36 protein-coding genes and 1 pseudogene are annotated in these 43,284 nt (G+C 31.9%); 25 read left to right on the top strand and 12 right to left on the bottom strand.

All coding sequences use genetic code 11. The features are described 5' to 3' along the window. From I6U48_RS22775 to mntA, 15 genes are all read left to right on the top strand, one after another. The coding region (locus I6U48_RS22775; protein ID WP_512699257.1) for a pterin-binding domain-containing protein at nucleotides 1-357 on the top strand (357 nt) is incomplete at its 5' end. A gap of 46 nt (nucleotides 358-403) precedes the next feature. Beyond that, on the top strand, nucleotides 404-1,036 hold the full coding sequence (locus I6U48_RS22770) for a cobalamin B12-binding domain-containing protein (RefSeq protein WP_218322781.1): 633 nt from the start codon (nucleotides 404-406) through the stop codon (nucleotides 1,034-1,036). A 34-nt stretch (nucleotides 1,037-1,070) separates the two neighbouring features. Then, the gene (locus I6U48_RS22765) at nucleotides 1,071-2,048 is read left to right on the top strand and encodes a uroporphyrinogen decarboxylase family protein (RefSeq protein WP_218322780.1); all 978 of its coding nucleotides are present in this window, start codon (nucleotides 1,071-1,073) and stop codon (nucleotides 2,046-2,048) included. Nucleotides 2,049-2,563: 515 nt separating this feature from the next. Continuing rightward, nucleotides 2,564-3,934, top strand: a complete 1,371-nt coding sequence (locus tag I6U48_RS22760; protein WP_218322779.1) for a sigma-54 interaction domain-containing protein — start codon at nucleotides 2,564-2,566, stop codon at nucleotides 3,932-3,934. Between the two features lie 496 nt (nucleotides 3,935-4,430). Then, on the top strand, nucleotides 4,431-5,606 hold the full coding sequence (locus I6U48_RS22755; protein WP_218322778.1) for an acetyl-CoA C-acetyltransferase: 1,176 nt from the start codon (nucleotides 4,431-4,433) through the stop codon (nucleotides 5,604-5,606). 25 nt (nucleotides 5,607-5,631) lie between these two features. Next, nucleotides 5,632-6,414, top strand: a complete 783-nt coding sequence (locus tag I6U48_RS22750; RefSeq protein ID WP_218322777.1) for a short-chain-enoyl-CoA hydratase — start codon at nucleotides 5,632-5,634, stop codon at nucleotides 6,412-6,414. A 13-nt stretch (nucleotides 6,415-6,427) separates the two neighbouring features. Further along, nucleotides 6,428-7,567: an acyl-CoA dehydrogenase gene (locus I6U48_RS22745; protein WP_218322776.1), complete on the top strand. Its 1,140-nt coding sequence runs from the start codon at nucleotides 6,428-6,430 to the stop codon at nucleotides 7,565-7,567. Nucleotides 7,568-7,586: 19 nt separating this feature from the next. Beyond that, on the top strand, nucleotides 7,587-8,369 hold the full coding sequence (locus I6U48_RS22740; RefSeq protein ID WP_218322775.1) for an electron transfer flavoprotein subunit beta/FixA family protein: 783 nt from the start codon (nucleotides 7,587-7,589) through the stop codon (nucleotides 8,367-8,369). Nucleotides 8,370-8,385: 16 nt separating this feature from the next. After that, a complete protein-coding gene (locus I6U48_RS22735; protein WP_218322774.1) occupies nucleotides 8,386-9,408 on the top strand; it encodes an electron transfer flavoprotein subunit alpha/FixB family protein in 1,023 nt (340 codons plus the stop codon). 721 nt (nucleotides 9,409-10,129) lie between these two features. Beyond that, nucleotides 10,130-10,978, top strand: a complete 849-nt coding sequence (locus I6U48_RS22730) for a 3-hydroxybutyryl-CoA dehydrogenase (protein ID WP_218322773.1) — start codon at nucleotides 10,130-10,132, stop codon at nucleotides 10,976-10,978. A gap of 299 nt (nucleotides 10,979-11,277) precedes the next feature. After that, nucleotides 11,278-12,837, top strand: a complete 1,560-nt coding sequence (locus I6U48_RS22725) for an AAA family ATPase (protein WP_218322772.1) — start codon at nucleotides 11,278-11,280, stop codon at nucleotides 12,835-12,837. A 635-nt stretch (nucleotides 12,838-13,472) separates the two neighbouring features. Further along, complete coding sequence (locus I6U48_RS22720; RefSeq protein ID WP_218322771.1) at nucleotides 13,473-16,049, top strand: type I restriction-modification system subunit M; 2,577 nt, start codon at nucleotides 13,473-13,475, stop codon at nucleotides 16,047-16,049. Further along, complete coding sequence (locus I6U48_RS22715) at nucleotides 16,049-17,269, top strand: restriction endonuclease subunit S (protein WP_218322770.1); 1,221 nt, start codon at nucleotides 16,049-16,051, stop codon at nucleotides 17,267-17,269. Before I6U48_RS22720 ends, I6U48_RS22715 begins: the two co-directional genes overlap by 1 nt. 15 nt (nucleotides 17,270-17,284) lie before the next feature. Next, complete coding sequence (locus tag I6U48_RS22710) at nucleotides 17,285-20,434, top strand: type I restriction endonuclease subunit R (protein WP_218322769.1); 3,150 nt, start codon at nucleotides 17,285-17,287, stop codon at nucleotides 20,432-20,434. A 102-nt stretch (nucleotides 20,435-20,536) separates the two neighbouring features. Then, nucleotides 20,537-20,935: a type VII toxin-antitoxin system MntA family adenylyltransferase antitoxin gene (mntA, locus tag I6U48_RS22705; protein ID WP_218322768.1), complete on the top strand. Its 399-nt coding sequence runs from the start codon at nucleotides 20,537-20,539 to the stop codon at nucleotides 20,933-20,935. Between the two features lie 142 nt (nucleotides 20,936-21,077). Here the strand turns inward: mntA and I6U48_RS22700 are convergent. The 11 genes and pseudogenes from I6U48_RS22700 to I6U48_RS22650 form a co-directional block, all read right to left on the bottom strand. Continuing rightward, nucleotides 21,078-21,476: pseudogene (locus I6U48_RS22700) on the bottom strand (ATP-binding protein); the annotation flags it as partial. Between the two features lie 110 nt (nucleotides 21,477-21,586). Then, nucleotides 21,587-22,609 carry a tyrosine-type recombinase/integrase gene (locus I6U48_RS22695; RefSeq protein WP_218322767.1) on the bottom strand — a complete coding sequence of 341 codons (1,023 nt, stop codon included), beginning with the start codon at nucleotides 22,607-22,609 and terminating at the stop codon, nucleotides 21,587-21,589. Continuing rightward, nucleotides 22,596-23,576 (bottom strand): tyrosine-type recombinase/integrase, encoded by a 981-nt coding sequence (locus I6U48_RS22690; protein ID WP_218322766.1) that lies wholly within the window; start codon nucleotides 23,574-23,576, stop codon nucleotides 22,596-22,598. Before I6U48_RS22690 ends, I6U48_RS22695 begins: the two co-directional genes overlap by 14 nt. Next, nucleotides 23,566-24,813, bottom strand: a complete 1,248-nt coding sequence (locus tag I6U48_RS22685; RefSeq protein ID WP_218322765.1) for a site-specific integrase — start codon at nucleotides 24,811-24,813, stop codon at nucleotides 23,566-23,568. The genes I6U48_RS22690 and I6U48_RS22685 overlap by 11 nt, the downstream gene beginning before the upstream one ends. A gap of 41 nt (nucleotides 24,814-24,854) precedes the next feature. Next, nucleotides 24,855-25,244 carry a hypothetical protein gene (locus tag I6U48_RS22680; protein WP_218322764.1) on the bottom strand — a complete coding sequence of 130 codons (390 nt, stop codon included), beginning with the start codon at nucleotides 25,242-25,244 and terminating at the stop codon, nucleotides 24,855-24,857. Then, nucleotides 25,225-26,208: a DnaD domain-containing protein gene (locus I6U48_RS22675; RefSeq protein WP_218322763.1), complete on the bottom strand. Its 984-nt coding sequence runs from the start codon at nucleotides 26,206-26,208 to the stop codon at nucleotides 25,225-25,227. Before I6U48_RS22675 ends, I6U48_RS22680 begins: the two co-directional genes overlap by 20 nt. A gap of 17 nt (nucleotides 26,209-26,225) precedes the next feature. Next, the gene (locus I6U48_RS22670; RefSeq protein WP_218322762.1) at nucleotides 26,226-26,885 is read right to left on the bottom strand and encodes a sigma-70 family RNA polymerase sigma factor; all 660 of its coding nucleotides are present in this window, start codon (nucleotides 26,883-26,885) and stop codon (nucleotides 26,226-26,228) included. Next, the gene (locus tag I6U48_RS22665) at nucleotides 26,839-27,438 is read right to left on the bottom strand and encodes a sigma-70 family RNA polymerase sigma factor (protein WP_218322761.1); all 600 of its coding nucleotides are present in this window, start codon (nucleotides 27,436-27,438) and stop codon (nucleotides 26,839-26,841) included. The genes I6U48_RS22670 and I6U48_RS22665 overlap by 47 nt, the downstream gene beginning before the upstream one ends. 282 nt (nucleotides 27,439-27,720) lie before the next feature. Continuing rightward, the gene (locus I6U48_RS22660) at nucleotides 27,721-27,939 is read right to left on the bottom strand and encodes a DUF2922 domain-containing protein (protein WP_218322760.1); all 219 of its coding nucleotides are present in this window, start codon (nucleotides 27,937-27,939) and stop codon (nucleotides 27,721-27,723) included. A 34-nt stretch (nucleotides 27,940-27,973) separates the two neighbouring features. Next, nucleotides 27,974-28,198: a DUF1659 domain-containing protein gene (locus I6U48_RS22655; protein WP_218322759.1), complete on the bottom strand. Its 225-nt coding sequence runs from the start codon at nucleotides 28,196-28,198 to the stop codon at nucleotides 27,974-27,976. 213 nt (nucleotides 28,199-28,411) lie between these two features. Further along, a complete protein-coding gene (locus I6U48_RS22650) occupies nucleotides 28,412-29,512 on the bottom strand; it encodes a uroporphyrinogen decarboxylase family protein (RefSeq protein WP_218322758.1) in 1,101 nt (366 codons plus the stop codon). A 708-nt stretch (nucleotides 29,513-30,220) separates the two neighbouring features. Here I6U48_RS22650 and I6U48_RS22645 point away from each other — a divergent pair. Then, nucleotides 30,221-31,798 (top strand): histidine kinase N-terminal 7TM domain-containing diguanylate cyclase, encoded by a 1,578-nt coding sequence (locus I6U48_RS22645; protein WP_218322757.1) that lies wholly within the window; start codon nucleotides 30,221-30,223, stop codon nucleotides 31,796-31,798. Nucleotides 31,799-31,994: 196 nt separating this feature from the next. Here the strand turns inward: I6U48_RS22645 and I6U48_RS22640 are convergent, their stop codons facing one another. Beyond that, a complete protein-coding gene (locus I6U48_RS22640; RefSeq protein WP_218322756.1) occupies nucleotides 31,995-32,645 on the bottom strand; it encodes a TetR/AcrR family transcriptional regulator in 651 nt (216 codons plus the stop codon). Nucleotides 32,646-33,278: 633 nt separating this feature from the next. Here I6U48_RS22640 and I6U48_RS22635 point away from each other — a divergent pair. From I6U48_RS22635 to I6U48_RS22595, 9 genes are all read left to right on the top strand, one after another. Next, on the top strand, nucleotides 33,279-34,304 hold the full coding sequence (locus I6U48_RS22635) for a magnesium chelatase ATPase subunit I (protein WP_218322755.1): 1,026 nt from the start codon (nucleotides 33,279-33,281) through the stop codon (nucleotides 34,302-34,304). A 236-nt stretch (nucleotides 34,305-34,540) separates the two neighbouring features. After that, entirely contained in the window at nucleotides 34,541-35,446 is a 906-nt protein-coding gene (locus I6U48_RS22630; protein ID WP_218322754.1) for a LysR family transcriptional regulator, read from the top strand. A 150-nt stretch (nucleotides 35,447-35,596) separates the two neighbouring features. Then, nucleotides 35,597-35,863, top strand: a complete 267-nt coding sequence (locus tag I6U48_RS22625) for a hypothetical protein (protein ID WP_218322753.1) — start codon at nucleotides 35,597-35,599, stop codon at nucleotides 35,861-35,863. A 411-nt stretch (nucleotides 35,864-36,274) separates the two neighbouring features. Then, nucleotides 36,275-37,774, top strand: a complete 1,500-nt coding sequence (locus I6U48_RS22620; RefSeq protein WP_218322752.1) for a UbiD family decarboxylase — start codon at nucleotides 36,275-36,277, stop codon at nucleotides 37,772-37,774. A gap of 55 nt (nucleotides 37,775-37,829) precedes the next feature. Beyond that, complete coding sequence (locus I6U48_RS22615) at nucleotides 37,830-38,426, top strand: UbiX family flavin prenyltransferase (RefSeq protein ID WP_218322751.1); 597 nt, start codon at nucleotides 37,830-37,832, stop codon at nucleotides 38,424-38,426. A 25-nt stretch (nucleotides 38,427-38,451) separates the two neighbouring features. Beyond that, complete coding sequence (gene lpdD / locus I6U48_RS22610) at nucleotides 38,452-38,820, top strand: prenylated flavin chaperone LpdD (protein ID WP_218322750.1); 369 nt, start codon at nucleotides 38,452-38,454, stop codon at nucleotides 38,818-38,820. A 194-nt stretch (nucleotides 38,821-39,014) separates the two neighbouring features. Beyond that, complete coding sequence (idi, locus tag I6U48_RS22605; RefSeq protein WP_218322749.1) at nucleotides 39,015-39,551, top strand: isopentenyl-diphosphate Delta-isomerase; 537 nt, start codon at nucleotides 39,015-39,017, stop codon at nucleotides 39,549-39,551. Between the two features lie 332 nt (nucleotides 39,552-39,883). Next, nucleotides 39,884-42,523, top strand: a complete 2,640-nt coding sequence (gene ppdK, locus I6U48_RS22600; protein ID WP_218322748.1) for a pyruvate, phosphate dikinase — start codon at nucleotides 39,884-39,886, stop codon at nucleotides 42,521-42,523. 6 nt (nucleotides 42,524-42,529) lie between these two features. Further along, nucleotides 42,530-43,228 (top strand): aldo/keto reductase, encoded by a 699-nt coding sequence (locus I6U48_RS22595; RefSeq protein WP_218322747.1) that lies wholly within the window; start codon nucleotides 42,530-42,532, stop codon nucleotides 43,226-43,228. The last annotated feature ends 56 nt before the right edge of the window (nucleotides 43,229-43,284 follow it).

The following is a 43,284-nucleotide window of genomic DNA, read 5'->3' as shown; positions in this document are numbered from 1 at the left end:
TACAACATTGATCCGTCTAGGTTGCATATTGATCCATTAGTTGAAATGCTATGTACATCAGAAGATGGGATCACTATGGTAACGGAAGTTATAAAATCAATCAAAAAACAGTATCCTACGATTCATGTCACTGGAGCTGTCAGCAATATCTCCTTTAATCTTCCAGCTAGAAAAATTGTTAATCAGGCATTTGCAGTACTTTCTATGAATGCAGGAATGGACAGCTTTATACTTGATCCATTAAATCAGGATTTAGTAGGAATGTTGTTTGCAACAGAAGCACTATTAGGTGAAGACGAGTACTGCATGGAATATATTGGAGCATACAGAGAAGGAATATTTGGTCAAAAGAAATAATTATTAAAAAATAATAGTTATATGAAATAATAAGGAGGAAAAAATAATGGCTAAAATTGAAGAAGTAAAAGCTAATGTAGAGAAGGGTAAAACTAAACTTATAAAAGGATTAGTACAGGAAGCACTAGATGAGGGAAGCAAAGCAGAAGATATACTTCAAGCTATGATTGACTCAATGGGTGTTGTAGGTGATAAGTTCTCTACAGGAGAAATATTCGTACCTGAAATGCTAATAGCAGCAAAAGCAATGTCAAGAGGTGTAGAAGTTCTTAAACCTCATCTTGCAAGCGACGCTTCATCTTCTTTAGGAACATGTATTATTGGAACAGTTGCAGGGGATTTACACGATATTGGAAAAAATTTAGTTGCAATGATGATAGAAAGTACTGGATTTAAAATAGTAGACCTTGGCGTAGATGTACCTGAAACTAAATTTGTTGAAGCAGTTAAGGAAAATGAAAATGTAAAAATAGTAGCATGTTCAGCACTTCTTACTACAACAATGCCAGCTTTGAAGAAAACAGTTGAGAGTTTAAGAGAAAGTGGATTAAAAGGATTTCATATAATGGTTGGTGGTGCTCCTGTAACAGCTGAATTTGCAGCTTCAATAGGTGCAGATGCATATACACCTGATGCAGGTAGTGCTGCAATTAAGGCTAAAGAATTGGCAACAGCATAAATATATCATAAATAATATATGGAGGTATTGATGTATGTTAACTAAAAGACAGAATTTACTCGAAACTATTAAAGGTGGAAATCCGGATCGTTTTGTTAATCAATATGAATATTTGAATATAATCATGGAAATGCCTTTGAGACCTAAATCTCAAAAGGGTGGTACTTGGAAAGATTACTGGGGAGTAACATTTCAATGGCCAGAAGATCAACTTGGTGCATTCCCTGTGCATGATAACGAACATAAAGTTTTAAAGGATGTTACTGAATGGAAAAAATATGTTAAAATTCCTAAAATCGAGACTTCTGATGAAGCTTGGGCCGCAGCTGTTGCTCATGCCAATTCTGTTGACCGTAACGAGGAATTTGTAGCACCTTTCTGGGCTCCAGGTATCTTTGAAATGACACATTATCTTATGGGTATGGAAGATGCCTTAATGGGTTTATATGAAGAGCCTGAAGCTATGCATGAGTTAATTGATGCTCTTACTCAGTATGAGCTGGATGCTGCAAAAGTGATAGTTGAAAAACTTCATCCGGATTGCATTTTCCATCATGATGACTGGGGAAGTCAAAAAAACTCTTTTGTATCTCCTGAAATGTTTGAAGAGTTCTTTCTTCCAGCTTATAAAAAAATCTATGGTTACTATAAAGAAAATGGTGTTGAATTGATCGTTCACCATAGCGATTCTTATGCAGCTAATTTAGTTCCATATATGATCGAAATGGGCATCGATATTTGGCAAGGTACTATGAAAACTAATAACATTCCTGAATTGATCAAGCAATATGGTGAAAAAATAACCTTTATGGGAGGGCTTCACAGCGGTGAGATTGATTTCCCAGATTGGACACCTGAAAATTGTGCAAAACATGTGGAAGAAGCTTGCAAAGCTAATGGAAAGAAATACTTTATTCCATGCTTGACTTCCGGATTACCTGGAGGGTATTTCGGAAATGTATATGAGGTAGTAACTAATGAAATAGATGAAATGAGTAAAAAAATGTTTTAAGGTTTATAACCGGAACAACTTATTTATAAAGGAATAGATGATTTTGTATGAGGTTTGGCTTTAGTCAAATCTCATATTAAATTGGACAATATTTTTAAAAAGTTTTGTAAACGAATATAATATCTCGCTAGTATGCATATAAATCATAGAGATCAAACAAAATAATTAGAAATTGCATTCTGTACTATAAGATAGGTTAGTAAGTAAATTGAAGATAATATGATATAATAAGGTATGTGATGGTAATACTGTTATAATACACAAGAATTTATAGGATTTTCATGAAGTATGAGAATTGTTTTTAAAACCTTTTATAACTATAATTTAACTTATTATAAATAATATCTTAAAACACAAAAATAAGCAAATAAATCTATGTTCAATTCAATGACTTATATGAAGGCTTAAGTATATAGAAATATCCATTAGAATTAGTGGACTTCTTTCAATTATTTTTCACTATTTTTATAAATGTATTATTTTTTATATAAGGGAATAGTCAGGTGGGGATAAATATGTATAAGAGGAATATGCTGCAAAATGATAGTGCGATTTTAAACCTTACAATGGATACCCTTTACGATGGAGTTATAGCTATTAATAAAGAAGGCTATATAACAATGATTGGTAAAGGTTATGCAAAGGTTTTTGAAAAGAAAAAAGAAGAGATTGTTGGGAAGCACATAACAGAAATAGTTGAAGAAACAAGATTACCTATAGTGGTAAAGACAGGACAAGCTGAAATAGGAGAATTATTCAAAATAAATGATCAATATTTAGTTGTAAGCAGGATACCTATTACTAAAAATGGAGAGGTTATTGGGGCTATTGCAAAGATTGTATTTAATAGTATAAGTGATTTAAATAGTATATATGAAAATGTAAGTAAAATGAAAAGACAGCTTCAAGGGTCAAACAATAATATATCAGCATTGAATAGAACAACTTATTCTTTTGATGATATCATTGGTGAAGGAGAATTGATAAAAAATGCAAAAAAGTTTGCTAGAAAGGCTGCAGCTTGTTCATCAAACATATTGATATTAGGTGAAAGTGGAACAGGTAAGGAACTTTTTGCCCATGCTATTCATAAGGAAAGCAGGAGAAAGTACGGAGCTTTTATCAAAGTTAACTGCGGTGCTATTCCAGGAGAACTTCTTGAATCTGAGCTTTTTGGATATGAAGGAGGTTCTTTTACCGGTGCAAAAAAAGAAGGTAAGATAGGCAAGTTTGAATTAGCAGATGGAGGTACTATCTTTTTGGATGAAATAGGAGATATGCCAACATATATGCAGGTTAAGCTTTTAAGAGTACTTCAAGAAAAGGAAGTGGAAAAAATAGGTTCAGCTGGTCCTAAGAAAATAGACGTAAGAGTTATAGCTGCTACTAATCAAAATTTAGAGCAACTAGTAAAAGAAGGTAAGTTCAGAAAGGATTTATTTTATAGATTAAATGTATTAACAATTAATATACCTTCGTTAAAAGAGAGAAGAGAAGATATTGAAACTATAGTTTATCATCTTATCAATAAAATAAGCAATAAGGTATATAAATACATTTATGGAATTTCAAGTGAAGCGCTAGAATATATAAAAGGTTACAGTTGGCCAGGAAATATAAGGGAGCTTGAAAATGTGCTTGAAAGAGCAATAACCATTATTGAAAATGAAACTGTAATACACACAAAGCATCTTCCAGATAAGATTACAGCAATAAGCGTTTGTAAGCCTGTTAGAAATCTTCAGGATATATTAAATGATGCAGAAAAAGAAGCGATACTAAATAGTATTATAGCAGCTAAGGGTAATAAATCAAAGGCAGCACAACTTTTGGGCATAAGTAGATCTAATTTATATGAAAAAATGGGAAAGTTGCATATAGATTAATAGCACGAAATTTAAACTAAAAAATTTAGCAATTAAGACGTATTAGAAAATGATGTTGTCAATTGAATAGTTAAAAATAAATATTTTTTTATAAGTTTTAGTTATATATTTAACGATTTATATATTTTTACAAATAATTGTCCGGAAAACAAAACAGTTTATAAAACAAAATTGTTATTTATTTATCAATTGTCCGGATTACAGGACATGAATGATTCGATATTGTCTTGAAAATAACACAAAATTTCTTTATCGTGATTAATTTTATTAAAATTTTAACATAAGTTTTTCTTTAAAATGTATAAAATGGCTATTTTTATAGAATTAAATATCTTTGGCAAGGTATTTGCTATATTAAAATATATAAACAAAAACTATATTTGGAATTTTGATGTTAAAATGTTTTGTATCAAAGTAGCGATATAGACAATATTTTAACATCAATATTATAGGTTAATAAAATAACATATTAGATGATGAATGGGAGGAAATAAAAATGAGAGAAGTAGTTATAGTAAGTGCAGTAAGAACAGCTATTGGATCCTTTGGAGGAACTTTAAAGGATGTGCCAGCAATAGATTTAGGGGCAATAGTAATAAAGGAAGCTATAAACAGAGCTGGTGTTAAAAGTGAAGCAGTAGATGAAGTAATTATGGGAAATGTTTTACAGGCAGGACTTGGACAGAATCCAGCTAGACAAGCAATGGTTAAGGCAGGTCTTCCAGTTGAAGTTCCAGCAATGACTATTAATAAAGTTTGTGGTTCAGGGTTAAGGGCAGTTTCACTAGCATGTCAGATAATAAAAGCTGGAGATGCAGATGTAGTAGTGGCTGGTGGTATGGAAAATATGTCAAGAGCTCCATATATTTTGAATGACGCAAGATGGGGACAAAGAATGGGTAATGGAGAATTTGTTGATGAAATGATTAATGATGGCTTAACAGATGCATTCAACAAATATCATATGGGAATAACTGCAGAAAACATAGCAGAGCAATGGGGAATAAGTAGAGAAGAGCAGGATAAATTTGCTCTAGCATCACAAAACAAAGCTGAAACAGCTATAAAAGAAGGAAGGTTCAATGATGAAATAGTTCCAGTAGTTATCAAAAAGAAAAAGGGAGAAACAGTATTTGAACAAGATGAATTTCCAAGGTTTGGAGCAACTATTGAGGCTTTGGCAAAACTAAGACCAGCTTTCAAAAAAGATGGAACAGTTACTGCAGGAAATGCATCAGGAATAAATGACTGCGCAGCAGCAGTAGTTGTAATGAGTGCGGAAAAAGCTAAAGAACTCCAAATTAAACCACTTGTTAAAATAGTTTCTTATGGTCAAAAAGGCTTAGAACCATCAATAATGGGCTATGGACCATTCCATGCAACTAAAAAAGCATTAGAGATGGCAAACTTAAAAATTGAAGATATAGATTTAATCGAAGCTAATGAAGCCTTTGCATCTCAAAGCTTAGCAGTTGCTAAGGACTTAAAGTTTAATAAGGACATAGTAAATGTAAATGGTGGAGCTATAGCTCTTGGACATCCAATTGGGGCATCAGGAACAAGAATACTTGTAACACTATTACATGAAATGGAAAGAAGAGATGTTAAGAGAGGTCTTGCAACTTTATGTATAGGTGGAGGAATGGGTACAGCGCTTATAGTTGAAAGATAATATTTTAAAAATGAGGAGGATTAACATGGAATTTAAAAATATAGTTTTTGAAAAGAATGGAAGGATAGCGGTTATATCTATTAATAGACCTAAAGCATTAAATGCTTTAAACTCAGAAACGTTAAAAGAACTTGATTTGGTTATTGATATGGTAGCTGAAGAGGATGATATTTATGCAGTTGTTTTAACTGGTGCAGGTGAAAAGGCTTTTGTTGCTGGCGCAGATATTACAGAGATGAAAGACATGAAAGTTTCTGAAGGTAGAAAATTTGGAATACTTGGTAATAGAGTATTTAGAAAACTTGAGACACTAGAAAAACCTGTAATAGCAGCAGTAAATGGTTTTGCACTTGGTGGCGGCTGTGAACTTTCCATGGCTTGTGATATAAGAATTGCATCAACTAAGGCTAAATTTGGACAGCCAGAAGTTGGGCTTGGAATAACACCTGGCTTTGGTGGAACTCAAAGATTACCGAGAATTGTAGGAATGTCAGCAGCAAAAAAATTAATTTTCACAGGAAATGTTATTAAAGCTGAAGAGGCTTTTAGAATTGGATTAGTAGATGAGGTTGTGGAACCAGAGAAGGTTATGGAAGAAGCTATAAACCTTGCAAATACAATAGCTATGCAGGCTCCAATTGCTGTTAAGTACTGCAAAGCTGCTATAAATAGAGGTATGCAGTGTGATATAGAAACAGCGCTTATGGGTGAATCTGAATTATTTGGAGAATGCTTTGCAACAGAAGATCAAAAAGAAGGTATGACAGCCTTCGTAGAAAAAAGAGAAAAGAGCTTTAAAAATAAATAGGAGGTAATTTTAGATGGATTTTGCACTAACAAAGGAACAAGAATTAGTAAAGCAGATGGTCAGAGAATTCGCTGAAAAAGAAGTAAAACCATTAGCTGCAGAAATTGATGAAACTGAAAGGTTTCCTATGGAGACAGTAGAGAAAATGGCAAGGTATGGAATGATGGGTATTCCATTTGCTAAGGAATATGGTGGAGCAGGTGGAGACACTCTTTCATATATATTAGCAGTTGAAGAGCTGTCAAAGGTTTGTGGAACTACAGGAGTTATTCTTTCAGCCCATACATCCTTGTGTGCATCAGTAATTGAAAAGTATGGTACAGAAGAACATAAGCAAAAATACTTAATACCTCTTGCAAAAGGTGAAAAATTAGGAGCCTTTGGATTAACAGAACCAAATGCAGGAACAGATGCATCAGGACAGCAGACTACAGCTGTACTTGATGGAGATAACTATATAATAAATGGACAAAAGATATTTATAACAAATGGTGGAAAAGCAGATATATTTATAGTATTTGCAATGACAGATAAAAGCAAAGGAACAAAAGGAATTAGTGGATTTATAGTTGAGAAAGGCTTTAAAGGTTTCTCAATAGGAAAAGTAGAAAACAAGATGGGAATTAGAGCTTCTTCAACTACTGAGCTCATATTTGAAGATTGTGTAGTACCAAAAGAAAATTTATTAGGCAAAGAAGGTAAAGGTTTTGGTATTGCTATGGGAACTCTTGATGGAGGAAGAATTGGAATAGCGGCTCAGGCGCTTGGGATAGCAGAAGGTGCTTTTAACGAAGCTGTAACTTATATGAAGGAAAGAAAACAATTTGGAAGATCACTAGATAAGTTCCAGGGGTTATCTTGGGCCGTAGCCGAAATGGATACAAAAATTGAAGCAGTAAGACATCTGGTTTATAAAGCAGCCTGGAAAAAAGATAATGGAATTCCATATACTGTGGATGCGGCTAGAGCTAAGTTATTTGCAGCAGATGTTGCTATGGATGTAGCAACAAAAGCTGTTCAATTATTCGGTGGATATGGATATACAAAGGATTACCCTGTTGAAAGAATGATGAGAGATGCTAAGATAACTGAAATATATGAAGGAACATCACAGGTTCAAAAGATGGTTATTTCCGGAAATATATTTAAATAATGAGGGAGGATATTAGACAATGAATATAGTTGTTTGTATAAAACAAGTTCCAGATACAAATGAAGTTAGAATTGACCCAAAAACAGGAACACTAATAAGAGATGGTGTTCCATCAATAATGAATCCAGATGATAAAAATGCTTTAGAGGAGGCTCTTTCAATTAAAGATAAAAATGGCGCTCATGTAACAGTTATCACAATGGGACCTCCTCAAGCCAAGAATACTTTAATTGAGGCAATAGCAATGGGCGCAGATGAAGCTATACTTATTACAGACAGAGCTTTTGCAGGTGCTGATACTTTAGCTACTTCCTATGCACTATCAGGGGCTTTAAGGAAACTTAATTATGATATTGTATTTGCAGGAAGACAAGCTATTGATGGTGATACAGCACAGGTTGGGCCAGAAATTGCTGAGCATTTAGAGCTTCCTCAAGTAACCTACGTTGAAAAAGTTGAAGAAGTAGGAGAAGGCTGTATAAAGGTTAGAAGAGCTTGGGAAGATGGATATGAAATAATAACTGTTAAAACTCCTGTGCTTTTAACAGCAATAAAGGAACTAAACATCCCAAGATATATGCATATGTCTAAAATATTTGGTGCTTTTGATAAAGAGATAAAGGTTTGGACTGCTGAAGATATAGAGGTTGACAAAGCTCTTCTCGGACTTAATGGTTCACCAACAAGAGTTATGAAATCAGCTACTAAGGAAGCTAAAGGACAAGGAGAATTAATCAATAAACCAGTTAGAGAAGCAGTGGAATATACAGTTTCAAAGTTAATTGAGAATCACTATATTTAGTTTGGAGGAATCTTAAATGAATATATCAGAATATAAAGGTGTATGGGTCTTTGCAGAGCAAAGAGACGGAAAACTTCAGAAAGTATCCCTTGAATTACTTGGAAAAGGAAGAGAAATTGCAGATAAATTAGGTACTGAACTTACTGCAGTTGTACTTGGATATAATACTAAAGACATATCAGAGAGTTTGTTATCTTACGGAGCAGATAAGGTACTTGCATGTGATAGTAAGTTTTTACTACATTATTCAACAGATGCATATGCAAAGGTTATCTGTGACTTAGCAAAAGAGAGAAAACCAGAAATAATATTTATAGGTGCTACATTTATAGGCAGAGATTTAGGTCCAAGAGTTTCTGCAAGACTGCATACAGGATTAACAGCTGACTGTACTGGACTTGATATAGATACTGAGACTAATAATCTTATGATGACTAGACCAGCCTTTGGTGGAAACCTTATGGCTACAATAGTTTGTGGAAATCACAGACCTCAAATGTCAACAGTTAGACCAGGAGTTTTCTCAAGACTTGAAAAAGATAGCTCAAAAATAAACTTAGAAAAAATTGAAAAAGTAGAATTTAGCTTAACAGAAGAAGACATAAGGACAAAGACAGAGGAAGTAGTTAAGCTTTCAAAGAACATAGCAGATATAGGAGAGGCTTCTGTACTTGTAGCTGGTGGAAGAGGAGTTGGAAGTGCAGAAAATTTCTCAAAACTTGCAGAACTTGCTGAAGTTTTGGGAGGTACAGTAGCAGCTTCAAGAGCAGCTGTTGATATAGATTGGGCTGATAAAGCTGTTCAAGTTGGACAGACAGGTAAAACTGTTAGACCTAAAATATATGTTGCCTGCGGAATTTCTGGTGCAATTCAGCATCTAGCTGGAATGCAGGATAGTGAATTCATAATAGCTATTAATAAAAATCCAGATTGTCCAATAATGAAGGTTGCAGATCTCGCAATAGTTGGAGATTTAAATAAAGTATTACCTGAGCTTACAGCACAAATAAAAGCTCAAAAGGAAAAAGCAAGTATATAGTAGATTTGTTTTTATGGACGTCCACGGCCGACATTTAACTTATACTCCGGAAGATATTTACATTCTTCCGGCACCATAAATACTTTTGATAAGTCTAAAGCTCAGTATTTTGAAAGTCTAAGAACCATTTATAAACTCGTACCTCAGACACATAAATGATTCTAAGACTTCTTAAAATACTTCGCTAAGACTTATAGCAAAAGTATTTAATGTGTCTTCCAGAATCTAAATATCTCCCTGCGTATAAGTTAAGTGTCTGATGTAGATATCTATATAGATAAATAACTTCTATACTTGATTTGTTTAGATGTTGAAACTAAGTAAATCCAGCAGTTTAGCTAAATGCATAAGTCAATAGTATAGCTGGTTTATTTATAAAGGCGTGCTCTTGGGCAGAATGTTGATTTTATAAAAACAGTGTATCTGAGGCTTAGTTTATTAAGCGGGCATGCCATATATAATTGACAGAAGACATAGGACAGAGGACAGAGGACAGTGAAGGAGAGTTTTCCTCCTTACGTCAGAAAGCTAATTTAGTTTTTGTGGATTCGTTTCGCTAAAGTGAAACATCATCGTTTTAATTAAGCATAGCTTAATTAAAACTTATTACTGGAGGTAAAATTAAAGATTTTTCGTAGTGTTAGCTGCGAAAAATCCTCCTTTATTGTCCTATGTCAATTGTCCTCTGTCATCTAAAAAATATTTCGAGGGGGAATTTATAATGAAAAAAATATGTGTATTAGGCGCAGGAACTATGGGAGCAGGAATTGCTCAGGTATTTGCAGCTAAAGGATATGAAGTTATATTAAGAGATATAAAGGATGAATTTGTTGAGAGAGGTGTTTCTGGAATAAAGAAAGGTCTTTCGAAACTAGTAACTAAAGGAAAAATGGCACAAGAGGATGCAGAGGCTATAGCTAATAGAATAACAGGAACAACTGATTTGAAGTTAGCAGCTGATTGTGACTTAGTGGTAGAAGCAGCTGTTGAAAATATGGATATAAAGAAAAAAATATTTGGAGAGCTAGATGAAATATGTAAACCAGAAACTATATTAGCTTCAAATACATCTTCCCTTTCAATAACTGAAGTGGCAGCTGCAACTAAAAGAGCTGATAAAGTTATAGGAATGCACTTCTTTAATCCAGCACCAGTTATGAAACTTATTGAAATAATTAGAGGAATGGCTACATCACAGGAAACTTTTGATGCAGTTAAAGAGCTGTCAGTTTCTATAGGAAAAGATCCTGTGGAAGTAGCAGAAGCTCCAGGCTTCGTTGTTAACAGAATATTAATTCCTATGATAAATGAAGGTTGTGGAATATTAGCTGAAGGTATAGCTAGTGCAGAAGATATAGACAAAGCTATGATGCTTGGTGCAAATCATCCTATGGGTCCACTTGCACTAGGTGATCTTATAGGATTGGATGTTTGTCTTGCAATAATGGATGTATTGTATAAGGAAACTGGAGATTCAAAATACAGAGCACATTCACTGTTAAGAAAATATGTAAGAGCTGGATGGCTCGGAAGAAAGTCTTCAAGGGGATTCCATAATTATACTAAGTAGGAAAATTTAGCTTTAAGATTAAACAGTCTCACTCAAATAGAATGCAGAGGTGAGACTGTTTAATTTTATTTTGTGAGAAAACTCACTTAATAATGATAGGGTGAACCGTATACATGGACAACCAAAATAAATAGAGTAAAATAATATGGATAACTTAATATTATATTTGCAAAGAGCAGATAAATTTTATTAAAAATAGTCTACTTTAATGTTATAATTATTGTAAATAAGTTAAAAATTAAAATGAGCATAAGTTAAATAATAGATTAGAACAACTATAAAGGGATAGGGGGGATTTCATGGCTATATATTTAAATGCTAATAAATCTTTAGAAAATTATAAAAGGTTATTAAATATGGACTATTTTGTTGATAAATCAATGATAATAGAAAAAACTAATAAGCTTATTAATACAGCTAGTAATTATATATGCATAACAAGACCAAGAAGATTTGGAAAATCAAGTGTTGCTAATATGTTAAGTGCTTATTATTCTAAGGCATCAGATTCAAAAGATATATTTGATAATCTTAATATAAGTAAATCAGGAACTTATCGTGAACATTTAAATAAGTATAATGTGATAAATATATCATTCAATGAAATTCCTGATAATATGAAAACTTATGAAGAGTATATAAATAATATAATAAATGAATTAAAAAAAGAGTTAGTAGATTCTTTTGATATAAAACATATATATAATAGCGATAGCCTTAAGAGGGTTTTTGAAAAATCTCAAGAAAAATTTATTTTTGTTTTAGATGAGTGGGATTATATTTTTACAAATAATCTTTTTGAAGAAAATCAGAATGATTTTTTAGAGTTTTTAAGAAATCTTTTAAAGGATCAGCCTTATGTAGCTTTAGCCTATATGACAGGAGTTCTTCCAATAAAGAAGTATTCAAGTGGTTCAGCACTAAATATGTTTGATGAGTTTACTTTTTTAAAGGATAGAATGTTTGGACAATACTTTGGATTTACAGAAGATGAAGTTAAGAGGTTATGTGACAAAAATAATGAAATGAAATTTAAAGAACTTGAAAGTTGGTATAATGGATATTTAACCGCAAAAGGTATTAAAATATATAATCCACGCTCAGTAGTTAAGTCCCTTCAAAACAACCATTGTGAAAGTTATTGGACTAATACTGGTGCTATGGATGAAGTAACAGAATATCTTAAGTACAATACTTTAGAAATTAGGGATGATGTTATAGAAATGGTATCAGGTGAGGAAATTGATATTATAATAGACGAGGAATTTAGAGCTGGGCAAGGAGCACCAAGAACTAAGGAAGAAATATATTCTGCTATGATAGTACTTGGATTTTTATCATATCATGATGGATATTTAAGAATTCCTAATAAAGAACTTATGAAGGAGTTTGAAAAGGCATTAAAGGATAAATCCTTTGGTTATGTTTCAAAGATATTAGAAAACTCAAAAAGAATGTTGAAAGCAACAGTTAACGGAGATACGAAAACTGTGGAAGAGATACTACATGATATTCATAACTCAGAAATACCAATACTTCAGTATAATGATGAAAATAGTCTTTCCTGTGTCCTAACCTTAGCATATCTTTCTGCTAGAGATAAGTATAGAATAGAAAGGGAAGAGAAAACTGGCAAAGGATATGCTGATTTTGTTTTTTATCCTAGACGAAAGAATGATATTGCGTTTATAGTTGAACTTAAGAAGGATGAATTACCAGAGGTAGCAATAGAGCAAATTAGAGAAAAAGAATATATGGAAAAATTAAAAAAAGAGAATGAAGATAAGAAGATATTACTAGTAGCAATATGTTATAACTCAAAGGAAAAAGAACATAGTTGTAAAATTGAAGAATTCTAGCACGTATTAGATAGGCTGTTGTAGTCTATCTATATTTTTTCTGAAAAAGGCTATACATGAATGTGAAATTAAAGGTAAAAAACTGTTGAAAAGAGATACTTTATTTCTTCTTTAAAGGACTCAATAGAGGAGTAATGATTACCTTGAACAGATACTTATCAAAAACTTTATATAGGGAAACAAAGATGGATTGTATACCAAATATAATATTATTTAATATGTTGTTTATTTATGGGATAAAATCGCGAGTTTTGTAACAAAAGCAGAATTGGCATTAAAATGAAATATTACACAACGCAGAGTAGTTACTTACTGTATTGATACATAGAGAAAGTCCTTGATTTCAAGGGCTTTTGCTGTTGTTAGTGCATCAATTTGCAAATATATACAAAATAATGAATATACGGCAAGAGAATCTTAAAAAAATTAAAGAATTATGTTACAATGAAAATGGAAAAAATTTAAAACATCAGAGGGATTGATTAAACTCATATGGGTATGAATAAATTGTTAACAGTTTATTTTACTAAAGTTGGAGCTGATGGTCGTATGGAGAAATATAATGATTTTATAATATTTAGTTTAGCAGCTTATGGTATTTTATAATTGAAATAATAAGAAACGGAGATAAAATAATGATTACATCAGAAGAGATTAAAAGAAGATTATGGAATGGAGCAAATGAATTAAGAGGTTCCATGGATGCAAGCCGTTATAAGGATTATATGCTTGGGCTTATGTTCTACAAGTTTTTAAGCGATAAAACTTTGGAGACTTTTAAAGTAACTTCAGGCTTAGGTCAACTATCGGAGAATGAATTGGTGGATGAGTATGCTAAAGCTAAGACTGAATATGGAGATGGCGTTGAAAAAATGATCCAAGGTGTGCTTAGGTATTATGTATCTCCAGAATATCTTTATCAAACATGGCTCAAAGATATTAATTCGGGAGATTTTGAAGTTCAAAAGGTTACAGATAGCCTCAACAATTTTGAAAGAACAATAGCTGTATCAGGAGATGCTAGTGATTTTAAGGGACTATTTTCTAGTTCTACTCTTGATTTGACAGACACAGCTTTAGGCAGCAATTTAAATGAAAGAAGTAAAAATATTAAAGCACTTATACTCTTATTTGCTGACCTTAACATGGTAGCACTTCAAAAAGGGGATGTGCTTGGAGATGCCTATGAGTATTTGATTGGTCAGTTTGCAATGGAATCTGGGAAGAAGGCTGGAGAATTCTATACCCCACACCAAGTAAGTGAGGTTATGGCTCAGATAGTTGCAAAATCGTCAGATATTAAATCAATATATGATCCAACAGTTGGGTCGGGATCATTGCTTTTGACTGTTAAAAAGCATTTGAATAAGGATGTTCAAAAAGATTTGGCTTACTATGGTCAAGAAAAAAATACAGCTACATATAATTTAACTCGTATGAATCTTCTTCTTCATGGAGTGCGTCCGGAAAAAATGACCATAAAAAATGGTGATACTCTTTCTAAAGATTGGCCAGAAGATCCAGCAAATCCTAATGAAGGAGTGCAATTTGATGCAGTTACTATGAATCCACCTTATTCAGCAAAGAATTGGAATAAAGCAGGATTAAAGGTAAGTGATCCACGTTTTGATTTAGTAGGAGCTTTACCACCAGATTCAAAAGGAGATTTTGCATTTTTACTGCATGGATTATATCACCTAGGAACAAATGGAACTATGGCAATTGTATTACCACATGGGGTATTATTTCGTGGATCTTCAGAGGGAGATATTCGAAAAAAATTATTAGATAAGAGTCGTATTGATGCAATTATCGGGTTACCAAATAATCTGTTTACAAATACAGGAATTCCAGTTGTAATTATAATATTAAAAAAGAATCGTAAAATTGATGCTCCAGTACTTATTATTGATGCATCAAATGGTTTTATTAAAGTAGGAAAACAAAATGTACTTCAGGAAAAAGACATTGCAAAAATAGTGGATGTGTACATGAAAAAAGCAGAGATACCAGGATATAGTCACCTTGCTACACGTGAAGAAATCAAGGGAAATGAATATAATATGAATATTCCACGGTACGTTGAAGCTATGGATACAGAGATTAGTCAAGATGTAGATGCTCACCTGCTAGGTGGAATTCCACAAAAAAATATCGATGATTTAAAAGTTTTACAAGTACTTGTTCCAGACGTCTTGAATAGCTGTTTGCAAACAATTCGTCCTGGATATGTGACTCTTACAAAGCCCATAAGTGAATTAACAAGCGAGATTCTAAATGATGCTAGCATTATTACTATGTCGGATGAAATTAGGACAAAAACAAAGAATTATATAAAGCAATATTGGGATGTTTTACGAAATGTTGATAAATCCACTGATATTGTAAATCTTATGGAAGAAATGCTTGATAGTATCAAGAAAATCTTGTCCGATTATAAGTATATTGATGTATATGATGGATATCAGATTATTGCAGAAATTTGGAAGGATGCATTATCACATGATACAGAGCTTATTGCCAGTAGTGGATTTTATCAGATAGGCCGTACCCGTGAACCTAATATGATAACAAAAGGTTCAGGAAGTAATAAACGAGAGGAACAAGATGGATGGGTTGGAAGTATTATTCCGAGTGTTTTGATTGCAAAGGAACTCTATAGTGTAGAATTAGAGGCAATTGAAAATAAAAGAAATGCCATCCAAGAGATAGAGTCAGAATTAGCTGATTTAGTAGAAGCTGCAAAAGTTGAAGATAGTGAAGAAAATAATGCTTTATATGATGCTTTGAAAAAGAACGAGCATGATGAACCGGGTGATGCTTTCGACAATAAATTATTAAAGGAAGAGTTAAAGAAAGCTGAAAAAGATTCAGAAGAATATAAGTTACTAAAAAAGGTTGAAACATTAATAAATAAGAAATCTTCACTTACTAAAGACATAAAATCTGAAGAAAATGAGCTTAGGAATGCAGTTCAAGAACGTATTTTAGTATTAACAGATGAGGAAATAGATAAGCTAATGTATAAAAAATGGTTTGGATATACTGCTGACAAAATGGTATCTCTAGTACAAATTCCACTTAAAGCTGAATTAAACACACTAACTATGCTACAAGAGCGTTATGCAAGTACACTGCCAGATATAGATATGGAAATAGATAGTTTGATGAGTGAATTTGAAGCACTTAAGAAGGAATTGGTGGTGAAATAATGAGTGAAAATAAGAAAAACGTACCGAAAAGGAGATTTAAAGAGTTCGAAAATGCTGAAGCTTGGGAACAGTGTAAGTTGAATGAAATAGCAGATGTACTCGATGGTGATCGTGGAAATAATTACCCTAATGGGAATGAATTTCAAGAAATAGGGCACACCCTGTTTCTTAGTGCTTCTAATGTGACAACGAATGGTTTTATGTTTGATGATACTCAATATATAACTGAAGAAAAATCCAATAGTATGGGAAATGGTAAGTTGCTTTTGAACGACATTGTTTTAACATCAAGAGGTTCAATTGGTCATATTGCTTGGTATAACAAGGCTATTCAGCAACAAGTACCATTTGCACGCATTAATTCTGGTATGCTAATTTTACGTTCTAAGGATTTTGTTATGCCTTGTTTTGTTGCACAATTTCTAAAATCACCTTTAGGTAAAAAGCAAATAGATTTAATTAGTTTTGGTAGTGCTCAGCCTCAATTAACTAAGAAAGATGTATCTAATTATGTTGTATCTATTCCAAGTGATAGCAACGAGCAAAGGAAGCTAGGCGTTTTTTTTGACAACATCGATAACCTTATCACCCTTCATCAGTGTAAGTTAGAAAAGATGAAAGCATTAAAAAAAGCATATCTTATGGAGATGTTTCCCGATGAAAGAGGATGTAAGCCAAAACTAAGATTTGCTGGGTTTACTGACGATTGGGAACAGCGTAAGGTTAAGGATATATGTTCAATATCAACTGGAAAGAGTAATACACAAGATAAAATTGAGAATGGTGAGTATCCATTTTATGTTCGCTCACCTATCATTGAAAGGAGTAATAGATACTTATATGATGAGGAAGCTGTATTAACAGTTGGTGATGGTGTTGGAACTGGAAAAGTGTTTCATTATGTAAAAGGAAAATATGATCTGCACCAGCGTGTTTATAGGATGTTTGATTTTTACAATGGCGTATCTGGAAAATATTTTTACTATTATTTTTCAACGCATTTTTATAAAAGAGTTATGTCTATGACTGCAAAAACTTCAGTGGATTCTGTTCGATATGAAATGATTTCAGAAATGGATATAAAATATCCGTCTGAACAAGAACAGCACCAAATTGTAAATGTATTGGAACACCTTGGTGACCTTATCACCATCCATCAGCGTAAGCTTGAAAAACTGCAAAATATAAAGAAAGCATACTTAAATGAAATGTTTATTTAGAGAGGAGTTTAAGGTATGAGTAATGCACCTAAAAATGCTTCTGAAAGGGCTTTTCAGGAGAACTTTGTGAAAGAACTAGGAAAATACAAATGGAAGGCTCTGGATCACTTAAACGGAAATAAGAAGAAAGTAACGGTATCTGACCTAATTAATCATTGGAGAGGTGAGCTTAATCGCATAAATGCGGATCAACTTGAAGGTGTAGAATTAACGGATAATGAATTTAAACAGGTAATGGCTAAGGTGGGGCAAATCAGCAATAGCTATGAAGCTGCTAAAATATTATCAATTGAAGAATCAAAAGGAAAAATTGATGGAATTTACCGTGATGATAATCCTAATATAACCAGGAAACAGATTACTTTAACAATACTCAAAAAAGCTGAGGTAAGAGGAGGTGACTCAAGTTACCGTATTGCAAGGGAGGTAGTAACTCCCAGTGGTAATCGATTTGATATAGTATTACTAATCAATGGATTACCACTAATTAATATAGAACAAAAACGTACTGACAAGTCCTTAGATGAAGCCTATGGACAGTTTAAAAGGTATTATAGTGATGGCGAATACTGTAATAACTTCATGGCATTCTCACAGATGATGGTAATTACTACGGAGATTGAAACTCGTTATTTTGCAACACCAAAGTCTATTAAGGATTTTAACCCTGCGTTTGTTTTTCATTGGGCAGATAAAGATAATAAAACCATAAATAATTGGCAGAAAGTTATTGAACATTTTCTGATGATACCTATGGCACATCAAATGGTTGGAGATTATTTAGTCATTGATGAGGCTGAAGAAGAGGAAAATAGAAAACATATGTTGATGCGTCCTTATCAGGTTTACGCATTGCAAGCAGTAGAAGGTGCTGCTTTTGGATGGGATAATGATGGTATACCTCATGGAGGATTTGTTTGGCACACAACTGGTTCTGGAAAAACAATTACTAGTTTTAAGACAGCCTTATTTTTATCTACACGTGCAGGGTTTGATAAGGTAGTATTTTTGGTGGATAGAAGAGAATTGGATAAGACTACTAGGAGTAAATTTAAGGCCTATGCAGTTTATGAGCCAGTAACGGTTGATGAAACAAAACATACATATCAATTAAAAGATAAACTTAAATTACAGAAATCAGGCATTGTAGTCACAACAACATTTAAACTTAATTCACTTGTAAAGGAATTAGAAGAAGCTAAGGACAACACTTTGGCAGATAAAAGAATTGTATTTATTATAGATGAAGCCCATAGAACAACAATGGGACAGATGATGGGATCAATTAAAAATTATTTTAGAAAAAATGGTCTTTTCTACGGTTTTACGGGAACACCTTTATTTGATGAAAATAATATTAAAGGGAAAATAAATGAGAAAAGTGAAGTAATTAACACTACTGAAAAGCTATTTGGGCCAAAACTTCATCAATACACCATTGACGAGGCAATTTCAGATGGAAATGTTTTAGGGTTTCATGTAGATTATATAAATACTGGTGAATTCAAAAGTTATGATGATTTAAGAGAACAGTTAGTAGAAAAAGTCAAAGAAGAGCACCCTGAACTTAGCTGTAGAGATATTGAGCGTAAGGTACAAGAATGGTCTGAAGCAGAAGTGGAAATGCAAGCTAGTAAAAAAAATATTTTAACATATCAAGATGAAACACATATTCCAAGAGTTGTTCTGGAAATATTAAATAACTGGAAAATTCAGTCTCAGGGGAGAGAATTTAATGCTATTTTAACAGTTGCATATAAAAATCGGGTGATTGAATTTTACAATGAATTTAAGAAACAATTAAATGAGCGTGGAGAAAAACTAAATATCGCCATGACATTTAGTTTTGGTAATGAAAATGATCCAGATAATATTTCTCCTGTAATTATTGAAGGAATGTTTAAAGATTACTCTGAGTTTACAGGTATTGAATTTATTGCAGGTGATAAAAAACGTGGAGAAGATGCATATTTTGAAGACCTAGTGGAACGTGCAACTCGTGGTGGAAGTGGACGTAATAAAAAGAATATAGACCTTGTGATTGTGGCAGATCAATTGCTTACAGGATATGATTCTAAAAGGTTGAATACATTGTATGTAGATCGATCTTTGGAACTGCAAGGATTAATCCAAGCATATTCTAGGACAAACCGTGTGTTTGGTAAAAATAAAGAGTTTGGAACAATAGTTAATTTTCAGTATCCAAGGATGACAAAACAAACAGTAGAAACTGCATTAAAATTATACGGTAGTGGTGGAAGTAGTAGTAAAGCAATCGTTGATACATACATTGTAGCCGTTGAAAAATTCAGAATAAATGCTTTGAAAATGGTTGAGTCACTACCAGATCCTTCAAAATGGCAAGAGATAAAAGATCACAAGGAAGAGAAAGACAAGTTTATTTTTGCTTTTAAAGATGCAGCTGAACAGTTGAATTTAGTGGAGCAATATTATGAATATAAATGGGATGATAGTGCATTTGGTATTGATGAGCATACTTGGTTAAAATATAGAGGAGCATATAAAAATTTAATAAGAAATGGTGAAACTGGTGAGCCTATTCCAAGTATTATTAAACCTCTTGTTGGAAAAACAAAGCTTGCAGGAACTCAAGTAATTGATGCAGCTCATATACTTGAGTTGATTGGTTCGAAAGTAAGTAATGTAGGTGGGATTCAAAGGGTAGATGTGGAAACCCTCCGTATAATCTATGAGCAAATTCAAGAACTGAGTGATATGGGAGAAGATAATAAAGCGCATCTGCTAAAGGAATTTGTAGATACTGAATTAGTACCTGGAAATTTGTCCTATAATTTAAATTTTGATGAAGCTTTTGATATTTGGAAACAGAAGAAATTAAAAGCCAATATTGATGACTTAGCAGATAGATGGGGAATTGATAGGGATTTGCTCTTCAAATCTGTGAATGCATTCTCAATAGGACAAGCAGAAGCAATACCTTATATAGATGAATTAACAAAAAGTGTAGACTATGATATGGCAATGGATAAATCAGCAGGAAACAAATTAAAACATATGATGATCTTAATGCAGAAATTGCCAGAATTTATGACTAAAATAAAACAAAAATATGATTCTATCATAACATCAGAATACCAAGATGCGGTAGAAATTGCTGAAACGACTGAAAATTATAATGTTTAAGTAGTTGAAGATGGCGAAAAGATAGAGCTGGTTGTTAACTATCTTTTAAGTTAATGTTTAATGAAGGCTTAGGAAAATAAAAAAGGATCTGGAGGTGATACTGTGCTAAATATAGAAAATAAAATAGAAAGCTTAAAAAAATACTTTAGTGAGCAGCCTAATGTTTTAGGAGCATGGATAATAGGTTCATATGGGACTGAGTATCAAAGAGAGGATAGCGATATTGATTTTGCTATACTTTATGATAAAGATATAAATGATCTAGAAGAAATGAAATTTGCTGGTGATCTTACGGAATTACTTAAAATAGAGAATATTGATACTATAAATTTAAAAAAGGCACCTATCACACTTCAATTCAAAACTATAAAAGAAGGTAGAACCTTGTATGAAGCAGATTATATAAAAGTGTGTGATTATATAGAAGATGTGATAAATAACTACCAAAATAAAAAATATTATTTAGATCAATTTGATAAGGACTATTTTGCTAGCTTTTAGCTAAGGTATGGATAAAAAATATGTTATCAAACATCCACTAAAAGAAACATTTTCACTACAGTTTGAAGTAAGGTCAGAAATCTTTCGCCATTCTTCTGCCAATGTAGAAAATAGCATAAAAATTCGAGGATAGAGAGCTATTTTAGCCCTCTATCCTAAAGTTATTCTCTTTTCCCAAAATCTCCACCATATAATCCTTACACATCTCAATAATCCTGCTTCCAACCCCCTCATCAAAAAACAGCAATCTTTCTGCAGTAAATTCAGAAGATACAATAATAGGGAGATTATTCATATATCTGTAGTTTATAATCTCAAAAACTATATTAATATCTGCATCATTAATCTTGCCTTTAAATAAATCATCTATGATAAGAACTGAAGAAACCTTGTATTTCCTCAAGCAGTTAACGTAAAACTCTTCATCCAGTATGTTCTGTTTTAGCTTTAAAATTTCATCTCTATAGGACATATATACTACAGGAATACCTTTACTTAAAAGATTCAAACCTATAGCAACACTTAAGTGAGTTTTTCCGTTATGTAAAACTTTCTATAAAGGAAATTATCGAAAGATTTTGTTTATCGAAAGATTCTTAATGAGCACTTGATAATTCAGTAAGTGTTGATTAAAAATCTTTCGATAATAAATTAGCGGCAGAAATCATCAAGCCATTGAAGTAATTCTGTATTTTCTGTCCATAAAGGTATATTTTGCGTAACAACTTCCGGATAAGTATTCTCTAATGCAACTCTTTTTAATTCGGTTTCTGCTCTTAGGTAAATTTCTGTTGTAGTCACACTTACGTGCCCTAATAGGTCTCGAATATATATCAGATTTACACCTGATTCTAGTAAATGAATAGCTTTTGTATGCCGAATAAGGTGTGGATGAATTGTTTTGGGAAAAATGATTTCAGTATATGTGTTCTTTGCCTGTTTGAAATATTTATTCAATATATATGTGATGCCCGGACGGGTAAAGCATTCGTATCTGCTGTTGTAGAAAAGATAGGTCTGTTGCCTACCGTTATCCAACAAATGATTCTCTTCCATATAATACTGCAAAATCTGACTGACTTTATCCATCAATGGCACACAACGTGTTTTATTACCTTTGCCCGTTAGGGTAATTGTAGCAGGCTTTTGAAGTCTAACGTTGCAGACTTTAAGATCTATCAACTCTTGAACACGAGCACCAGTATCATACAAAATAGATATTACTGCAAGATCTCGTCGTCCCTTTTTTGTAGATGTGTCTGGCTGTTCTAAAAATATTTTCAAGCATTCTTTTGTTAGATATTCAACTGTTGAATGATTGCGCTTCTTAAATGGTATACCAAGTATTCGTTGACTTTCATGCAAAATTTCAGGATATTCACCTTGTGCATAGCGAAAAAAACTATGAATTGCTGCTAACCTTTGATTTCTTGTGTTAATACTTATGCCCCTTTCTTTTTCTAGCCACACAAGAAATTCCTTAATATGATCAGCAGTTGTATCTTTGAATGTAATGCGTTCTGCCTTGATTCCCAATATACTACTAAAGAAACCAAGCATCTGTTTATACGTATCTCTGTAAGAACGAATTGTGTTTAAGCTAACATTCCTCTGCCCCGGAAGAAACTCTGCTAAATAACGAGTAAGTATTTTGGCAAAATCAGTTTGTTTCATTTACCTTCACCTCCGGTATTAACCAAGAACAGTTATCTTCAACTTTTTTAATGATATCAGGATATAAGTCAGCTGTAAGTTTAAGATAACGCTGGCTTCCACGCATATCCTCGTGACCTAGATATATAGATAAATATGGTAAACAATTAGTTAAGTCCTTTTTATCAAGGACCCATTTCTTAAGACAATGAACAGCAAAAGTATGTCTCAGATCGTGTAATCTTGGACCTTTACCAGTATGAGATATACCTGCATCCCACAGAATATCACGAAATAGCTTATAAATAGTACTACTTTTATAGTTTCCGCCAAAAGGAGACGGAAAAAAATATGTGCAGTTAGATTGTCTCACAAGGACAATGCCATAGTATTTACGACATCTTTCTGTAAGAGCGTCTGACATGGGAAGCTTTCTTTCTTTTCCAAACTTTGTACATCTAATATAGAGAGTACCATCTGAAAGATTGATATCTTCAATTTTTAGATTTAATGCTTCCGAAACTCGAAGTCCGCAGCTATAAAGCATCCTAATAAGCAATGAGAGGATTAGGTGTCGATAAGGAGATTCTTTAGCAACAGAACATCGGTCGCAAGCTGAGAATATTAACATCATTTCTTTTTTTGAAAAGATATATGGTGTATACGGGTAACGATTAATTGTAATCATTCCTTTTGGATATATATAAGCTTGCTCACCCATACGATTCATATATTCTCCGAGTCCACGTAGCAATGATATTCTACCAGCTTGAGTTGAAATTGTCTCATATGGAGAACGCTTCGTCCAATTTAAAACAATGTCTTTGGTTAACTCTTTTGTTAAAATTGGAAAAGAACATACATAACTATCAAACCTTTTGAGCATGGAAGTACCTTTTTCAAACTTATAGCCAACTGCCTTTTTCTCGCTGATAAAGCCTGCTATGGAATCAGCAAACACGCTATAAAAGTTAAATTCATCTTTCATAATCAAACACCTCCTCCGGATTAAGTGCACATTCTTTTAATCCATCCATATCTGTTCGAAGATAAACCGCGGTAGATTTTGAATCTATATGTCCTAATATTTCTGTTATAACAGGAAGAGGCGTACCTTGTGCAAGAAGAGTGCTTGCTAATGCGTGTCGGAGTGAATGAAGCCCATGCCTGTTTCCCGGAGGGATGGATATGCCAGCTTTTCGTGTATATTTTGTAATGATGTTATTCATATTTGCATTTTTGCCGAAAGGTTCGTATGGTGCATTTAGACGTACAAATAAATAAGGAGACTCACAGTTTGCAGGACGTCCGTTCTTCAAGTAATCAATCAGCGCCCATCCTATATCATTAAGTATAGGATATTTAGCTTTAACGTTGGTCTTTTCTTGAATAATATTTATAGCCATGTTTTTCCAATCAAGGTCCGTAAGTTTCATAGCCTTAATATCTCCAGCTCGAATGCCTAGTTTAGCAACAAGAATCAGTATAGCATAATCCCGTTTGCCCAAAGGATTTCCACGATCAATGGATTCTAGCATATGTTTTACTGCCTCCGGCTTCCAAGTAGAAGGTACAGCCGGATAATAATATTTATTTTGTTTTGGAACAATCAAAGATAAATCTTTTTCAGTATATTTTTTATGATACGAAAACCTTAAAAACATTCTAAGAGTTGTAAGAATTGCTGCAATGCTTTTTTCATGATGATGATAAATGGTTTTAACATAATCAGTAATAATATTAGGCGTTATTTCATTAAGATCTTTTATGTTTTTTAAATGCAGATAGTCTATGAAGAAAAAGAGTCTCTGAAGCCTTGTTCGCATTCCACGAATAGAATACTCATTATCTTGGCATTCTTTCTCATATGCAGTTAGTACTTGCTCAAACTGAGGTGGTTTAATGTAATTCTTCTTTTTAACAATCCGCCTGATGATTATACCATGAATCTGATAGTCTCCTAACATTCTCACACTACGAAGTGCATGCTTACATTTTTGTGGAAAAGACTGCAGATAGTAATTAATTGCACAGTCGTATTTTTCGGCAAGATATTGTCTGCCAAGTTCTTCAGAAAAATAAATTTCATTATGTTCTTTTGCAAAAGATAAAATTCTGTTAAAAGATGCTCGAAACTGACAGACTGTATTATTGGCATAGTTCATTTTTTTAAGTTCCTCAACTACTTTTGTGGCAAGCTCGTTAATTGTTAACTTAGTTTCCATAATAACCTCCTTGAATAGAATAGTAATTACATTCTGAAGTATTATCGAAAGAAATCAAAGTACTGATGCTTAAATATCAATAATAAACTCTCATTTCTTTCGATAACATAAAACTTTCGATAATTTCCACTGCCAACCTGTCCCAAAAATGCTATGCTGTTTCTTCTGTTGGATTTTATGCTGTTAAAATTTTTAAAGTAGGCAATAGCTGCACCTTTAGCTTTTTTAGAGGCTTCATTGTAAGGTTTATAGCTGCCAAAAGTAAGTCTGTTTCTTTCTTTTTCTATTCCAGAAACCTTCCACAATAGTTTTGTTTTATCTATTTCTCTGCAAGTGCAGAAGATAATGGTATCCTGCCCACTTGAATTATGTTTTATAATAAACCCTTTGCCTCCGCATATAGTGCAAGAGTTAAATAAGTTCTTGTCCATATGAAGCTGTTGAGATTTTTGGCTCTGGAGGTTTGTAGCCTGTCCATTTGTTTTCTGTCGCAGTCTTTGGATGACTTCCTCTATTCTTCCTAGGGTCGCCTGTAAGTCTTCCATAATTTTTCTCCTCCTTGTATTTTCTGAAGCTTTCAGTAAAAGCTTCTGCATCAATTTTATTTTTAACTCCATTATCCATCCAATTGTATAAAACTTTTTCTATATATCTTAGGTTTCTTGCATTGTTTTGGAGAGATTGTTGTATGGCAAATATTATAAGCTCAGGGTCTTTGAATTCCTCCAAAAGATATTTAAGTCTTTCAAGTTCATAACCTCCGGGAAAGCTTATATTTTTCATATAGAACTCTACTATATCCTTGAAAGAACTGCTTTCAGGAAGTATATTTAAAACCTTTTCCACATCGGATGATTGTGCTTTGCGAGATTCTAAGGCTGTAGAGGCATTTTCCTTTATAGCATCATCATTATGTGTAGTTTCTGTAGTAGTTTCTGGTATTGCTTGGCCAGAATTATTCACATCCTCAGCTAAATTTAATCCACTGCAGTGCATATTTTTATCTTCCATTGCATCATTTATGGTTATCGATAGTTCATCTTTATCGGTCGTATCTTTATGCTTTTCAAGAAAAGCTTTGAGTTTATCATAGTTTATTGTGTACCATTTAGTCTTGTCCATTTTACATTTATTAAAGTTAGCACATAGAATTATCTCCATGTCTTCAAGGTTTTTTATAGCCTTTTTTATTGTATTTGTAGAGATAAAACTCAATTGTTTATGCCAATTCTCGTAGCTGTTGTACACCCAGGACATACCATCTATTATGTTAGTTTTTTTATTTATCCAATAATGAATTTGATTTAAAATTATACTCTCATTAAGTCCCAAAAGCTCTGCAAGCTTAGGGTGAAATATCATTATATTTTCATCTTTTATTAATGTATTATCCAAGTTGAATCCCTCCAGTTTCATCTTTCAACTTTTGAGGTTGAGAAATATTTTTTTAGCTTTTCTATTGCTCTTATTTTTCTTTTAATAGCCGTTGCTTTCTTTAAACCTTTTATCTCTGAATATTCCTTCAAAGATCTTTGTTTAAAGTAAAACCAATCTACAATTTCTAGTTCTTTTGGGTTTAGGGTAAATAATGCTTTTCTAAGTATAATTATTTCCTCTTTAAGGATTATTTCAGCTTCCAAATTCACATCTGATGCTAGAATTTCAAGGAGTTCTATGCCGTCTTCATTTAACTTATTTAAACTGCATTTGAATTTTTTATCATTTCTTTTATTAAGAAATCTTCTTAATTCATCGTTAAGAGCATTTTTTATTATTTTTTTAGCATAAGCGATAAATCCTGGCGATCTGCTGCAATCATATTTATTTACGGCCTTAATTAAAGCTATACTGGCTATTTGAGCTAAATCCTGAGTTTCATAGCCATCTATATAAATTTCTAATGAACTTTTCATTATTAGAGGCTTGCACTTATTTAAAATATATTCTAAGGCTCTTGAATTACCAGCTTGAGCTTCTTTTATGGTTTCAATTAGGTCTAGCTTATTTATTTTTATTCCCTCCTCTCTAATAGTGTATAAGGTATTTTTCTGACAGATGATGAGCTTTTGCATACTTTCTCATTTTACTGACAGCTTTGCTCATATAGGATCTTACCGTTACTGTTTTATACTCTTTTCTTTCTGCATATTCATAAATGCTTTCCTCTTCCTTTAGGTTACAGGTGACAGTATTTTTTTCTTCTTTGCTTAGGTCTGTAAATAAGTGGTCATAGATTAATTCTTCATTAGATATTTTTGAAATAACATATTCTTCGATTGAAGTTGAAACACTTATGTTTTCAGAGAATTCATTTAGAGAGGCTACTCTGTAGAAAGGTTGAATATAGCTCTTTAGGAGTTTTGAAGCGCAATTTCTTATAATAGCGTTCATGTAAGCATAAAATTCTTTATCTGTTTTTCCATCAAAGGTATAAGTTCCATTAATTAGTTTGGTATTTACCTCACTTATATAATCAAATTCATATTGATTTCCATATGTTTTTCCTATATAAGAAGTATATATACTTTTTGCATAATCCTTGAATATGTTGTTTAATTCGATAATACAATCAGATTCCTTATTTTTTACACCGTTAATTAGTCTTTGTAGTTTTTCAATTTTCATTTTACTATCCCCTTTGCTGCAAAAATTTTCATTAATATAGCAATTAAAGCAATTATCTTGCAAATTATAATTTGCGGTTTCATTTAAAATAATTGCTAGTACACTATACATATCCATTTTTATACTTTTTTGTTGCGATTTTTAAAAGAAATTTCCTAATTATTGTATGACAATTTTCTTGAATAATCTGTAAAAAACTGCGATATTGAAACTTTTTTGCTGAAATATAAAAAACAGAGAATAATTATAAAAATTCTTCTCTGTTTGTATGAAATAGTTATTTTATTTTACATTGAATTCAGATGTGCTTTTGTCAATTAATTGAGCGGAATCTTTTGACTTTAAGTCTCCTCCGGATGTTGTGAATACATTTTTTTCAATTATTACATCCATAGCAGCTTTAGTTTCCGCTTCAGTTACATCATCTTTTACATTATTAATTCTTACAGCAGTCTTTTTGCCGGCCTCATTTAAAAAATTCATTACTAGTGTTTTACTCATAAACATATCCCCCTCTTACTTTACTTACAATTGATTAAGCGTTTGTTATTCCGTTTTGATCTTCTCTTATGACTTCATCTAGAGTTTTACCAAGCAGTTTACCTATTTCCACCGCTGCATCAAAGATGTCTTGCTCTACAGCAGTAGTTTTTACCTTGGAAAAGCTCTGCTTTTTGATTATTTCCTTTCCTTTGGCATCTACACCATCCTTGTACTTAATTACTAATGCACTGCTTAGCTTTGTTGATTTTGCAGCCATACTTATCAACCCCTTTCACTTAATATATACCCTTGTTTTTGAAAAAGGTGACATTGTTTTATCTAATAAGGTAGAGTGGGGGAGTTTACATGTTTGAAGAAAAAGGAAGCAGTCACTTTTTTAAAAAATAGATGAATTTGGATAATAAAACAAAGGGATATTTTTTAAACTGATTACATAGTTTTAAAAACTCCCTTTGTTTTATATTTTATATTATCTTCCTGTTGCAGCTGCAACCATAGCTTGTACATTTTCTGCATTGGCATTATATGGAACACAACAACCAGCGCCCATAATAAAGCCTGATCCCATATCCTCTACAAGATTCGAACAATAATCATATACTTCGTCAGGAGTACCAAGGGTAAGTAAAGCTGGAGGAGTATTACATTGTATGGCCATAACATCTCCCAGTACTTCTTTAATCTTGTAAAGATCCATGATACTAGCAGGAGCAAAAATACATTTTCCCTTTGGAAAATTGCGGAAGAAGTCAAGATCTCTCTCATAATCTCCGTCAATATGCCATTGGACAATAGAACCTTCTTCGATTACCATATCAGCAATTGCTTTATAATATTTACCTACGATACGATCCCAATGTTTTTTAGAATAAAATTGACTGGCACCACGTGCGGCACCAACACATACGGAAAAAGGTTTTGTATTTCGTATTTGTTGTCTTAAACTTTTGATATGGTACTCGTGTATGACATCCAATACAGCATAAACTTTATCTGGAATTTTATGAAGATCTCTCGAAAAGTTTTCAAGTGTACGTCCAGCACTTAGATAATCCACCTCAAAGGATGAAAATACAGTAGAGCATGCAACGTATCCTTCTTTTTTAAATTTTTGTTGAGCTGTTGAAAAATATTCAGGCTGTTTAAATATTTCATTTATGTTTAATCTATTCTGAACATAATCTGTGAAAAAGTATTCAAAACCTTTGTTTAGAATAGTATCATAGTCATCTTCTGTTATTAGTTTTTTTTCATTAATATGGCAAGATTTATCTTTAAAAAGTTTATGTTTATGAAGTTTAACACTTGAAAGTTGTCTAAGTCTTAATTCTGGAGAATATGAAGAACAGAAGTCAATAGCATCCACATCTCCCATCTCTTTGAAGGAATCAAGTATGGTTTGATTGGATAACTCATCATTATCATAAAACTCAGATAATTTTACATCTATGTGATTTGCCCAGAAAGAGTCTGTTGTTATTAATACAGGAATCCTGTCGGTTTTTTCCAATGATATTGCTTTTTCCATTCTTCTTAAATGTTGATCATATGCTTCTTTATTACTTTTCAATTGAATCCCTCCATGTTTTAATTTTAATTTATAAGATTGGTAAATTACCAGAAGAGGTTAAATAGTCTCAATTCAATAGAATATAGAGCTAAATCATTTGGGATATTATTAAATATATTAATTACGTTGATTGTAAAAAAATTTTTATAAGTTATAAACAAAATATTATTAATTTACTACGGTTAAACGGTCTCAGCCCATATAATATAGGGTTGAGACCGTTTAAATTTATTTTTATTTCCACTGTTCTACTTGGGGGAGTAGTAATCAGTGTAATGAAGGGGAACTTATTTAATAGTTTCTTATTTACAAGAAACAAAGACTAAAAATATTTCATTAACATTTGATTATGTTTCAACTCAGCTTGGATACGTTTTCTTAACTTGTTAAGCAAAGCCAATAACAAAGAATACATAGCACATGGCTGAGGAGAATTTTTTAGCAAAGAATACAAATATTCTTATGTTTCGTAAATTTTTAAAGTTTACGATTTTATTATAATATTTATCGCCATCATATGTCAATGAATTTTCGTAAAATTTTAAATTTTACTATTTTTATATTTAAAAATTGAACATTTAATAAAATATACGAGAAATTCAAAATATGAGAGAATAATATTTAAATATGATATAATTAAGCAAGAAATTATTTATATAAAAACATAAAGTTTTGTACGACAGTAATATAGAAATATTGGAGGAGTTCATGGACCTGTATATTTTTATTTTATTCATTTTAGCAGTTACTTTAGTTGCTATATCCGTTTTTATTTTTAAAAGACGTAATATACCAGGAGTAAAAACTTTCATTGTTTGTATTTTGTTAGTTGCTGTATGGAATGCTTTGGATGCTGTTAATTTATTATTAAACAGCATGAATAGTAAAATCATATGGTTTGGAATTAAGATGGCATTTATAGTTTATATACCTGCAGTTTGGTTAATGACAATATTGGGCTTAATGTATGATGCAAGAAATTTTAAAAATAAGATAAATCTTCTTTTGATTATTCCTACTATTACTGCTATTGTAGTTTTAACTTTAAGATATAATAATTGGTTTTCATATAATTTCTATCTTGAGCCTGTAGGTAAATATAAAATTTTAATGTTTAGTAAAGGATTTTGGCTATGGATTAATGCTAGTTACAATTATTTATTGAATGCAGTTAGTATTGGAATACTAATAAAATCTGTATTTTCAAGACAGTATGCTCGAAAAAAACAGGCTATAATAATGATAATTGGAATGTTTTTCCCAATTGTTACTGATATCTTATTCATAGGCAATATAAATATTTATAATAATCTAGATACTACTTCAATTTCATTTTGTATATCTGTGATAGTAGGAGTTTATGGAATGATTCGATATAAATTTATGGATATAGTGGTTATTGCCCGAGAATATGTCTTTGAAGATATGAATGAATTAATGATAGTACTTGATGAAAATAAAAAAATTGTAGATATGAATAGAAAGGCTCTAGAAATGTTGAATGTCAATATTTCTAGAGTAATTGGAATGCCTATTAATCAAATTATAGGAGAAATCGATAAATACAATTTTTATGATTTAAAAGAATCAAGTTTGAAAATACATTTGAAGAATAAAATTTTAGATAAAAATGCTGATTACTATGGGTCTTTGAGTGCAATTAAAAAATATAAAAACTATATAGTTGGATATTTAATATTGTTATATGATATAACAGAATTAGTAACTGCACAAAATGAGTTAAAGCAAGTTAATAATGAATTAATAAGATTAAATGAGAGGCTATATATTGATTCAATTAAAGATGAGTTAACAAAAGTAAGTAATAAGAAATATATTACTGAGTTATTGCAAAACGAAATTAAAAATGTCATAAGGAATTGTACTTATCTTAGTATAGCTATGGTCGATATAGATCATTTTAAGAAAGTTAATGATAATTATGGACATCTAATTGGAGACAAGGTATTAGAAAAAGTAGCCGAATTAATTAATATTGAATTAGATGTCAAAGGAAAAGTAGGTAGATTTGGTGGAGAAGAATTTTTAATACTGCTGCCTAATACACAACTGAAAGTTGGTTATGAGATATGTGATAAAATTAGATACAAAATTAGCAAATATAAATTTGAATGTAATAAATTGTCTATTACTATTAGCGTTGGAATAACAGAATTAAAATATGATGACAATATTAATTCGTTAATTAAAAGAGCTGATGATTGCTTGTATAGAGCAAAACATAATGGAAGAAACAGGGTAGAAGCATCGGAAATAGAAATTTAAAAATCTATATTGATATTTAAATATAAACATAGGAGATGATACATATCAATCTGTAATGATTGAATCATCTCCTATACTTATAACCCTAATCCCTATATAATATAATTATTCCATATCATTACAATGTTGTTAAAAGTATCTTTAATTTCAATATAATAGTTTTTGGGGTTTAATAGGATTATTGTGTAATCATTAGCTATATCAACAATTTTATATGAGCCAAGTAATTTTTGTTTAGAAATTCAGTAGCATTCTTTATATATTCATTCATAATTTCCTCATCGATTTTTAAAAGTCTTCCCACCATTGTATAAATAGCAGTAGACATATCTAAAGAACTGTCGAAGAGGTTATTTTCGACGAATTCTAAAGTGAACTCACGCCTTATACCTAAGTCTGCAGAAAAGATTCTAATAGTTTCCTTTTCATCGATTCCAAGATTGAAGTCTTTTACAAAACTAGGGTAAAATCTTCTTAAATTTTTGCTGAGAATTATGTAAAGTGACAATTTGGTTATGACATCATAATGAAACTTAATGGTATTAGGGTCATTAAAAATTAGTTCATCATACACAAAAAAAGCTATAGTATTCTTCTCTAAACTATTCATCTTTCGATTTTCAACATGATTTATGCAATTATATATTTTCATTATATATTCTGCGTAAATATCAGATATTAAAGCTTCTTTAGTATTAAAGTAATAGGTAAATGTCCCTAACTTTACGTTAGATTGATTACAAATTTCCTTGACTGTAGTATTTGCAAATCCTTTTTCATAGAATAACTCCTTAGCATTTTGTAAAATTTTCAGATAAGTAATTATTCCTTTATTTGACCTTTTCATTTTGTTCTCCTTATTTAGCAATATGATTTTATAAAATTTCAATATAAATAAAAAGAGGTTGAGTTGTAAATTATTAAATTTAATAATAATATTTATTTTCTTACAGATAAAATATTATCATAAATTTTAATGTATTAATAGTTCCTATATAATGGCATTAATATAACACAATTATTTTGAAATCACAAATATATAAACAGAAAAATAGTAAAATTTCAAATCTTACGAAAAAGCGTTGACATGTAATGTGAAAACGTATTATAATAAAATCGTAAATATAACAAATTTACGAAAAATGTTTGTATTTTGCCATAGAATGAATAGTAATACAAGGTTATGAACTGATTAAAAAGCCCATCTCTTTACTAAGGATAAATATGCTATTAAAAATCATTAAATTGTTAATAAATCCCATGTTAATGAATCCCACATTAACGATAAATCTCATTTTAACAAACGTGATATTTAGGATAAATTATGCTTTGAATGTATATTTTATCCTTAGTAAATTGACATATTTTAGTATAATCAAGAGAAAAGCTTATGATATAGTTCGGTATGTTTTAATGAAAATAATGGTAAATATTAAGTTTATTTCAGATACTGAGAAATTAATGAAAGGGATGTACCAATATGCCTAACTCAATAATTTATCCATTTACTGCTATCGTTGGACAAGAAAAGATGAAGAAAGCATTGATTTTAAATGCTATAAATCCACGTATAGGAGGAGTTTTAATTTATGGGAAAAAAGGAACAGCTAAATCGACTGCAGCAAAGGCATTAACATCATTGCTGCCAGAAATAAACACAGTAGAAGGTTGTAATTATAATTGTGATCCCATAAATAAGAATTATATCTGCGAAAGCTGTAAAAAAAAGTTTCATGCCCTTCATCATATTAATATAATAAAGAAAAAAGCTCCCCTTGTAGAAGTTACAAGTTCAACTATAGAGAGTAGCTTAGCAGGAACTTTAGAGTATCAATATACTATTAAGAATGAAGAAAAAAAGTATAAATTTGAACCAGGAGATTTAGCCAAAGCAAATAGAGGAATTATATATGTAGATGAGATAAATTTACTAAATGAGAGTATTATAAACATTCTTTCAAATACTGTAACTAGTGGAGTTAACATATTAAAAAAAGAGAATTATTCATATTCGCATAAATCACAATTTGTTCTTATAGGAACTATGAACCCAGAAGAAGGAGAAATAAGATCAAAATTATTAGACTGCTTTGGGTTATGTATAGAAGTGGAAAAAAATGCAAAACATAACGAAATATTAGAAATTATTAAAAGAAAAAAAGAGTTTGAAAAGAATCCAGCTGATTTTATTATTAAATTTAGTGATGAAGAAAATAAATTAAGAGATAAGATTGCAAAAGCTAAAGAGACACTTGAGTATGTTACTATTTCAGGTACAATTTTGAGGTTTATATCAAAATATTGTATAGAAGCTTTTGTTTCTTGGAATAGAGCTCAAACTATTATAAAAGAAACCGCATGTACTATTGCGGCTCTTTATGAGCGTGATTACGTAACAAAAGAGGATGCCTTGGAGGCTGTAGATCTAGTGCTATCTCATAGATCAAAGGAGTCATCAAATATAAGATATAGAATACGTGAAAGAATGTGTAGAGCTTCAAGTTGAAATGACATATTAAAGTATGAAGGTGCATAAAAGTTCCAGCATAGAAACGCAGGAATTTATGCACTTTTTATGCGTAGTTTTTAATATAGGGTTGCACGGCAGAAAATTAACTTACACTCCGATAGATGTTTACTTTCTGGTGTGAGTATCTATATTATCTGTATTTTTGATAAAGATTCCATTTTTAAATATAGTTTAGTATAATGTATTCTAAAAAAGAATAGGTAGGATTAGCTATGGAAATTCAGCAATTGAAGTTTTTTTTAGAAGTTGTAAAGTACAAACATTTTACTATAGCGGCATCAAAGCTTTGTATATCTCAATCTTCTTTATCCAAGCGTATTAAGGCTTTAGAGAATGAATTGGGAGTTAAGCTTTTAGAGAGAAGTTCACGAAGTGTAAGGCTTACAGAAGCAGGAAGTGAATTTTTAGATTTTACAATTGAGACTATTGAGTCATATGATAAAGTGCAGATAAAAATGAATGCATATAAGGAGAAAAACAAAAAAACTTTAACTATAGGAACAATTCCAGTAATGAGTCAGTATGGTATAACCTCCTTAATAGCAAGCTTTACAAAGAAATATAGCGATATTGACATTAATATTATTGAGGCTAATAGTCCGGAAATATTAGCTTTACTTGATAGTTCAAAGATAGATTTAGCATTTATTCGTACAATTTCCTTATCAGGAGAAGAATATAAAATAAATCCACTTATAGATGATGAGTTAGTAATGATAGTTCCAAAAGGTCATCCTTTTACTCAAAATGCATGTATAGATTTATCTCAGGCTTCAGGGGAAAACTATATATTTTTAGACTCTGGCCCGGGTATGTACGACATTTGCATGGAAGCATGTAGAATATCAGGCTTTAAGCCGCGTGTTTTGTATGAGTATAGTAGGATAGAAACTATTATTGGCGTTGTATCCGAAGGAATAGGGGTAGCCTTATTGATGAGAAAAGTAGTGGAATTTTTCAACAATCAAGATATAGAAATTATTAAGTTAAGACAGAAGTTTATTACAACTATAGCGTTGGTATCATTATCGCATAAAAAATCTTCTAACATGATGAGAAAGTTTAGTTCATGTACTGAGGAATGGATTAAGAATAATAAATCTAAAATACAATTGTAAAAATATTTTAAGCCAAACTTCCAGCAGAAAATTCAGGCGGTGACTTAAGAAAAAAATATATTCCTCATTAATAATATATTTTTTTATAATCAATATTATATAAACTAGCATATATAGTATTTATATAGAAATTTTATATAAGGAGATTATATGATTTATTTAGAAGATGTTGAAAGTATAGTCAAGAATCTAATTGGTAACAATAAAGGTGAATTTTCAAGAGGCAACATATTAGATAACCTGAAGAAAGACTGCAGTTATATACAAAAGGGAAGAAGTAGTATTCTTATATTCGATCTAAATGACGTATGGAATAACTATTTTATGAAAAGTAAGAGACTAAAAAATATAATTGAAAAAAGAAAAATTGTAAGTATTGAAGAACTAATGCAATATAGTGAAAATGTTAAATACTAATTAAGAGTTTGGCTAATCCAAACTCTTTTATTTTCGTTTTATATCATTTGATTTTATTAAACATTCCTTATTGGAATATATCCTTTCTTATTATGAATTGTTTCAGATAGCAGGAAGGACTATAATAAAATGAAAGTCTGATTTAGTAAAAATATGTCGAGGCTATAGATATCCACACCAGAAAGTAGACTTATACGCAGGTATATGTTTCCAAAGCTGAAGGCACATATAAAAAGTTTTTATAGTGCTGAAGCTTGAAAACATGTACCGGAGTGTAAGTCTACTTTCGGCCGTGGATGTCTATATTAGATCCTTATGACAGTATTTATATGGTTTATTTACCTTGTGGCACATAGAAGAAAATATAATTAGTACCTAAGAGTGTTCTTATTTTGAGGAGGAATTTTTAAAATGATTGAAGAAAGCGGAAAACAAGAAGTAAAAGATTTACGTTCTGCTATAGAATTGTTAAAAGCAATACCTGGACAATTAATTGAAACTGATGAACCTGTAGAACCACTTGCTGAGTTATCAGGGGTGTATCGTCATGTTGGGGCTGGAGGAACAGTAATGCGTCCAACAAGAAAAGGACCAGCTATGATATTTAATAATGTAAAGGGACATGAGGATGCAAAAGTTATTATTGGACTCTTGGCTAGTCGTGAAAGAGTGGGATTACTGCTTAATGAAAAACCTGAACGACTAGGTTTTCTATTAAATGAAGCTGTTAAGAATCCAATACAGCCAGTGACAGTTTCTAAGGATAAAGCTTTGTGTCAAGAAATTGTGCATTATGCAAATGAGCCAGGTTTTGATATAAGAAAATTAATTCCTGCACCAACTAATACAGAGGAAGATGCAGGCCCGTACATTACTATGGGAATGTGCTATGCTTCAGACATAGAAACCGGTGAATCGGATATTACAATACATCGCTTATGTTTACAAAGTAAGGATGAGATTTCAATGTTTTTTACACCAGGTGCTCGTCACTTGGGAGTATTTCGTGAAAAAGCAGAAAAATTAGGCAAACCATTACCAATTTCCGTCAGCATAGGTGTTGATCCTGCTATTGAAATTGCTGCTTGTTTTGAACCTCCAACAACGCCACTTGGTTTTGATGAATTAAGTATAGCGGGAGCCATTAGAAATCAAGCTGTTGAGTTAGCTCCTTGCCTGACAATAGGTGAAAAAGCGATTGCTAATGCTGAATATGTCATAGAAGGAGAACTGCTTCCTGGAGTATATGTTAGAGAAGACCAAAATACAAACACAGGAAAAGCAATGCCGGAATTTCCAGGTTATACAGGTGGAGCTGTTGCGAAGGTACCAGTAATAAAAGTAAAAGCTGTAACTCATCGTAAAAATCCAATAATGCAAACAGTTATTGGGTCAAGTGAAGAGCACGTTAGTATGGCTGGCATTCCAACAGAAGCAAGTATTCTTCAAATGGTGGAAAAAGCTATGCCAGGAAGACTTTTAAATGTCTATGCTCATTCCTCAGGTGGTGGTAAGTTTATGGCTGTCTTACAATTCAAGAAGAGTCAACCAAGTGACGAAGGAAGACAAAGACAAGCTGCATTGCTTGCATTCTCAGCATTTCCTGAACTAAAACATGTATTTTTGGTTGATGAAGATGTAGATCTATTTGATAGTAATGATGTACTATGGGCATTAACTACACGTTACCAGGGTGATGTTGATACAATATTTATTCCTGGTGTCCGCTGTCATCCATTAGATCCTTCAAATAGTCCAGATTTTAGTCCGTCAATAATAGATAAGGGGATTGCCTGTAAGACTATTTTTGATTGCACAGTGCCATATCACCTAAAAGATAAGTTCCAAAGATCTAAATTTATGGATGTGGATCCGAGCAGATTTGTTTCAGAATTATTTAATAATAAATAATAACTAAAATATATTTGTATGCTTACTATAAAATAATAAAAGGGTGTTAACAATTATGGAATATATGACAAAAGTTAATAGAAAGAGATTAGTAATAGGTATGAGTGGTGCAAGTGGAGCGCCATTAGGTATAGAATTGTTAAAAATAGTAAGAGAACATCCTGAATGGGAAACCCATTTGGTTATTTCAAAGGGTGCGGAAGAAACAATAATTCAAGAGACAGCATACGAACCGAGAGAGGTAATGAATTTAGCTGATAAGGCTTATTCTATAAAAGATATTGGAGCAAGTATAGCTAGCGGTACTTTTAAAACTGAAGGCATGATAATTGTTCCATGCAGTATGAAAACTGTTGCCGGTATTGTATGCGGTTATTCTGATAACTTACTTCTTAGAGCCGCAGATGTAACAATTAAAGAGAGAAGAAATCTAGTTATAGTAGCAAGAGAATGCCCATTAAGTACAATTCACCTAAGAAACATGCTTTCTCTATCAGAATTAGGTGCAACTATTATGCCGCCAATGATTACCTATTATAATAAACCTACCAGCATGGAGGATTTAAATAGGCATATCATAGGCAAAATTCTTGATAGATTTGGAATCCAAGTAAATGGTTTCCGCAGATGGGGAGAAATTAGTACAGGCTAAAATTAAAAATTTCAGAGGTGAGATAATGCAGGATTTAACTATAGAAAGAGGCAGAATAAAAGTCAATGCTAAGACTTTTCTAATAGGAGAAGATTTATGTGTAATAATTTCAGGAGGAGATGCTCCTCATATTGGATGCGTAACCTTGAGCGTTCCAAGACCAAGTTTATCAGATTCAAGTGAAATTAGTTCCACAACGTCAATTTTAAATTTAATAGGACATAAAGATGATGAAGCAGCAAGATATGTATCTCAGAAACTTTCCTCAAAGTTAAGTAAAAATGTAGTTGTAACCTGCGGCATTCATGTTGACAACATAACAGTTGAAGAGATTAATGAAACTATAGACCTTCTTAAGGTGTTAACAAATAGATTAATAGAAAAATTAATTTAAATGAAGCTTACAGCAGAAAAGCAAAGATTTTATGTTTCAATTATCCCTATAAATAACAAGTTTTTAGGGTAATTATACTGAAGAATCTTTGCTTTTTGTTTTTAGAGATATTATGGACAATTATCTAAGTTTAAGCTAATATAAATTCTAATATAGTATAATAAAATTAAAATATTATCTAAGGAGAAAATTGAATGATAGAATATATTATATCGGTTGATGAAAATGATAAGGAAATTGGACCTATAGAAAAAATGGAAGCACATTTTAATGGAATATTGCATAGGGCCTTTTCAATATTTATTTTTAATTCTAATAACCAATTGTTGTTACAAAAAAGAAATAAAGAAAAATATCACTCAGGAGGTCTTTGGACTAACACTTGCTGTAGTCACCCTAGATACAGGGAGAATTTAGAAGATGCTATATATAGAAGGCTTAAAGAAGAGATGGGGTTTACATGTGAACTTAGTGAGATATTTAGTTTTTCATATAAAGTGAATTTTGAAAATGATCTTATAGAAAATGAATATGATCACGTTTTTATTGGAACTTTTGATGGTGAAATAGTTCCAAATGGAAATGAGGTAGAAGATTATAGGTGGATTGATATTGATGAAGTAAAATTAGACATTATAAATAATCCGCATTCATACACCTTTTGGTTTAAATACTCATTTAATAAAGTCATTGAATTTATTAAGCTAAGTTCTGTTAAAAATAATAACTAAGTATTTGGAAGTTTATTATACTTAGTTAACAACTACTTTAAGTTATTGAAGGAGAGAAGTTTTACTTTCTCTTTTTTATTTTCTAAATTTCTGAAATATGTTGTTAAAAATTTAAGCTTAAAGATTATAAGGTAGTTTCGTTAGCATATTTGAGTTTGAAAAAGATTAAATTATTGAAGCTAGAGACAGATTATATAGAATGTAGTATATATTATTATAAAAATAATATATGTTTATATTGAAAAGCATATATAATATATTATATAATGTATAACATATGATATATAGTATATGCTATATATCAAAAACTTGCATAAGAGGGGTGCTATTTAATGGAAAGCAAAAAGTATGTTTACCTTTTTAGTGAAGGAAACGCAAAAATGAAAAATTTACTCGGTGGAAAAGGGGCAAATCTTGCCGAGATGAAAAATTTAGGAATACCTGTTCCAGAAGGTTTTACATTGTCTACAGAGGCTTGTACAAAGTATTATGAAGATGGTAAAAGATTATCTGAAGAAATAATACATGAGGTTTATGTAGCATTGACTAAAGTTGAGGAACTAACTGGCAAAAAGTTTGGAAGTGTAGAAAATCCTTTGCTTGTTTCAGTAAGGTCCGGAGCTAGGGTTTCTATGCCAGGAATGATGGACACTATATTAAACTTAGGTCTAAATGATGAGACCGTAGAAGCTTTAAATAAGTTAACTAATAATGAGAGATTTGCTTATGATTCTTATAGAAGATTTATTCAGATGTTTTCTGACGTTGTTATGGGAATAGAAAAGAGAAAATTTGAAGATATTCTTGATGAAATAAAAGGACTTAAAGGAGTTAAATTTGATAATGATTTAACTGCAGAAGATTTAAAAGAGATAGTAAAAAAATATAAGACTCTGTATAAAAAAGAAATGGGAAAAGAATTTCCACAAGATCCAAAGGAACAGCTTTTAGAGGCTATAACTGCTGTATTTAGATCTTGGGATAACTCAAGAGCTATTGTTTATAGAAGATTAAATGACATTCCAACAGAATGGGGAACGGCAGTTAATGTTCAATCAATGGTATTTGGTAATATGGGAGAAACATCAGGAACTGGAGTTGCATTTACAAGAAATCCTTCTACTGGAGAAAAGCTCATATTTGGTGAATATTTAATAAATGCACAGGGAGAAGATGTGGTAGCAGGCATAAGAACTCCTCATCCAATATCAAGATTAGAGCAGGACTTACCAGAGTGCTATAAACAGTTCATGGAAATAGCAGAAAGATTAGAAAAGCATTATAAGGATATGCAGGATATGGAGTTTACTATAGAGCAGGGAAAATTATATTTTCTTCAAACTAGAAATGGTAAGAGAACGGCTCAAGCTGCATTAAAGATAGCTGTTAATTTAGTAGAAGAAGGTCTTATTACAAGAGAAGAAGCAATATTAAAGGTTGATGCTAAACAGCTTGATTCGCTTTTACATCCCAATTTTGATTCAGTAGAACTTAATAATACTGAAGTTGTAGCTAAAGGACTTCCAGCTTCACCTGGTGCTGCTTGTGGCAAAGTTTATTTTAACGCAGAGACAGCAAAGGAAAAACATGAAGATGGTGAAAAAGTAATACTTGTAAGAATTGAAACCTCTCCAGAGGATATAGAAGGAATGGTAGCGGCTGAAGGTATACTTACAGCAAGAGGGGGAATGACATCTCATGCAGCAGTTGTAGCCAGGGGAATGGGAACTTGCTGTGTAGCAGGCTGCAGCGACTTGAAGATAAATGAAGAGGCGAAAACCTTTGAATTAGGTGGAAAGATATATAAAGAAGGAGATTACATATCACTAGATGGTAGTACAGGGAATGTTTATGGACAAGCTATTAAAACTACTGAGAGTGAAATAAGCGGATATTTTGGAAGCTTTATGAGTTGGGCAGATGAAATAAGAAAGCTAAAGGTTAGAACTAATGCAGATACACCAAGAGATGCTTACCAGGCTGTTAAATTTGGAGCAGAAGGTATAGGTCTTTGTAGAACTGAGCACATGTTTTTCGATGAGAAAAGAATACCTGCAGTTAGAGAGATGATAGTTTCAAATACAGAGAACCAAAGAAGAAGAGCACTAGATAAACTTCTTCCAATGCAAAGAGAAGACTTTATCGGAATCTATGAAGCCATGGAAGGCAGACCAGTAACTGTGAGATTGCTAGATCCACCTCTGCATGAGTTCTTGCCACAGGAGAATGAGGATATAAAGAGCTTAGCAGAAGAAATGGGATTAAGTTTTGAGGATTTAAGAAGGACTATTGAATCTTTACATGAATTTAATCCAATGATGGGACATAGAGGATGCCGTCTTTCAGTTTCATATCCTGAGATAGCAGAAATGCAGACTAGAGCAATTATAGAAGCTGCTATAGATGTTAAGAAAAGAAAGGGATATTATATAGTTCCAGAAATAATGATACCACTTATTGGAGAACTTAAAGAATTAAAGTTCGTTAAAGATATAGTTACTAAAACTGCTGATGAAGTAATCGCAAAAGAAGGAATTGAGTTAAAATATTTAGTAGGAACTATGATAGAAATACCAAGAGCCGCCCTTACAGCAGATGAAATAGCTAAAGAAGCTGAGTTCTTTTCCTTTGGAACAAATGATTTAACTCAAATGACTTTTGGATTCTCAAGAGATGATGCTGGAAAGTTCCTGAAGGATTACTATAATAATAAAATATATGAATTTGATCCTTTTGAAAAGTTAGATCAAGTAGGTGTAGGTAAGCTTGTTAAGATGGGTGTAGAACTAGGAAAACAGACAAGACCAGATATTCATCTTGGAATATGTGGAGAGCATGGTGGAGATCCATCTTCCGTTGAGTTTTGTCATAATGTTGGACTGGATTATGTGTCTTGCTCACCGTTTAGAGTTCCAATAGCAAGGCTTGCTGCAGCACAGGCTGAGGTGAAACAACCAAGACCAAGTAAATAAATAAATATGCGTATGACAAATACGACTGGGTGTCTTAATAAATCTGAAAGCATAGCTACGATCCATGCCGCAATAGATGCAGGAATACAACTCATTAACACTGCAGATTTCTATAGTAGCGGTTATAACGAAATGCTAATTGGAGAAGCACTGAATGGCCATAAGCGAGACAAAACGTTTATATCTGTAAAGTTTGGTGGGTTAAGCGATCCTAAAGGAAATTATTATGGTTTGGATGTAAGAACCTTAACTATAAAGAACTACATTACTTATTCTCTTAAACGGTTAAATGTAGACTATATAGATCTTTATCAACCTGGAAGAATTAATTTAGGAATACCTGTTGAGGAGACTATAGGAGCTATTTCAGATTTGGTTAAGGCTGGATATGTAAGGCATATTGGAATTTCAGAAGTTGACGCTGATACTTTAAGAAAGGCGAATTCAGTTCATCCAATAAGCTTTATAGAATCGGAATATTCTCTTTTCAATCGTAGGATAGAAACGGAAATTTTGCCTACAGCAAGGGAACTAGGAATTGGTGCTAAAAAGGTGTCACAAATCCAAGATGCAATAAAAGCTGCGGATATTACTCTGAGTGAAAATGAAGTAAAACGAATTGAAGCGGTTATACCGGAAAGTGCTATAGCCGGAGCTGCTCAACCTAATGGATTGTTATTCAAAAATGGAATAATGGTCCGTTAAGAATATTTGTTATCGGTGAGAGCGTAAATTTTTGAAAAATGGGGCTGTCGCACTTA

The organism is Clostridium thailandense (assembly GCF_019207025.1).
Lineage (GTDB): Bacteria > Bacillota > Clostridia > Clostridiales > Clostridiaceae > Clostridium_AM > Clostridium_AM thailandense.
Note: the sequence above shows the minus strand (reverse complement) of the source record. Positions and strands in the feature narration are given on the sequence as shown.

Coding starts and splice junctions, on each gene's coding strand:
- I6U48_RS22770 (WP_218322781.1), top strand. CDS start 404: ATGGCTAAAATTGAAGAAGTAAAAGCTAATGTAGAGAAGGGTAAAACT.
- I6U48_RS22765 (WP_218322780.1), top strand. CDS start 1,071: ATGTTAACTAAAAGACAGAATTTACTCGAAACTATTAAAGGTGGAAAT.
- I6U48_RS22760 (WP_218322779.1), top strand. CDS start 2,564: ATGTATAAGAGGAATATGCTGCAAAATGATAGTGCGATTTTAAACCTT.
- I6U48_RS22755 (WP_218322778.1), top strand. CDS start 4,431: ATGAGAGAAGTAGTTATAGTAAGTGCAGTAAGAACAGCTATTGGATCC.
- I6U48_RS22750 (WP_218322777.1), top strand. CDS start 5,632: ATGGAATTTAAAAATATAGTTTTTGAAAAGAATGGAAGGATAGCGGTT.
- I6U48_RS22745 (WP_218322776.1), top strand. CDS start 6,428: ATGGATTTTGCACTAACAAAGGAACAAGAATTAGTAAAGCAGATGGTC.
- I6U48_RS22740 (WP_218322775.1), top strand. CDS start 7,587: ATGAATATAGTTGTTTGTATAAAACAAGTTCCAGATACAAATGAAGTT.
- I6U48_RS22735 (WP_218322774.1), top strand. CDS start 8,386: ATGAATATATCAGAATATAAAGGTGTATGGGTCTTTGCAGAGCAAAGA.
- I6U48_RS22730 (WP_218322773.1), top strand. CDS start 10,130: ATGAAAAAAATATGTGTATTAGGCGCAGGAACTATGGGAGCAGGAATT.
- I6U48_RS22725 (WP_218322772.1), top strand. CDS start 11,278: ATGGCTATATATTTAAATGCTAATAAATCTTTAGAAAATTATAAAAGG.
- I6U48_RS22720 (WP_218322771.1), top strand. CDS start 13,473: ATGATTACATCAGAAGAGATTAAAAGAAGATTATGGAATGGAGCAAAT.
- I6U48_RS22715 (WP_218322770.1), top strand. CDS start 16,049: ATGAGTGAAAATAAGAAAAACGTACCGAAAAGGAGATTTAAAGAGTTC.
- I6U48_RS22710 (WP_218322769.1), top strand. CDS start 17,285: ATGAGTAATGCACCTAAAAATGCTTCTGAAAGGGCTTTTCAGGAGAAC.
- I6U48_RS22695 (WP_218322767.1), bottom strand. CDS start 22,609: ATGAAACAAACTGATTTTGCCAAAATACTTACTCGTTATTTAGCAGAG.
- I6U48_RS22690 (WP_218322766.1), bottom strand. CDS start 23,576: ATGAAAGATGAATTTAACTTTTATAGCGTGTTTGCTGATTCCATAGCA.
- I6U48_RS22685 (WP_218322765.1), bottom strand. CDS start 24,813: ATGGAAACTAAGTTAACAATTAACGAGCTTGCCACAAAAGTAGTTGAG.
- I6U48_RS22680 (WP_218322764.1), bottom strand. CDS start 25,244: ATGGACAAGAACTTATTTAACTCTTGCACTATATGCGGAGGCAAAGGG.
- I6U48_RS22670 (WP_218322762.1), bottom strand. CDS start 26,885: ATGCAAAAGCTCATCATCTGTCAGAAAAATACCTTATACACTATTAGA.
- I6U48_RS22665 (WP_218322761.1), bottom strand. CDS start 27,438: ATGAAAATTGAAAAACTACAAAGACTAATTAACGGTGTAAAAAATAAG.
- I6U48_RS22660 (WP_218322760.1), bottom strand. CDS start 27,939: ATGAGTAAAACACTAGTAATGAATTTTTTAAATGAGGCCGGCAAAAAG.
- I6U48_RS22655 (WP_218322759.1), bottom strand. CDS start 28,198: ATGGCTGCAAAATCAACAAAGCTAAGCAGTGCATTAGTAATTAAGTAC.
- I6U48_RS22645 (WP_218322757.1), top strand. CDS start 30,221: ATGGACCTGTATATTTTTATTTTATTCATTTTAGCAGTTACTTTAGTT.
- I6U48_RS22640 (WP_218322756.1), bottom strand. CDS start 32,645: ATGAAAAGGTCAAATAAAGGAATAATTACTTATCTGAAAATTTTACAA.
- I6U48_RS22635 (WP_218322755.1), top strand. CDS start 33,279: ATGCCTAACTCAATAATTTATCCATTTACTGCTATCGTTGGACAAGAA.
- I6U48_RS22630 (WP_218322754.1), top strand. CDS start 34,541: ATGGAAATTCAGCAATTGAAGTTTTTTTTAGAAGTTGTAAAGTACAAA.
- I6U48_RS22625 (WP_218322753.1), top strand. CDS start 35,597: ATGATTTATTTAGAAGATGTTGAAAGTATAGTCAAGAATCTAATTGGT.
- I6U48_RS22620 (WP_218322752.1), top strand. CDS start 36,275: ATGATTGAAGAAAGCGGAAAACAAGAAGTAAAAGATTTACGTTCTGCT.
- I6U48_RS22615 (WP_218322751.1), top strand. CDS start 37,830: ATGGAATATATGACAAAAGTTAATAGAAAGAGATTAGTAATAGGTATG.
- lpdD (WP_218322750.1), top strand. CDS start 38,452: ATGCAGGATTTAACTATAGAAAGAGGCAGAATAAAAGTCAATGCTAAG.
- idi (WP_218322749.1), top strand. CDS start 39,015: ATGATAGAATATATTATATCGGTTGATGAAAATGATAAGGAAATTGGA.
- ppdK (WP_218322748.1), top strand. CDS start 39,884: ATGGAAAGCAAAAAGTATGTTTACCTTTTTAGTGAAGGAAACGCAAAA.
- I6U48_RS22595 (WP_218322747.1), top strand. CDS start 42,530: ATGCGTATGACAAATACGACTGGGTGTCTTAATAAATCTGAAAGCATA.